Source organism: Pseudomonas sp. QD4 (assembly GCF_049199125.1).
In the GTDB taxonomy this organism is placed as follows: domain Bacteria; phylum Pseudomonadota; class Gammaproteobacteria; order Pseudomonadales; family Pseudomonadaceae; genus Aquipseudomonas.
This window is the reverse complement of record NZ_JBLZOM010000006.1, coordinates 112442-168584: the sequence shown is the minus strand read 5'-3', so window position 1 is coordinate 168584 and position 56143 is coordinate 112442. Positions and strand designations below refer to the sequence as shown.

The window sequence follows — 56143 nt, the reverse complement described above, 5'->3', positions numbered from 1 at the left end:
CACCTCGAACTTGACCTCCAGGCGGAAGCAACTGCCGCGCCCCGGCTCGGACTCGTGGGTCAGGTGGCCCCCCATCAGCTCAATCAACTGCCGGCAAATGGCCAGACCCACACCCAACCCGCCATATTCCCGGGTCATTGAGCTGTCGAGCTGGAAAAACCGCTGGTACAGGGTCGCCTCGTCCAGATTGACGAAGCCGATCCCGGTGTCGATCACGGCCAAGGTCAGCGCCTGGCGCCCATCAACCTCCGGCTTGGCGGTGATACGCAGGACCACTCCACCGACACGGGTAAATTTGATGGCATTGTCCAGCAGGCACTCCAGGCATTGATTGAGCTTGCCGCGATCGCCCAGCAGGCGGTCCGGCACCCCGGCCGCCAGGTCGACATCGAACCCCAGGGCCTTGCCCGAGGCATTGGCCGCAAACTGCAGGCGCAGGCCATCAACCATCGAACGCAGGCTGAACGACTCGCGCTGCGCGCTGAGCTTGCCAGCCTGCAATTCGGTCAGGGTGAGGATGCCGTTGACCATGCGCATCATGTCCCGCGCCGAGCCGGCGGCGGTTTGTTGATATTGCTCAAGCTCCGGATCCAGATCGAGGGTCTGCATCAGTTCCAGGGAGCCGATCACCCCATTCATCGGGGTGCGCAATTCGTGGGTCAGGGTGGCCAGGAACTCGTCCTTGAGCCGATTGCTGTGGGCCAGTTGCTGGTTCAGCACTTCAAGCTTCTGCCCGGCATCGAACAGGGTCTGCGCCTGCTGCTCGCGCATCGAGTTGATCCGGTCGGCCAGGGCCAGGGACAGCAGCGCCACCTCGATCGCCGAACCGATCTGGCTGGCGTACATGGTCAGGAACACGTTAGGCAGGTAACCGAGCACCATCAGGGTGTTGATCACCCCGCCGAACAGAAACGCCGACCAGGCGATGATGAAATAGCGTGCCACGCGCAAGCCTCGGTACCAGACCACAATCCCGGAAACGAAGATCACCACGGTAAAGATCAGGGCCAGGCCGGTCGCCAGGCGCAAGGCCAGGGCGTAGCTGGTCATCAGCGACAGGCCCAGCACCACGGCGCTGCAGGCGATCAGCACTAACAACAGGCGATCAACCCAACGGCTGTGGCTTGAGGTCTGCAGGAAACTGCGGGCGAACTGGCTGCCGAACAGCGCGGCCGAGGCGATGAAGAATGGCGTGGCGGCGTTGGCCCACCATGGGTTGTTCGGCCAGAAATACTCGACCGCCGCGCCGTTGACCGAGAGCTGGTACAGGCCGAACGAGGCGATATAGAAGATGTAGTAGAGGTAGCTGGTGTCGCGCACGCTGAGGTAGATGAACAGGTTGTAGATCAGCATCCCCAGCAGCACGCCGTAAATCAGGCCCAGTACGTACAGGCGCATCGGCTGCGCCTCGAGGTAGGCGGTGCTCGACCAGAGGGTCAGCGGGGCCTGGATCGAACCCTCGCTTTGCAGGCGCAGGAACACCGTCTTGTGCTCGTTGGGCGCAAAACTCAGGTCGAACAGGTAGTTGTTCTGGCGGATCTGCCGGCTGTCGAAGGGCAAGGCGTCGCCCGTTCGTCCAGCCAGGCGGTAGCCGGAGCCTTCATCGGGCACATAGAGGTCGAGATGATCCAGCGGTGGGTAAGCCAGTTCCAGCAACCAGGTGCGCTGCGCAGTGGGGTTGCCGGGCCGGTAATCCAGGTCGACTTTCAACCAGAACACCGAGTGCGAGTAACCGGCATTGAGGGTGGGCTTTTCGTGGGTTTTGAAATTGCCAGCCAAAGCCTGTGAACTGACTTCGGCGATGGTCGCCTCGCCACTCACATCTTCGAACACCTGCATGACCTGGCCCAAGGGCAGGCGCTGAGTGAACTCGTCGAACTCGACCGCGCCAGCCAACATTGGCACACACAACAGCAACATCAACAAATAGCGCATAAAGCCCCAGCGTGGCCTGTCCGGTTGTGTCAAAAAGCCCCCATTCCTTTTGAGCAGACGTAAAACCGGCATTACCTGTTATTGGTTTGGATCCACTCTAGCATAGCCGCTGATGGCCATTGAGCACCATTGAAAATTTTAGTCTAAAGGCTCTAGAACGGGCATTTCAGCGCTATCCATTGAGCTAGAGCTGTTCGTTCAGTCAAGTCGATTCATGGGAAGCTGCGACTCGGCGCAAAGGCGCGCCGAGAGCCGCGAAAAAAAACGTTTGGTGGTAAGCTCGCGCACCATGAATATCTACAGCTCTCGCCCCGTTGTCCTCTGTCTCTCCGGCCACGACCCAAGTGGTGGCGCCGGCTTGCAGGCAGATATCGAAGCCCTGCTCGCCCAGGGTTGTCATGCAGCTCCGGCTGTGACCGCGCTGACCGTGCAAGACACGGTCAACGTCAGCGACTTCCGGGTCCTGGATCGTGAGTGGGTACTGGCCCAGGCCAACGCCGTGCTCAATGATTCGACCGTGGCCGCGGTCAAGCTCGGCATGCTCGGTTCCCTGGAGATGGTCGACACCGTAGTCGAACTGCTCCAGGCGCATCCGCATTTGCCGATGGTCTGCGATCCGGTGCTCAAGGCCGGCGGCGGCGGGCGCCTGGGTAAGGATGAAGTCGGCTATGCCATGCGCGAGCGCCTGTTGCCGATGGCCACCATTGCCACTCCCAACCTCCCTGAAGCACGAATCCTGGCCGAATTGCCCGAAGGCACCGCCGATCAGTGCGCTGAAAAACTCCTGCCTTTCGTCAAACACCTGCTGATCACCGGCGGCCATGGCGACGAGCACCAGGTGCATAATCGTCTATATAGTCGCGACGGCCTGCGTGAAACCTACACCTGCCAGCGGCTGCCCGGCAGCTATCACGGCTCCGGCTGCACACTGGCCAGCGCCCTGGCAGGCCGCCTGGCCCAAGGGGAACACTTGGCCAGCGCAGTGAAAACCGCTCTGGATTACACCTGGCGCACCCTGCGCGACGCCGAACAACTGGGCAAAGGCCAGTTCGTACCGCGCCGCCTGCCCCTGGATTTCTGCTCGTAACGCCTTGAGGCTTTCAATGAAACTACGTGGCCTGTACGCCATCACCGACAGCCAATTGTTGGCCGGCAAGTTTCTGCAGTACGTGGAGGCCGCGCTGGATGGCGGCGTGACGCTGCTGCAATACCGCGACAAGAGCAACGACGAGGCCCGTCGCCTGCGCGAGGCCGAGACCCTGCAGCGACTGTGCGAGCGCTACACGACCCAACTGATCATCAACGACGACGCCGAGCTGGCGGCGCGCATTGGTGTCGGCGTGCACCTGGGCCAGACCGATGGTCCGTTGACGCCCGCCCGGGCCCTGCTCGGGCGCAAGGCAATCATCGGCTCGACCTGCCACAGCCAACTCGCACTCGCCGAGCAAGCCGCCAAGGAAGGCGCGAGCTATGTCGCCTTTGGCCGCTTTTTCAACTCCAGCACCAAGCCCGGCGCACCGAGCGCCGACCTTGAACTGCTGGACCAGGCCCGCGCCAGCCTGCACCTGCCGATCTGCGTGATCGGCGGCATCACCCTCGACAACGCCGCGCCACTGGTGGCCCATGGCGCCGACCTGCTGGCGGTGGTCCACGGCCTGTTTGGTGCATCGAGCACCCAGGAAGTAACGCGCCGCGCCCGCGCCTTCAACGACTTATTCAATTGCTGATTGCTGAGAGCCCGATCATGTCCCGTTCCGAAACTCTGTTTGCCAATGCCCAGAAACACATCCCCGGCGGCGTGAACTCGCCCGTTCGTGCGTTCAAGAGCGTTGGCGGTACCCCGTTGTTCTTCAAGCACGCCGAAGGCGCCTACGTCACTGACGAAGATGACAAGCGTTATGTCGATTACGTTGGCTCGTGGGGCCCGATGATCCTCGGCCACAGTCACCCGGACGTGCTGGACGCGGTACGCAAGCAGCTGGAACATGGCCTGTCCTACGGCGCGCCGACGGCCATGGAAACCGAGATGGCGGACCTGGTCTGCTCCATCGTGCCGTCGATGGAGATGGTGCGCATGGTCAGCTCCGGCACCGAAGCCACCATGAGCGCCATTCGCCTGGCCCGGGGCTTCACCGGCCGCGACAGCATCATCAAGTTCGAAGGCTGCTACCACGGGCACTCCGACAGCCTGCTGGTAAAAGCCGGTTCCGGCGCGCTGACCCAGGGCGTTCCAAGCTCGGCTGGCGTGCCTGCGGCGTTTGCCAAACACACCCTGACGCTGCCGTTCAACGATATCGCTGCGGTCGAGAAGATGCTGGGCGAAGTCGGCCAGGAAGTGGCCTGCATTATCGTCGAGCCAGTGGCTGGCAACATGAACTGCGTGCCGCCGGCGCCGGGCTTTCTCGAAGGCCTGCGCAGCCTGTGCGACCAGCACGGCGTGGTGCTGATTTTCGATGAAGTGATGACCGGCTTCCGGGTCGCCCTCGGCGGCGCCCAGGCCCATTACGGCGTGACTCCGGACCTGAGCACCTTCGGCAAGATCATTGGCGGCGGCATGCCGGTCGGCTGCTTCGGCGGCAAGCGCGAGATCATGCACCACATCGCCCCGCTGGGCCCGGTCTACCAGGCCGGCACCCTGTCGGGCAACCCGCTGGCCATGGCTGCCGGCCTGACCACCTTGCGCCTGATCAGCCGCCCGGGCTTCCACGCCGAACTCAGCGACTACACCAGCCGCCTGCTCGACGGCCTGCAACAGCGTGCCGATGCCGCAGGCATACCGTTCGTCACCACTCAGGCAGGCGGCATGTTCGGCCTGTACTTCAGTGGCGCCGACGACATCGTCACCTTTGACGATGTCATGGCCAGCGACGCCAACCTGTTCAAGCGCTTCTTCCACCTGATGCTCGAAGGTGGCGTGTACCTGGCGCCGAGCGCCTTCGAGGCCGGTTTCACCTCGATCGCCCACGGCGATGCCGAGTTGAAACTGACCCTGGACGCCGCAGAACGCGCATTTGCCGCATTGAAGTAAAGCCCGCCTCAACCGCCGCCAGCATTTGCGGGCGGCGGTTGTACCTCGTCACTCGCTGTTTGCGCCCCGCAAAGCAATAAATCCGCCGAAAGCTGCGGATATAGCGCCCGCGCAGCAGAAAAACGAGTAAAGACTTTGTAAGGTTGGCCCTGCTTATTTCATAATGCGCGCTTATTGGATCCCTCGATGGGTCCGCGTGCCCTCCAGAGGTAAGTCGATTCCCATGAACCGCACCGGCCGCGCCCTTGCATTGGGCTGCCTGTTGCTCCTTCAGCCCCTGCTCGCGCACGCACAAGCGGGCGGCAACTCGTTGTTGATCCCAGCGATGGGTCGCTGCACCCTGAATACTCAGCCGCAAGACCTGGCCGAGGCGCTCGCCGCCTGCCAGAAAGCATCCGATGAAGGCGATGCACAAGCACAGTACGAGTTGGGCGAGTTCTATTACGAGGGCAAGGGCGCACCGCGCGACCTCAACCTGGCCCTCAGCTACTTCGAGAAAGCCTCACTGCAAGGCCACGCTCAGGCACAGTTCAAGCTCGGAACCATGTTTTTCCACGGTGAAGGTGTGCCCGCCAATAACGTCCAGGCGTATATCGTGCTGAAAATGGCGGCGGTCAATGGTGCCGAAGATGCGCTGGATACGGCCGACGAAGTCGCCGAGCACATGCAGCGTGATGAACTGGAAGTAGCGACCCAGGTGCTGGGGCAGATCTTCCGCAAATACCTGATGGAACTGCAGAGCGCCGACGGGCGTTCGCCCTTCTCTCCTCTGCCCTGAGCGGTACTCAGGGAGTACAGCACTCCCCGCGAGCCGATCACGGCACTTACCTTAATGAATCGCAGGGGTAGATTTGCGTCTGCCTTGCTGTCGAGCGAGGGTACACGCCCTCGCTCAGCAACTGTGCCGATACTACTTTTCGGGCATCGGCATCGGGAACGGCATGACGTTGCTCATGCCGCGGGCTTCGCTGATCTTCGGTGTGCCCAGACGCTCCACTTCGTCGATGCGCACGATGGAATGCATTGGCACAAAACTGCGGACCACGCCTTCGAACTGCGCCTTGAGCTTCTCTTCGCTCGGATCGACGACCACCTGGGTGCGCTCGCCAAAGACGAACTCTTCCACCTCCAGGAAACCCCACAGATCACTTTGATAGATCTGCTTGGCGTACATTTCGAACACCTGGCCCTGGTTGAGGAAAATCACCTTATAGATTGGAGCTTCACGTTTGGTCATGGTGGGCGGGTAACACATCGGGGGATATAAAAGAGGGCGCGAACTATAGCATGGCACCCGATGCACAGTGCTAGGAACCTATCGGCATGCCCCCTATAATGCGCGGTTCTTTACCACCAGTTGACGATCCCCCATGGCCAAGAAGCTTTACATCGAAACCCACGGTTGCCAGATGAACGAGTACGACAGCTCGCGCATGGTCGATCTGCTGGGTGAACATCAGGCCCTGGAAGTCACTGCCCGTGCTGAGGATGCCGACGTCATCCTGCTCAATACCTGCTCGATCCGCGAACGCGCCCAGGACCGGGTGTACTCCCAGCTCGGCCGCTGGCGCGAACTGAAACTGGCCAACCCGGACATGGTGATCGCCGTCGGCGGTTGCGTGGCCAGCCAGGAAGGCGCGGCGATCCGCGATCGCGCACCCTACGTCGACGTGGTCTTTGGCCCGCAAACCTTGCACCGCCTGCCGGAAATGATCGACGCGGCGCGCATCACCAAACTGCCGCAAGTCGACGTCTCGTTCCCGGAAATCGAAAAGTTCGACCACCTGCCGGAGCCGCGCATCGATGGCCCAAGCGCCTATGTGTCGGTCATGGAAGGCTGCAGCAAGTACTGCACGTTCTGCGTCGTGCCCTACACCCGCGGCGAAGAAGTCAGCCGGCCCTTTGACGATGTGATCGCCGAAATCATCCACCTCGCGGAAAACGGTGTGCGCGAAGTCACCCTGCTGGGGCAGAACGTCAACGGCTATCGCGGCCTGACCCATGACGGACGCCTGGCTGACCTGGCCGAGCTGATTCGAGTGGTGGCCGCGGTCGATGGCATCGAGCGTATTCGCTACACCACCTCGCACCCTCTGGAATTCTCCGACAGCCTGATCCAGGCCCACGCCGAAGTCCCGGAACTGGTGAAACACCTCCATCTGCCAGTGCAATCGGGCTCCGACCGGATCCTCGCGGCCATGAAGCGCAACCACACGGCCCTGGAGTACAAATCCAAGCTGCGCAAACTGCGCGCGGCGGTACCCGGCATCTGCATCAGCTCCGACTTTATCGTCGGCTTCCCGGGCGAGACTGAAAAAGACTTCGAACAGACCATGAAGCTGATCGAAGACGTCGGCTTCGACTTTTCCTACTCGTTTGTCTACAGCCAGCGTCCGGGCACCCCGGCTGCCGACCTGGTGGACAACACCCCGGAAGAGCTGAAAAAAGAACGTCTAAATGCTCTGCAGCACCGATTGAATCAGCAAGGCTTCGAGATCAGCCGACAAATGGTCGGGTCGATCCAGCGGATCCTGGTCACCGACTATTCGAAGAAAGACCCTGGCGAACTGCAGGGCCGGACCGAGAACAACCGCATCGTCAACTTCCGCTGCGACAACCCGACCTTGATCGGCCAGTTCGCCGACGTGCACATCGATGCCGCCCAGCCGCACTCGCTGCGCGGATCATTGCTGCCTGCAACCGAGCAAAGCGGCACCGCGAGAGAAGTCGGTGCGCCTGCCACCGTGGCCTGAAGGATTGCCGCTCGCGTGAGCTGAACAACCTCACAACAGCCTGACCAGCGCTCACACTGGTCAGGCTGGGTTGCCGAGGACCTGCTCCACTATTTAAGTGCTTTCGCACCCGCGCCACTGGCGTTATCCTTGATTTCATCTTAATTGCCCCAGGGCGGCTTAAAACGACCTTGAACGCACCCATAGAACCACATCGCTTCCTCCTCGAGCCTTTTGAGGCTCGCCGCTTCGCCAACCTGTGCGGACAATTCGACGAGCACCTGCGCTTGATCGAACAACGCCTGAGCATCGAGATCCGCAATCGCGGAAACCAGTTCGAACTCATTGGTGAATCCAGACTCACCGCCTCCGCGGAAAACCTCATTCGCCGCCTGTACCGGGAAACCAAGGGGACCGAGCTGTCGCCGGAAACCGTGCACCTGTACCTGCAGGAATCCGCCGTAGAGGATCTCGCCAACAACCCGGTGGCCGAAGCCAGCGTTGCGTTGCGCACCAAGAAAGGCATGATTCGCCCACGCGGCCTGAATCAGCAGCGCTACGTCAAAGAGATCCTCAATAACGACATCAACTTCGGCATCGGCCCCGCCGGTACCGGCAAGACCTACCTGGCCGTGGCCTGTGCCGTCGACGCACTGGAACGCGAGCAAGTGCGACGCATCCTGCTGGTACGCCCTGCAGTCGAAGCCGGTGAAAAACTCGGTTTCCTGCCCGGCGACCTGGCGCAGAAGATCGACCCCTACCTGCGCCCGCTGTACGACGCGCTCTACGAGATGCTCGGCTTCGAATACGTGGCCAAACTGATCGAACGCCAAATCATCGAGATCGCCCCGCTGGCCTACATGCGCGGCCGCACCCTGAACAACAGCTTCATCATCCTCGACGAAAGCCAGAACACCACCGTCGAACAGATGAAGATGTTCCTGACCCGTATCGGCTTCGGCTCGACCGCGGTGATTACCGGCGACATCACCCAGGTCGACCTGCCCAAAGGCACCAAGTCCGGACTGTCCCAGGTCATCACCGTGCTCAAGGACGTCCCGGGCATCAGCTTCACTCACTTCCTGGCCAAGGACGTGGTGCGCCACCCGCTGGTCCAGCGCATTGTCGAAGCCTACGACCGCTTCGAAAACCCTGCGCCCGAAGAGCCAACTGCAGAAAAAGGCCATCGCCACGATGCTTGAGCTTGATCTGCAACTGGCCAGTGACAAGCCTGCCCCCAGCGAGTCCCAGTTCCGCCAATGGTGCGAACTGGCCTTGCGCCAGCGCAGCGCCGACTCCGAGCTGACCATTCGCCTGGTGGACGAGCCTGAAGGGCGCGAGCTGAACCACACCTGGCGCCACAAGGATTACGCCACCAATGTGCTGTCGTTCCCGGCCGATGTGCCGGACGAGCTGCTGGATATTCCGCTGCTCGGCGACCTGGTGATCTGCATTGAAGTGGTCGAACGCGAAGCGGCGGAGCAAGGCAAGGAACTTGAGGCCCATTGGGCACATCTAGTCATTCACGGCTGCTTGCATCTACTGGGTTACGACCATATAGATGACGACGAAGCCGAAGAAATGGAAGCACTGGAACGAACGTTGCTTGCAGAACTGGGTCATCGCGACCCTTATGCCGACGACGAGTCTTAATTACATCCACCTGTAACAACCAAGGATTTAGAGTAATCGCTATGAGCGAAGATCGATCGAGCAACGGGCAGAAGTCATGGCTGGGTAAGCTCACCCAGGCTTTTGCCCATGAGCCGAAAAACCGCCAGGAGCTGCTGGAGCTGCTGCGCGAAGCCCATCAGAACAAGCTGCTGGACAGCGAAGCGCTGGCCATCGTCGAAGGCGCCATTCAGGTTGCGGACCTGCAAGTACGGGACATCATGGTCCCGCGCTCGCAGATGATCAGCATCAAGGCGACCCAGACCCCGCGCGAGTTCCTGCCCGCAGTTATCGATTCCGCGCACTCGCGCTACCCGGTGATCGGCGAAAGCCATGACGACGTGATGGGCGTCCTCCTGGCCAAGGACCTGCTGCCGCTGATCCTCAAGGAGAACGGCGACAGCTTCAACATCAAGGATCTGCTGCGCCCGGCGACGTTCGTGCCGGAGTCCAAGCGCCTCAATGTGCTGCTGCGCGAGTTCCGCGCCAACCACAACCACATGGCGATCGTCATCGACGAATACGGCGGCGTCGCCGGCCTGGTGACCATCGAGGACGTGCTGGAACAGATCGTCGGCGACATCGAGGACGAACATGACGTCGAGGAAGACAGCTACATCAAGCCGTTGCCCAGCGGCGACTTCCTGATCAAGGCACTGACGCCGATCGAGAACTTCAACGAGTTTTTCGACAGCGAGTTCTCCGACGATGAATTCGACACAGTGGGTGGCCTGGTGATGAGCGCGTTCGGGCACTTGCCCAAGCGTAATGAAATCACCGAAATCGGCGCCTATCGCTTCCGCATTCTGAATGCCGACAGCCGCCGGATCCACCTGCTGCGCCTGACCCCTATCTCCCGCTAAGGACTGACATGCGTTGGATCACCCGCCCCGGCTGGCCCGGTAACCTGCTGGCCGTGGCGGCTGGCGCAATCACCACCCTGGCCCTGGCACCGTACGACATCTGGCCGCTGGCCCTGCTGGCGGTCGGCTTTTTCTACGCCGGCCTGCGTGAGCTGACACCCCGTCAAGCCCTGGGCCGTGGCTGGTGCTTCGGCTTTGGCCTGTTCGGCGCCGGCACCAGCTGGATCTACGTCAGCATCCATACCTACGGCGGCGCCTCAGCGCTGCTGGCCGGCTTGCTGATGCTGGCGTTCATTGCTGCAATCGCCTGGTTCTTCGCCCTGCCCGCCTGGCTCTGGGCACGGTGGCTGCGGCGCAATGAAGCGCCCCTGGCCGACGCCCTGGCGTTCGCTGCCCTGTGGCTGGCCCAGGAGGCCTTTCGCGGCTGGTTCCTGACCGGCTTCCCATGGCTCTACTCCGGCTACAGCCAGCTCGATGGCCCCCTGGCCGGGCTCGCGCCATTGGGCGGCATGTGGCTGATTTCCTTCTCTCTCGCCCTGACCGCTGCGCTGCTCTACAACCTGCCGCGATTGATCCGGGCCGGACGCAAAGGCTTTATCGTCGCCGGCCTGCTGCTACTGGCTGCACCCTGGGTAATCGGCCTCAGCCTCAAGGACCACGCCTGGACCAGCCCATCGGGCAAGCCGCTGTCCGTTGCCGCCATTCAGGGCAACATCGAACAGAGCATGAAATGGGACCCGGCCCAGCTCAACGCGCAACTGGCGCTGTACCGCGACATGAGCTTCAGTTCCAAGCCTGTGGACCTGCTGATCTGGCCGGAAACCGCAGTCCCCGTGCTCAAGGAGTCTGCTGAAGGCTACTTGGCGATGATGGGCAACTTTGCGGCTGACAGGCATTCCGCGCTGATCACCGGGGTTCCGATTCGCCAGGAACTGCGCCACGAAAAACGCTTCTTCAATGGCATCACCGTGGTTGGCGAAGGCGATGGCACTTACCTGAAACAGAAGCTGGTGCCCTTTGGCGAGTACGTGCCCCTGCAGGACCTGCTGCGCGGCCTGATCGACTTCTTCAACCTGCCGATGTCGGACTTCGCCCGTGGCCCCGCCGACCAGCCGCTGCTGCAGGCCAAGGGTTATCAGATCGCACCGTTTATTTGTTACGAGGTGGTTTACCCGGAATTCGCCGCCGGCCTCTCGGCTCGCAGCGACTTGTTGCTGACTATCAGCAACGACACCTGGTTCGGCACCTCGATCGGCCCCCTACAGCATTTGCAGATGGCTCAGATGCGCGCCCTGGAAGCCGGGCGCTGGATGATCCGTGCCACCAACAACGGGGTGACCGGGCTGATCAACCCGTTTGGCAAGATCACCGTGCAGATTCCGCAGTTTGAGCGCGGGATTCTCTACGGCGAAGTGGTGCCCATGCATAACCTCACGCCCTATCTGCAATGGCGCTCATGGCCATTGATCATCCTGTGCGGGCTGTTGTTTGGCTGGGCGTTGCTGGCCAGCCGTATTGCCAAGACCGTTTGACCCGACGCCGGCAAGCCGTTCCCGCCCGTGGCTGCGGGCCCTGGCTTGTCGGCCCTCAGCGCCTCAGCGATAGAACAGCTTGTAGCCCACCTGCCCCACGGCTTCGTTCAACAACTGGCCGCTCTGCCAGATCGACTTGAACTCCGGCATCCAGCCGCCCAACGGCCGCGCATTATCCACCCCCAGAAAACCCACCGGCGCCGGCACCACGGTAAAACCTGCCTGCTCGAAGCTCCAGGCCGCACGCGGCATGTGCCAGGCCTGGGTCACGACCACCACTCGCTTGATGCCCTGGGGCAACAGCACTTCGGCGCTGAACTGAGCATTCTCCCAAGTGGTGCGGCTGCGCCCTTCCTGCCAGCGCACCGCCACCCCGAAGTCCCCCATCAACGACTCGGCCATCAGCGCAGCCTCGGTCGGCGGCGTGCCATAGTGCAAGCCGCCACTGGTCAATATCGGCAGGCCAGAGGCCTTGGCCAGTCGCGCGGCATAGCGCTCACGCTCGAGGCCCACACCGGTGGGCTGGTCATACCCCCATGCCGGATCGCCCCGTTCGCGCCCGGAACCCAACACCACAATCGCATCCGCCCGCTCGGCCAGCGCCGCCCACTGATCTGTCGCCAGCGCCGGCTCGCGCTCCAGGGCGCTGGCACCCCACTCCACCATCACCGGCAGACTCATCAGCCAGAAACCGCCCAGGCCAAGGGCAAAACACAGCCCGGCCAAGCGTGGGCGCGTTTTACGAAACCACCAGGCAAGGGCCAGCAACAGCAATAGGACACCGGGCGGCAACAGCAATTGTTTGATGAAATAACGAAAGGGCATCGGGCATCTCCAAAGATGCCCGAAGCCTATGTGGATAGACGCCCTGCAACAACAGGCGCGAGATGAATTTCAAACCTCAAGGCCCGCGCCAGCAGCCGGAGGCAGACCAAAACGAGCAGCTCAGGGCTACTTGCACCTCAGGGAACGGGCCTTTACCTGCTCCCTCAATGGCAGCCTGTCTTTCAACCAGATGACTTTGGCTGAACGTGGCGCTGCGCACTGCCTCAAACTCTCCAGCACGCCTGCCTGCGTCATACGCTCACTGCGATCCAGATACGCCTTGACCAACTCGAACTCGGCGCGACTCAGACCTCGCAACTCCAGCTCCAGGGGACGCTCATCGCGCAAGCGACCCGCCGTTTTTGCTGCATCCAGCGCCAATGCCAAACGATCTATAAGCTTTTCGTACAACTCGGGTTTTGTAGCTTTTTGCTGCGACTCAGCCATCCGCTCACCTCATTGAAGATCAGTCTTGCTCCCCAATTTCAGCTTAGCCGGGCGGATGAAAGCGGCCTGGCGCCGCGACCAACGGCCCAGGGCGCGCAATCAGGGTTTCCCTCGGCAGAGCGCGGTCATGTATGCTACGGCGCTTCCTGTAACTCCACTTCCAGCTCGACTGGGCCTCGAAAACGCCGTATCTGGCGCCATCACCGCCCAACGTTGCAATGAAGAGGATTAGGCCACCCCTATTCAGTTCAAAAGTAGCCATGCACGAACAATATCAGCCCCGTGAAATTGAAGCCGCCGCCCAGTCATTCTGGGATGAGCAAAAGTCCTTTGAAGTCAGTGAACAGCCAGGCAAGGAGACTTTCTATTGCCTATCAATGTTCCCTTACCCCAGCGGCAAGCTACACATGGGGCATGTGCGCAACTACACCATCGGCGACGTCATCTCCCGCTACCAGCGCATGCTGGGCAAGAACGTCCTGCAACCCATGGGTTGGGACGCCTTCGGCATGCCGGCGGAAAACGCCGCGATGAAGAACAACGTGGCTCCCGCCAAGTGGACCTACGAAAACATCGCCTACATGAAGACCCAGCTGCGCAGCCTGGGCCTGGCCGTGGACTGGTCCCGTGAAGTGACCACCTGCAAGCCGGATTACTACCGCTGGGAACAATGGCTGTTCACTCGCCTGTTCGAAAAAGGCGTGATCTACCGCAAAAACGGCACCGTGAACTGGGACCCTATCGACCAGACCGTGCTGGCCAACGAGCAGGTGATCGACGGGCGCGGCTGGCGTTCCGGCGCGCTGATTGAAAAGCGCGAAATCCCGATGTACTACTTCAAGATCACCGCCTACGCGGATGAACTCTTGTCGAGCCTCGACGATCTGCCGGGCTGGCCTGAGCAGGTCAAGACCATGCAGCGCAACTGGATCGGCAAGTCCCGCGGCATGGAAGTGCAGTTCCCGTACAACGTCGACTCCATCGGCGAAGCGGGCGTACTGAAAGTCTTCACCACCCGCCCGGACACCCTGATGGGCGCGACTTACGTTGCCGTGGCTGCCGAGCATCCACTGGCGGCCCTGGCGGCCCAGAACAACCCTGAGCTGCAGGCCTTTATCGCCGAATGCAAAGGCGGCAGCGTCGCGGAAGCCGATGTCGCCACCCAGGAGAAGAAAGGCCTGCCGACCTCGCTGTTCGTCGAGCACCCGTTGACCGGTGAAAAACTTCCGGTGTGGGTCGCCAACTATGTGCTGATGCATTACGGCGATGGCGCGGTGATGGCTGTTCCAGCCCACGACGAGCGCGATTTCGAATTCGCCACCAAGTACAACCTGCCGATCAAGTCGGTGGTGCGCACCAGCTCCGGTGACACCAACCCGGCACCCTGGCAAGACGCCTATGGCGAGCACGGCACGCTGATCAACTCCGGCGAGTTCGATGGTCTCGACTTCGCAGGCGCCTTCGACGCCATGGAAGTGGCGCTGATCAAGAAAAACCTGGGTGCCTCGCGTACCCAGTTCCGCCTGCGCGACTGGGGCATCAGCCGCCAGCGCTACTGGGGCTGCCCGATCCCGATCATCCACTGCGACAGCTGCGGTGATGTGCCGGTCCCGGAAGAGCAACTGCCCGTCGTGCTGCCCGAAGACGTGGTGCCGGACGGCGCCGGTTCCCCATTGGCGCGCATGCCCGAGTTCTACGAATGCGCCTGCCCGAAATGCGGTGCTCCGGCCAAGCGTGAAACCGACACCATGGACACCTTCGTCGAGTCCTCGTGGTACTACGCCCGCTACGCCTCGCCACACTATGAAGGCGGCCTGGTGGAAAAAGCTGCGGCTGACCACTGGTTGCCGGTGGATCAGTACATCGGCGGCATCGAACACGCGATCCTGCACCTGCTTTACGCGCGCTTCTTCCACAAGCTGATGCGCGACGAAGGCCTGGTGACCTCTGATGAACCGTTCAAGAACCTGCTGACCCAAGGCATGGTGGTTGCCGAGACTTACTATCGCCGCGAAGCCAATGGCGCCTACACCTGGTTCAACCCGGCCGACGTCGAGCTGGAGCGTGATGGCAAAGCCAAGGTGATCAGTGCCAAGCTGATCAGCGACGGTCTGCCGGTAGAGATCGGTGGCACCGAGAAGATGGCCAAGTCCAAGAACAACGGCGTCGACCCTCAGTCGATGATCGACCAGTTCGGCGCCGATACCTGCCGCCTGTTCATGATGTTCGCCTCGCCGCCTGACATGAGCGCGGAATGGTCCGACTCCGGCGTTGAAGGTTCGCACCGCTTCCTCAAGCGCGTCTGGCGCCTGGCGCACGCCCATATCAGCCAGGGTCTCCCAGGCAAACTGGACGTGGCCAACTTGAACGATGAGCAAAAAGTCATTCGTCGCAGCACCCACCTGGCTATCCGCCAGGCCAGCCAGGACGTGGGCCAGAATCACAAATTCAACACGGCCATCGCCCAGGTGATGACGCTGATGAACGTGCTGGAAAAAGCACCGCAAATCACCGAACAGGACCGCGCACTGGTTCAGGAAGGCCTGGAAACTGTCGTCCTGTTGCTGGCGCCAATCACGCCGCACATCAGCCACGATCTGTGGAACCGCTTGGGCCACAGTGGCGCGGTGATCGACGCCGGCTGGCCAGTACAGGATGACAGCGCCCTGGTACAGGACACGCTGCAACTGGTCATCCAAGTGAATGGCAAGCTGCGCGGGCAGATCGAAATGCCGGCCAGCGCCAGCCGCGAAGAGGTCGAAGCCGCTGCTCGCAGCAACGAGAACGTGCTGCGCTTCACCGAAGGCCTGACGATTCGCAAAGTGATCGTCGTGCCCGGCAAACTGGTCAATATCGTCGCTAGCTAATTGGATCAGGTGCCAGGTCATTGACCTGGCGCCGCATAAAACCTCCAGGGCCGCAGAGTCGGCCCACATGGTTTCAAGGGGAGCAACAAGATGATCAAACGCAATCTGCTGGTGATGGGCCTGGCTGTACTGCTAAGCGCCTGCGGCTTCCAGCTGCGCGGCACCGGCAACTACGACATGGCGTTCAAGGAACTCGACCTGAGTGCACGCAACGCCTATGGCGAAACCGTCACCCTCCTGCGTCAGATACTGCAGAACAGTGGCATCGAGATCCACACTGGCGCGCCGTACAAGCTGGTACTGACCAATGAACAGGAAAGCCAGCGCAGCCTCAGCTACGCCGGCGCCGGTCGTTCCACCGAGTATGAGATCACTAACGTACTGAACTACCAGATCCTCAGCAGCGATAACCTCGTGTTGCTCGATGACAAAATGCAAGTACAGAAGGTCTATATCCACGACGGCAGCAACCTGGTAGGTACCGACCAGGAGGCGATCGAAGTGCGCAAGGAAATGCGCCGTGACCTGGTGCAGCGCATGGTATTACGCCTGCAACTGCTGCACCCGGAGCAACTGCAGCAGCTTGAGCAGACGGCGAGGAACAAGGCCAAGGCCGACGCCGACGCCCTGGAAGCGGCACAGAAGGCTGAAGCGGAAACTCCGCAACAGTCGCCAATGCAGTTGCCGAACCAGTAAGCCTTGCGGGACGCCCAGGCGCCCCGCTTGCCCTTCTTTATGAAACTCGCCCCCGCCCAACTCGGTAAACACCTGCAAGGCAGCCTCGCACCGGTCTATGTGATCAGTGGCGATGACCCGTTGCTGTGCCAGGAAGCTGCCGATGCGATCCGCACCGCGGCCCGCCAGCAAGGCTATGACGAACGCCAGGTGTTCAGCGCCGATGCCAGTTTCGACTGGGGCACGCTGCTGCAAGCCGGCGCAAGCATGTCGCTGTTCGCCGAAAAGCGCTTGCTGGAGCTGCGCCTGCCGTCGGGCAAGCCCGGCGACAAGGGCGCAGCAGCGCTGATCGAGTACTGTTCACGCCCTGCCGAAGACACCTTGCTGCTTATCAGCCTGCCCAAGCTCGATGGCAGCGCGCAGAAGACCAAGTGGGGCAAGGCCCTGGTCGAAGGCGAGCAGACTCAGTTCGTGCAGATCTGGCCAGTGGACGCCAACCAGCTGCCACAGTGGATTCGCCAGCGCCTGTCCCAGGCTGGGCTTTCTGCCAGCCAGGACGCGGTTGAACTGATTGCCGCACGGGTCGAAGGCAACCTGCTGGCCGCCGCCCAGGAAATCGAAAAACTCAAGCTGATGGCCGAAGGCGGACAACTGACCGTCGAGACCGTGCAGGCTGCGGTTGCCGACAGCGCTCGGTTCGATGTGTTCGGGCTGGTGGACGCCATTCTCAATGGCGAAGCCGCGCACGCCTTGCGCATGCTCGAAGGCCTGCGCGGTGAAGGCGTTGAGCCTCCGGTGATTCTCTGGGCGCTGTCCCGGGAACTGCGGTTGCTGGGTAATCTGTCGCTGCAATTCAGCCAGGGCGTGCCCCTGGATAAAGTCTTCAGCCAAGCCCGCCCCCCAGTCTGGGACAAACGCAAGCCGCTGATGAGCAAAGCCCTGCAACGCTATTCGGCGCAACGCTGGGGACAACTGCTATTGGATGCCCAGCGTATCGATGCCCAGATCAAGGGCCAGGCCGCTGGCTCGCCCTGGAGCAGCTTGAGCCGCCTGTCGCTGCTGATGTCGGGGCAACGCCTGGCACTGCCGGCGGAGTAACTGACAGTGCCTGCCCGCTCTCGATAAGCGATCACTGGCGAAATCACCTACACATCACAGGGGCTGGACAACAGCCGAACTCTGGCCGATCATCTGCGCCGTACAACTCACCAGCACAGCGAGAGATCCCCATGAGCAAGCCATCCAAGCATGGCCCCAACAAGGCCAAATCCATCATTGCCCAGCCACTGTTCCGCAGCCGTCAGGAACAACCCGCCAAGGGCAAAGGCAGCTACCGCCGCGAAGCCTTCCAGTCTAAAAGCTGGGAGGCTTCTTACTTTCTGGCCGCCTGAAGGCAAGCTCCCCTTTGGCATGGTAAGGTCTGCACCTGATTCGTATTCCCTGGACCTGTGCATGCCCTTCCGTAATTCCCGTCATTGGCGCCTTCGCCAACTGGCCGCCGCCTCCAGTCTTATTCTGCTTGTCGCCTGCGCGGAAAAACCTACAGCCGCCGACGCCCAGCCACTGCCCAACCTTCAAGCCGCCCCACTGGCAGCTCCTGCGACTATCGCTCCGCTGACCGTCGACAATCTGGATATCCAACCCACCCAGACCTTCGCTGAATGGCAGGCCGGGTTCCGCGTCGAAGCCTTGAATGCTGGCATCCGTGCCGAACTGTTCGATCGCGCTTTCGCCGGTATTACTCCAGACATGAGCGTGATCAAGGCCGACCGTAGCCAGCCGGAATTCAGCCGGCCGGTATGGGAATACCTGGACGGTGCGGTATCACCGCTGCGAGTGCGCAAAGGCCAGGCCCTGCTCAACCAATACGCTGACACTCTGCAAAAGATCGAACAGCGCTACGGCGTCGACCGCCAGGCACTGGTGGCCGTCTGGGGCATGGAAAGCAATTTTGGCGACTTCCAGGGCAACAAGTCGGTCATTCGCTCCCTGGCAACCCTGGCCTATGAGGGACGGCGTCCAGCCTTCGCCAACAGCCAACTGATTGCCGCCCTGCAGATCCTCCAGCAGGGCGACATCCAGCCGGAAAAGATGCTCGGCTCCTGGGCTGGCGCCATGGGCCAGACCCAGTTCATTCCGACCACCTATAACACCCACGCCGTGGACTTCGACGGCGACGGCCGTCGCGACATCTGGAATAGCCCGGCTGACGCCCTGGCCTCGACCGCCCATTACCTGCAAAGCTCGGGCTGGCAAAAAGGCCAACCCTGGGGCTTCGAGGTGCGATTGGCCGATAACTTCGATTACTCCCTGGCCGACGGCGCCATCCGTAAAAGTGTCGCCGAATGGGCAAAACTGGGCCTGAAGTTGCCCAACGGTAGCAATCTGCCGGCGGGTACGGAGCACCTGTCAGCAGCCCTGCTATTGCCTGCGGGTTACCGGGGACCGGCGTTCCTGATCCTCGATAACTTCCGTGCAGTGCTCAAGTACAACAACTCGTCGTCCTACGCGCTGGCAGTCAATCTGCTTTCCGAACGCTTCACCGGTGCCGGCCTGATCAGCGGCGCCTGGCCCAAGGATGACCTGCCACTGAGCCGCTCCGAGCGTATCGAGTTGCAAAACCTGCTGAGCGCCCGCAACTACGACGCAGGCACTGCAGACGGCATCATCGGCGCCAATACCCGCAAGGCGATCCGCAGCGCGCAGCAATCATTCGGCTGGCCGGCAGATGGCTACCCGACCCATAAGTTGCTGGAAAGCCTGCGCAATCAATGACCAGAGACGGCCAGGGAGCACGTCCCAGGCCCATCGCGCTACCTCAGCACCACGTCCTGCTCCAGGACCAGTTGCTGCTCACCCGCATCCAGCCTGACCAAAGCCCCGAGCGGCAAGGTCAGGTTGGGATCGCAATGGCCACTGCGCCACCCGGCAAGTACCGGAATGCGCAGGGGGGCAAAGGTCTGCTTAAGCAGGCGTGCAAGAGCCTCGGGGTCCACTCCCGCCACATCCCCGACCAACACCCCCCGCAACTGCTGCAGCTTGCCCGCGAGGCGCAGGTGAGTCAGCAGACGGTCGATGCGGTAGAGCGGCTCATTGATGTCTTCGATGAAGAGAATAACGTCCTGGGCATTGATCTCGTAGGGCGTGCCCATGGTCGCCGCAATCATCGACAGGTTGCCCCCCAGCAGCTGGCCACAGGCAATTCCCGGCTCGATGGTGTTCAAGGGATAGGCCACCGGATGCGCCAGCACGCTGCCGGCCTTGAACTGGCCGCGCAGCATGCCGAACAACGAAGCCTCGGTCGGTGCCTGCTTGCCGCCCAACAGGTCGGCGTTGAGCATCGGCCCGTGAAAGGTCACGAATCCCGCATAACGGTGTATCGCCAGGTGCAAGGCGGTGATATCGCTGTAGCCGATAAACGGCTTGGGATTGCGCCGCAGCAGGTCGTAGTCGATCCGGTCCAGTAACCGCGGGCTGCCGTAGCCCCCACGCAGGCAGAGAACGGCGCCGATCGCCTTGTCGGCAAAGGCCGCGTGCAAGTCCTGCAACCGCACCTCGTCGCTGCCCGCCAGGTAGCCGTCAGCCTCACCCACGCCCGGGAAGATCCGCAATGCATAGCCCCGCGCGCGCATCCATTGCACGGCTTTATCCACATCCAGGGCTGCGGGTCCGGCAGGTGCGATCAGGCCGATCTGCCCTTCAGGCAGCAGGGCCGGCACCGGCAGATGGGCGAGCAATGTTTCAATCGGCTGGGTGGTCATCCATGGTTCTCCCGACGTGGATTGTGTGGCTCACAGTAGACAGGATTGCTGAGCAAAAAAAGCCCCGGAATGCCTGGAAAGACCTGGGATTTATCTGCAAAGAAAGGTGATGTCGATACCGCAGAAACGAAAACGCCCACAAGGCAAGCCTTGCGGGCGCTTTTACCGGTCGCGAATCAGGAGACCAGGCTGGCCTTGACCAGTTTCGCCTGCTCGTCGGCGTGGTACGACGAACGCACCAGCGGGCCCGAGGCGACGTTCTTGAAGCCCATCTTGTAACCTTCCTCGGCGAACCAGGCGAAAGTGTCCGGGTGCACGAAGCGCTGGACCGGCAAGTGGCTGCGCGACGGCTGCAGGTACTGGCCCAGGGTCAGCATGTCGATGTCGTGTTCGCGCATGCGCTTCATGACTTCGATCACTTCATCGTCGGTCTCGCCCAGGCCCAGCATCAAGCCGGACTTGGTCGGGATCAGCGGCATCATCTGCTTGAATTTCTGCAGCAGGGTCAACGACCACTGGTAGTCCGAACCCGGACGCGCAGCCTTGTACAGGCGCGGCACGGTTTCCAGGTTGTGGTTGAACACATCCGGTGGCTCGGCAGCGGTGATTGCCAGTGCCACGTCCATCCGGCCGCGGTAATCCGGAACCAGAGTTTCGAGCAGTACATTCGGCGACAATTTACGGATTTCGCGGATGCAGTCGGCAAAGTGCTGAGCACCGCCGTCACGCAGGTCATCACGGTCGACCGAGGTGATCACCACGTACTTCAGACGCAGGTCGGCAATGGCGATGGCCAGGCTTTCCGGCTCGTTGACATCCAGTGGTTTCGGACGGCCGTGGCCGACGTCACAGAACGGGCAACGACGGGTGCAGATGTCACCCATGATCATGAAGGTCGCGGTGCCGCCGGAGAAGCATTCGCCCAGGTTCGGGCAGGAGGCCTCTTCGCAAACGCTGTGCAGCTTGTGCTTGCGCAGCAAGGCCTTGATGCGATCGACTTCCGGGGACACCGGAATCCGTACGCGAATCCAGTCCGGCTTCTTCGGCAGCTCGGTGGTCGGAATGATCTTCACCGGGATGCGTGCAACCTTTTCGGCGCCGCGCAGCTTGACGCCGGCTTCAACCTTGGCACGCGGGGCCGGGCGCTCGGTGATATCGAGCGTCGGGATCATGGTTTGCACAGCGTCTTGCGCAGTAGTCATATCAGTCGATTCCGCCCGTTAGGGTCGTCTGCTCAGCATAGTCGAGGTGTTTGACGAGCTGCGCGCGCAGCCGGGCACTTACCTCGGCAAATTCAATCGTCCCTGTGTGCTCGCGCAGCTGGGTCATCGCCAGCCCGGCATAGCCGCAGGGGTTAATCCGTCGAAACGGCTCAAGATCCATATCCACATTCAGGGCCAGGCCATGAAAGGAGCAACCATGGCGGATCCGCAGGCCCAGGGAGGCGATTTTCGCCCCGTTAACGTACACGCCAGGCGCATCCGGCTTGGCTGCCGCTGTCACGCCATAACTGGCCAGCAACTCGATCAGGCAGCATTCCATCCGGCTGACCAGCTCGCGCACACCGAACCCGAGTCGGCGCACATCCAGCAGCAGGTAAGCCACCAGTTGGCCGGGACCGTGATAGGTCACCTGCCCGCCTCGATCCGCCTGGACCACCGGGATATCCCCGGGAATCAGCAGGTGTTCCGCCTTGCCGGCCTGGCCTTGAGTAAACACCGGTGAATGCTCGACCAGCCAGATTTCATCGGCGGCATCACTGCCGCGCTCATTGGTAAAACGCTGCATGGCGTGCCAGACCGGCTCGTAATCCATCCGGCCAAGCTCGCGAAAGCCGAGCGGTTGCTGCATCACAGCACCATGTGTACGAAACCGGTAGCCCGCAACTCGCTGTTGATGTCGTACAGCTGTTCTTGACCGGTGGCGATGATATGCAGCTGGATAGTCGTGTACTTGCCGTTGGTACTCTGGCGTTCGGCCAGGGTCTTGTGGTCAACGGTGGCGTGCTTCTCAAGGATCGCGATGATCTTGTCCTTGAAACCCACACCGGTGTCGCCAATCACCTTGATCGGGTAATCCGCGCAAGGGAATTCGATCTTTGGCGCCTTTACTTCAGTGTCTGTCATGGCAAAACGGCCTCGTAAGCCGTGGCGACGGACATGGGCCCTGGTCTGTTTCAGAGCAGGGCCCATGTCCGTCGACAACAGTAATCAGTTGAACAAGCCGTAGAAGAATAGACGGATGCTATCCCACATGCGGCGGAAGATACCACCTTCCTCGACCGCTTCCAGAGCGATCAGGTCGGCGCTGTGTACGACCTTGTCGTCCAGTTTGACCTCAACCTTGCCGATCACGTCGCCCTTGGCGATAGGCGCGACCAGTTGCGGGTTCATGGTCATGCTGGCGGCGAGCTTCTTCAGCTGGCCCTTGGGCATGGTCATGGTCAGGTCTTCAGCCAGGCCGGCCTTGACTTGGTGGGTGGTGCCTTTCCAGACCGGTGCCTGGGCCAGCTCGGTGCCTTTCTGATAGAAGGTCTGGGTTTCGAAGAAGCGGAAACCGTAGGTCAGCAGCTTCTGGGTCTCGGCGGCGCGAGCCTGTTCGCTGTTGGTGCCGAAGACCACCGCGATCAGACGCATGCCATCACGCACGGCCGAGGACACCATGCAGTAGCCGGCCTCGTCGGTATGGCCGGTTTTCAGACCGTCGACGGTCTTGTCGCGCCACAGCAGCAGGTTGCGGTTAGGTTGCTTGATGCCGTTCCAGAAGAACTCTTTCTGCGAGTAGATCGCATAGTGAGCCGGGTCTTCGTGGATGATCGCGCGAGCCAGCACCGCCATGTCGTGGGCCGACGAGTAGTGCTCGGGGTTCGGCAGGCCGGTCGGGTTCATGAAGTGGCTGTTGCTCATGCCCAGGTCGCCGGCCGTCTTGTTCATCATGTCGGCGAATGCGTCTTCGCTGCCGGCGATGTGCTCGGAAACCGCAACGCTGGCGTCGTTACCCGACTGGATGATGATGCCGTGCAGCAGGTCGCTGACGGTCACCTGCGAACCGACCTTGATGAACATCCGCGAACCGCCGGTGCGCCAGGCGTTCTCGCTGACGGTCACCGGGTCGTTCTCGCCGATCTGGCCGCGACGGATTTCCAGGGTCGCGATGTAGGCTGTCATCAGCTTGGTCAGGCTGGCTGGCGGCAGACGCTGGTCACCATTGTTCTCCACCAGCACGTTACCGCTGCTGGCATCCATGAGCACATAGGACTTGGCGGCCAGTTGCGGTGGCGACGGCATCGCCTCTACCGCCCAGGCAGCGGGCGTGATGATCAGCGGGACAAGCAGGCACAGGCGTTTGGCAAAGGTGGTGATGTTCATCCGTCTCTCGAAGTAGCTAATGGAAACTTGCCCTCTCGGGCAAAACTAATCAGACAGCCTTCTGACGGGCTGTCGCGTGTTCAGTTGTTCACTCACTGACCCTTGCCGGGTTTTTGTTGTTCACAGAGCCAACAACCTAGGCCACCCGCACGCGGGCAGACCCTGAATCAAAAAATCACTCGGCAGTCACGACGCTCGGCTGACCCAGATTGGCCAGGCGCACGCTGTTCTGCACTTGCTGAATCTCACCCGGCGAGCCGATCGGCCCCAGGCGCACCCGGTGCAGGGTCTGCTGGTTACGCACGATCGAACTGATGAACACCGGGGCGCTCACCATGCCGCTCAACTTCGACCTCAGCAATTCGGCAGCATCCGGGTTGGCGAAGGCGCCCACCTGCAGATACTGGCCAGAGGCTGGGGAAGCAGCCGCTTTCTTGGCCTCCAGCTGCACCGGCACCACGGCGGCAGCGTGCTGCTGGGGCGGCGGCGTCCATTGTTCTACCGTGCCAGTCGATGCCGTGACCGTCGGCGCGGCATTCTGCGCCACCTGCGGTTCATTGAGCATCAACGGCGCCGGGCGACCACGCTGGGCCCACCATTCCTGGGGATCGATGCCTTCAACCTTGACCCGCGCGGTGCCGGTCTCGGCATACCCGAGCTTTTTCGCTGCGGCGTAGGACAGGTCGATGATGCGATCGGAGTAGAACGGCCCACGGTCGTTGACCCGCAGAATCACGGTCTTGTTGTTGTCCAGGTTGGTCACCCGCACGTAACTGGGCAGCGGCAGTGTCTTGTGCGCCGCGCTCATGCCATACAGGTCATACACCTCGCCATTGGCGGTGTTCTGCCCGTGAAACTTGGTGCCATACCAGGACGCCGTACCCGACGCGACATAGCGCTTGGATTCGGCCATCGGGAAATAGGTCTTGCCCAGCACCGTATAAGGGTTGGCCTTGTAGGGCCCGGTGTGCAGGGTCGGGGTGGCATCAGGAATGCGTGAAACGTCGACATCCCACCAGGGCGCGCCGTCCTTGTGGGCACGGTTGATATCCAGGCCCGGGGCGGAACGCACCGCGGTCGAGGATTTCTGTTGCGGCGCTCGACTCGTCGAGCAACTGACCACCAGCAAGGACAACGCGGCGAAAGCCACCAGCTTCAGGGGTTTGCGAATTGGCGATGCCGGCATTACTTGACGCCCCGTGCTTGGACCAGCTGTTCAGACAACTGATGTACGGCCATGGCGTACATCACGCTGCGGTTATAACGCGTGATCGCGTAAAAATTCTTCAGGCCCATCCAGTATTCCGGGCCATTGTCGCCTTCCAGGCGGAAGGCGGTGACGGGCAAATCATCGCGCAGCGCATCATGACTCGACCAGCCCAGGGCCCGCAACTCCCCGACGGTTTTCGTCGGCTCGATGCCGGTAGTCAGGCCTTCATCGACCTGATCGCCGCGCACATCGGCGCGGCTGACCACCGGCTCGCCGGCCACCCAGCCATGGCGCTTGAAGTAGCTGGCGACGCTGCCAATGGCATCGTCCGGATTGGTCCAGATATTAATGTGGCCGTCACCGTCGAAATCCACGGCGTACGCGCGAAAGCTGCTCGGCATGAACTGCGGCAGCCCCATGGCCCCGGCGTAGGAGCCCTTGAGCGTCAAGGGGTCAACCTGCTCTTCACGGGCCAGCAGCAAAAACTCGCGCAGCTCCTTGCGGAAGAATTCGGCGCGCGGCGGATAATCGAAACTCAGGGTGGATAAAGCATCGATCACCCGGTAATTACCGGTATTTCGACCAAAAAAGGTCTCAACTCCGATAATCGACACTATCACCTGGGCCGGCACGCCATATTCCTGCTCGGCGCGGGCCAATGCGGCTTCGTGCTGACGCCAGAAGTCCACCCCGCGGGCAATGCGCGCGTCGGTGATGAACATTGGCCGGTAATCTTTCCATTGCTTGACGCGCTCGGCAGGCCTTGAAATGGCGTCCAGAATCGATTGCTTGCGTTCAGCCTCGCGGAACACACCCATCAGCTGCTCGCCTGCAAAACCATAATCGCGGGTCATTTCACCCACGAACTCGGCCACTTGCGGCGAACCCTCGTAATCGCCGGCCAACGCTTCCTGCGTTGCACCAAGGATGCCTACCAGACCGACCCACGGTGCATACCGAGCGGCCCAGCCACGCATTACTTGCATTGAATTCTTCACCTTTTTCAAACCTGCGCGATCCACTTACGATGGGTATGGATCGACATCAAAACCCCAAACGCTGACAGCAGTGTCACCAGCGAAGTTCCTCCGTAGCTAATGAACGGCAACGGCACCCCTACAACCGGCAACAGGCCACTGACCATACCGATGTTGACGAAAACGTAAACAAAAAACGTCATGGTCAGGCTGCCGGCGAGCAATTTACCGAACAGCGTCTGCGCCTGGGCGGTAATCACCAGCCCGCGACCGATCAACAACAGATAGATCAGCAGCAGCGCGCAGATGCCCACCAGACCGAACTCCTCGCCCATCACCGCAATGATGAAGTCGGTGTGGCTTTCCGGGAGAAAGTCCAGGTGCGACTGAGTGCCCAACAACCAGCCTTTGCCAAATACGCCGCCGGAACCGATGGCCGCCTTGGACTGGATAATGTTCCAGCCGGTGCCGAGCGGATCGCTCTCCGGATCGAGGAAGGTCAGGATCCGCTGTTTCTGGTAGTCGTGCATGATAAAGAACCACATCGCCACCGCCACCGGCACCGCCGCCGCCAGCACGCTGAGGATCCAGCGCCAGCGCAGCCCACCCATGAACAGCACGAAGGCGCCGCCGGCGAGAATCAGCAGTGAGGTGCCGAGGTCGGGCTGGCGCACGATCAGAATGAACGGAATACCGATCAGCACCAGGCTGATCCCCACGTGCTTGAGTTGCGGCGGCAGGGTGCGCTTGGCCAGGTACCAGGCAATGGTCGCGGGCATGATGATCTTCATGAATTCCGACGGCTGGAAGCGAATCACCCCCGGGATGTTGATCCAGCGGGTGGCGCCCATGGCGTTGTGCCCCATGACATCCACCACCACCAGCAGCACCACGCCGAACACATAGGCCAGCGGTACCCAGCGCGCCATGAAGCGCGGCTCGAACTGGGCGATCACGATCATCGACACCAGGCCGATGCCGAACGAGGTCGCCTGCTTGGCCAGCAGGTCCCAGCTCTTGCCGCTGGCCGAGTACAGGACAAACAGGCTGCCGGCCGCCAGGGTCAGCAACAGGATCAATAACGGTCCATCGATGTGCATGCGCTGCAACAGAGTCGCGCGACGCCGCATCACATCCTCGCTGGAGAGGATGCGATCAAAATTACTCTTCACGGGCCGTAGCCTCCGCGCTGATAGGGCTGGCGAACTCGGGCTTGAGCTGACCGTCCTGGCCTAGCAGCCAGGCATCCATGATCTGACGCACTACCGGGGCCGCGACGCCGGAACCCGACTCACCGTTCTCGACCATGACCGAGACCACGATTCTGGGGTTGTCCGCCGGGGCAAACCCGACAAACAGGGCGTGGTCGCGGTGGCGTTCCTGGACTTTGGAGCGGTCGTACTTCTCGCCCTGCTTGATGGCGACCACCTGGGCGGTACCACTCTTGCCGGCGATCCGATACTGCGCGCCGACTGCCGCCTTGCGCGCGGTACCGCGAGCGCCGTGCATCACCTGTTGCATGCCGTGATTGACCTTGGTCCAGTCCGACGGGTCACGCAGGACGATGTCCGGCATCGGATTTTCATCCACCGGCTTTTCGCCCTCGATAGTCTTGGCCAGGTGCGGGCGGTTCCACTTGCCCTTGCTGGCCACCAGCGCAGTGGCCTGGGCCAGTTGCAAAGGGGTCGACTGCATATAGCCCTGGCCTATCCCGAGAATCAGGGTTTCCCCCGGGAACCAGGCCTGGCGCCGCGTGGCGCGCTTCCATTCACGGGACGGCATCAGCCCTGGGGATTCCTCGAACATGTCCAGGGACACCTTTTGCCCGATACCGAACTTGTTCATGTAGGCCGACAATCGATCGATCCCCAGCTTGTGGGCCAGGTCATAGAAGTAGGTGTCGTTGGAACGCATGATCGCCGTGTCCAGGTCGACATAGCCGTCACCGGTGCGGTTCCAGTTGCGGTACTTGTGATCGTAATTGGGCAATTGGTAATAACCCGGATCGAAGACCCGGGTCGAGGCCGTGACCACGCCCGAATCGAGACCGGCAATCGCCACCGCTGGTTTGATGGTCGAGCCCGGCGGATAAAGGCCGCGCAGCACCCGGTTGAACAGCGGACGATCGATCGAATCGCGCAACTCGGCATAGGCCTTGAAGCTGATGCCGGTCACGAACAGGTTCGGGTCGAAGCTTGGCTGGCTGACCATCGCCAGTACTTCACCGGTGGTGGGATCCAGCGCCACCACCGCGCCACGACGCCCGCCCAAGGCCAGTTCGGCGGCTTCCTGCAGCTTGATGTCGAGGCTCAGGACAATGTCTTTGCCAGGAATCGGATCGGTGCGCTTGAGCACCCGCAGCACGCGGCCGCGGGCGTTGGTCTCGACTTCTTCGTAGCCCACCTGGCCGTGCAACTCCGGCTCGTAGAAGCGCTCGATACCGGTCTTGCCGATATGGTGAGTGCCGCTGTAGTTGACCGGATCCAGGGACTTCAGCTCTTTCTCGTTGATCCGCCCCATGTAGCCCACCGAGTGCGCAAAGTGCGCGCCCTGGGGGTAATGGCGCACCAACTGGGCCACCACTTCCACGCCCGGCAGGCGGAACTGGTTGACCGCGATCCGGGCGATCTGCTCTTCGTTGAGCTCAAACAGAATCGGCACCGGTTCGAATGGCCGCCGCCCCTGGCTCATGCGCTTTTCGAAGAGCACGCGGTCCTCCGGCGTCAGCTCCAGCACCTCGACAATCACATCGAGGATCTGGCGCCAGTCGCCGGAGCGCTCGCGGGTCATGCTCAGGCTGAAGCTCGGCCGGTTATCCGCCACCACGACGCCGTTGCGGTCAAAAATCAGGCCGCGGGTCGGTGGAATCGGCTGCACGTGAACGCGGTTATTTTCCGACAGGGTCGAGTGGTACTCGTACTGGATGACCTGCAGAAAATACAACCGCGCTATCAGCACCCCGATCAGGCACACCACTGCAATTGCACCGAACACGACCCGGCCACGCACCAGACGGGCGTCTTTCTCGTGGTCCTTGATGCGGATCGGCTGGGACATTAGGGCGCAGGGCTACTTGTGATAAGGGTGCCCGGACAGGACTGTCCAGGCGCGATACAGCTGTTCACCGATGAGGATGCGTACCAGCGGGTGGGGCAAGGTCAGCGGCGACAGCGACCAGCGCTGATCCGCCCGCGCACAGACTTCCGGCGCCAGCCCTTCCGGGCCGCCAACCATGAAATTGACCGTGCGCGAATCGAGCCGCCAGCGGTCCAGTTCGACCGCCAGTTGCTCGGTGCTCCAGGGCTTGCCGTGCACCTCGAGGGTGACAATCCGCTCATTGGGACCGACCTTGGCCAACATGGCTTCGCCTTCCTGACGGATAAAGCGTGCCACGTCGGCGTTCTTGCCCCGGGTATTGAGCGGTATTTCCACCAGTTCCAGCGCCAGCTCGGACGGCAAGCGCTTGGCATATTCATGCCAGCCCTCTTCCACCCACTTGGGCATGCGTGAACCGACAGCGATCAGACGCAGGCGCACAGCCGTTCCTTATTCCTGGTCTTTGTTGAGCTTGTTGAAATGCTCGTGACCCACTTCCGGGCTGTGGTGCTTGCCATCAGCGGCACGGCTCTGCTCGGCGCCTTTCCACAGGCGCTCCAGGTCGTAGAACTGACGGGCGTTGGAGGTCATCATGTGAACGATCACGTCGTCCATGTCCAACAACACCCAGTCGCTGTCGCCCTTACCTTCTTCACCCAGCGGCTTGACGCCCAGGGCCTTCACGGCTTCGCGAACCTTGTCCAGCATCGCGCCGATCTGACGGTTGGAGGTACCGGTGGCAATGATCATGTAGTCAGTGATGCTTTGCTTGTCACGCACATCGATGACCAGCACGTCCTGGGCCTTGACGTCTTCCAGGGCCGCTACGGCAACCTTGACCAGCTCTTCGCCCTTGAGAGGCTCGCCGATGATGACTTTTTCAGGCAGCGGGGCACTCTTGAACGTGCCTTTGCGCTTAACTTTGTTTACGTCGTTGTTCGTCATATAAAACTCGTTTTGCTCGTATGTTCGGGCGCTTCAATACACGACTATTCGTGCCTTCAAGCGCGCCTTTTCAGTTCGACGCACGGTAAAGCCCGTGCGCATCGATGTAGGCCAGGACCGCGTCAGGCACCAGGAAACGTACCGACTTACCGCTGGCCAGCAGTTGACGGATCTGGGTGGCAGACACCGCAAGCGGGGTCTGCCAGACGAATGCAATATTCCCGCTTGGCCCGGTCAGGGCCAAGGGGTCACTTACCGACCGCGCTGCCAGCAGGTTGCGCAAGGCATCCGGCGGTTCGCTGTCGGCATCCGGGCGTTGCAGCACCAGGATGTGGCAATGCTGGAGTAACTCCTCCCAGCGATGCCAGGTGGGCAGGCCGCAAAAAGCGTCCCAGCCCAGTAGCAGAAACAACTGGTCATCCGCGGCCAACTCGGCCCGCATCAGTTCCAGGGTGTCGATGGTGTAGGACGGTTTGTCCCGTTTCAGCTCACGGTCGTCCACCACCAACGGTGATACCCCCGTGACCGCGCACTCGACCATCGCCAGACGGTCCAACGCCGACACCTGCGGCGTGTTGCGATGAGGCGGCCTGGCACTGGGTGTCAGGCGCAATTCATCAAGAGTCAGCGATTCGGCCACTTCCAGCGCACCGCGCAAATGGCCGATATGCACCGGGTCGAACGTCCCGCCGAGTACGCCAATGCGTCTGGGCCGGGGTTCGCTGACGGGCAGAACGGCAGGCTGGCCAAGGTCGCCCAAGTCAGACCGACTCCTGTCCACGCAACTGGCCATCACCGACCACGATGTATTTCTCGCAGGTCAAGCCTTCGAGACCTACCGGGCCGCGGGCGTGCAGCTTATCAGTAGAAATGCCAATCTCCGCACCCAATCCGTATTCAAAGCCATCGGCGAAGCAGGTCGGGGTGTTGATCATCACCGAACTGGAGTCGACCTCAGCTACAAAACGCCGGGCTTCACCCTGGTGTTCAGTGACGATCGAGTCCGTGTGGTGCGAGCCGTAATGGTTGATGTGCTCAATGGCCTGGCCCAGGTCGTCCACCACGCGGATCGACAGAATCGGTGCCAGGTACTCGGTATTCCAGTCTTCTTCGGTTGCAGCAATCACGTCGATGATGGCCTGAGTACGCTCGCAACCCCGCAACTCGACACCCTTCTCGCGGAACTGCGCAGCCATCGCCGGCAAAAACTCGGCAGCCACCGCTTGATCCACCAGCAGGGTTTCCATCGCGCCGCAGATGCCATAACGGTAGGTCTTGGCGTTGAAGGCAATGCGCTGGGCCTTGGCCAGGTCCGCGTGAGCACCGACATAAACGTGGCAGATGCCGTCCAGATGCTTGATCACCGGCACGCGGGCGTCACGGCTGACGCGTTCGATCAGGCCCTTGCCACCGCGCGGCACGATCACGTCGACGTATTCCGGCATGGTGATCAAGGCACCGACAGCCGCCCGGTCGGTCACTTCGACCACCTGGACCACGGCCGCCGGCAAGCCGGCTTCGGCCAGGCCGCGCTGGATGCACAGGGCGATGGCGCGATTGGAGTGGATGGCCTCGGAGCCGCCACGCAGGATGGTCGCGTTACCCGACTTCAGGCACAGGCTCGCGGCATCGATGGTCACGTTCGGCCGTGATTCGTAAATGATGCCAACCACACCCAGCGGCACGCGCATTTTGCCGACCTGGATACCCGAAGGCCGGTAGCTCATATCGCGGATCGCGCCCACCGGGTCCGGCAGGCTCGCCACCTGGCGCAGACCAACGATCATGCCGTCGATACGGGCCGGGGTCAGTGCCAGGCGTTCTAGCATGGCCGATTCCAGACCATTGGCCCGACCGGCAGCCAGGTCCTGCTCGTTGGCAGCGGTCAGTTCTGGACGAGCGGCGTCCAAAGCAGCGGCAGCAGCATTCAGCGCACGGTTTTTCTGCGCAGTGCTGGCACGGCCGATGACACGCGAAGCTTCGCGGGCAGCGCGACCCAAACGGGTCATGTAGTCAAGAACGGACTCAGTCATGGTCTGGTGTGGTCTTGGCAAAGAGGAAAGCGGCAGATTATAGCTGTCGCATCGGCCCACGGACAGCGGTCACGGGCGGATGGTCAAAATGGAGGGCAAATAGCGTGCGTTAAGCATGGGTTAAGGCTGATGTTGATATCATTGCGTCACATTTCTCGTCGCCCACCGTTGCCACCATGTCCATTCTGACCAACGCAGACCTGCCCAACGCCCTGCCTGACAGCTTCTTCGACCGTGATGCGCAACTGCTGGCCCGCGAACTGCTGGGCAAAATCATCCGGCATAAAGTCGACGGCCTGTGGTTATCGGCGCGCATTATCGAGACCGAAGCCTATTACTGCGAGGAAAAAGGCAGCCACGCCTCCCTCGGCTACACAGAAAAGCGTAAGGCTTTGTTTCTGGATGGCGGCCACATCTACATGTATTACGCCCGCGGCGGCGATTCGCTGAATTTCAGCGCTCAGGGTCCGGGCAACGCGGTGCTGATAAAATCGGCCTACCCCTGGGTCGACGCGGTCTCTGGCCCGGCCAGCCTGGCGCAAATGCTGCTCAACAACCCCGATGCCAGTGGCCGCCCCCGCCCCTCGCAAAAGCTGTGCGCCGGCCAGACCCTGCTGTGCAAGGCCCTGGGCTTGAAAGTCCCAATCTGGGATGCCAAGCGCTTTGATCAGGAGCTGCTGTTTGTCGAAGATGTCGGCACCCCGGTCGGACAGATTATCCAGACCACCCGCCTGGGCATTCCCCACGGCCGCGACGAGCATTTGATGTACCGCTTCGTCGACGCGTCCTACGCGCCTTATTGCACACGGAACCCCTTGCGTCGCGGCCAAGTCGAAGGACGCGATTACTTTCTGCTCGACTGAAATCCCGCAGCAACGAACCTGCCCGCGATAGCGCTATCGCGATCTGGCGCGCTTCTGCGTTCAATGTGCACATGACGGAGTTGACTTTATGGGCCCATGGCTCGATGGCATGACCACCTGGTTGACGGCCAACCCGCAGTGGCTGGCCGCCGCGGTATTTATTGTGGCCTGTGTCGAGTGCCTGGCGATTGCCGGCCTGATCGTGCCCGGCACGGTGCTGCTATTCGCGATTGCCGTGCTGGCTGGCAACGGCGCGTTGTCCCTGGGCGAAACCCTGCTGTTGGGGTTTCTCGGGGGGCTGCTGGGCGACGTCGTTTCCTACCTGCTCGGCAGACATTTTCATCAGAGCATTCGTCGACTGCCCGGGCTGCGCCAACACCCGCAATGGATCAGCGGCGCCGAAGCGTATTTTCAGCGTTATGGTATCGCCAGCCTGCTGGTGGGTCGTTTTATCGGGCCGTTGCGGCCGATGCTGCCGATGGTCGCCGGCATGTTCGACATGCCCTTCCCCCGCTTTATTGCCGTCAGCCTGCTGGCCGCTGCCGGCTGGACCGTTGCCTACCTACTGCCCGGCTGGGCCACCGGCGCCGCGATACGCCTGCCGCTGCCCGAGGGTTTCTGGCCCGAGGCGGGAGTCGTGGTCGGCAGCATCGCCGTGCTGGTGGGCCTGAGCATTACCAGCAGCCTGCGTCGACACCGCAATGCCACCTTGATCATGAGTGTGATGAGCCTGGTGATCCTGGCCGGGCTGTTTATCGGCTACCCCTACCTGATCCAGTTCGATCAGGGCCTGATTGCCTTGGTGCAGGAGCATCGCAGCACCTCCCTGGACCGGATCATGGTGATGGTCACGCAGATCGGCGAGTTCCGAGCCATGTTCATCATCAGCGGCGTGCTCACCCTGCTGCTGTTGATTGCCCGCCAATGGCGGCAGGCGATCTTCGCCGGCGCCACACTGATGTGCACCGCCCTGGCCAACACCGGCAGCAAGTGGTTCTTCGCCCGGGTCCGCCCCGAGGTGCTGACCGATCCACTGACCAGCTACAGCATGCCCAGCGGCCATTCTTCCGGCGCCTTTGCCTTGTTCCTGACCCTGGCGGTACTTGCCGGGCGCGGCCAGCCACCCAGGATGCGCCTGACCTGGCTGCTGCTGGGCTGCCTGCCGGCCGCTTCGATCGCCTTGTCGCGGGTCTACCTCGGGGCGCATTGGCCGACCGATATTCTGGCCGGCGCGATGCTCGCGACCTGCGTCTGTGCCGCCAGCCTGGCCCTGAGCCAGCGTCAGACGCCTTTGCCGGCAATGCCAGCCAGGGTCTGGTGGCTGGTGCTGCCGAGCATGATTGCGCTGTGCGCATTTATGGCCATGCGGCACCTGCCCCACGCCCTGCTGCGCTACGCCTATTGAGGAAATCCGCTAGAGAGTGGTGGCAAGGGCCGTCAGGCTGAACTTGCAGCCCAACATTCAGAGATCAGGCGAAAAGCTCGCCCTGCAACTCATCCAACAGCGCCTGGATCGCATCCAGGCGTTGCTGCGGATCATCCAGTTGCAGCAGGTCCAGCTTGTCCAGTTCTGAAAATGGCAGCAGATAGGCCAACTGGTTCGCCAGCGACTGCTGGCCGGTGGCTTCCGTGCCCATGTTCAAGGCCTCGACCATCGGATGCTCGGCCAGCGCCTTGAGCAAGGCGATCAGGTCGGCGTCCTCATCCTGCAACGGTTGCTCCGGAGCCTCGTCGAGCCACTCGACCTGGGCGACCACCAGTTGGTCCTTCTGCACCTCGCTGCTGAGCACCCGAAAACGCCGCCCACCCTTGACCCGAATGCCCAGCAGGCCATTGTCCTGTTGATGAAAATCGGTGATCAACGCTTCGCAGCCGATCAGCGCATAGCCTTCCGGCACGTTGCCGACCTCCTCGCCTTCGAGTATGCAGACCACGCCAAAACCACTGCCCTGTTTCATGCAGCGGCCGATCATGTCCAGGTAGCGCGCCTCGAAAATCTGCAGATCGAGGATGCACTGCGGAAACAGCACGGTATTCAGCGGAAAAAGCGCCAGGCTCATAAAAAATCCTTAAACCACCAACGACACCGCCAGCGGCAGGAATACCGCCGTGGCCACGCCCATCAGACTCATCGCCAGCGCCGCAAAGGCACCGCACTCTTCGTTTTCCTGCAAGGCCACCGAGGTGCCCACGGCATGCGCCGTCATGCCCAGGGCCATGCCGCGCGCCTCAGGACTATGGACACCCAGGCGATTCAAGATGCTCGGGCCGAAAATAGCCCCGATGACTCCGGTGATCAGCACGAACACCGCCGCCAGGGCCGCCACACCACCGATCTGCTCGGCCACCAGCATGGCAATCGGCGAAGTCACCGACTTGGGCGCCATGGTCATCAAGATCATGTGCTCGGCGCCAAACCACCAGCCCAGCAATACGCCAAGGCCGGTAGCGACCACGCCACCCACCACCAGCGTAGTAAATATCGGCCAGAACAATTGCCGGATCCGCCGCAGATTCAGATAAAGCGGCACAGCCAGCGCCACCGTGGCCGGGCCCAGCAGAATACTCAGGATCTCGGTGCTCTTTCGGTACTCGGCGTACGTCAGGCCACAGCCCAGCAGCACGCCGATGACCAGCAGCATCGACACCAGCACCGGCTGCAGAAAGATCCAGCGGGTTTTCTCGAACGCCGCCAGCACCAGTTGATAAGCCCCCAGGGTAATGCCGATGCCAAACAACGGGTGGTGAATCACGGCCGCCCAGGCGCCTTGCCAGTCGAACGTCATTGCCCTTCCTCCCGCCGCGCCTGGCGCTTGACCAGCTTCTGCATCAGCACGCCGACAAAGGCCATGGAAATCACCAGGGACAGCACCAGTGCACCGACGATCGCCCAGAAATCAGCGGCAATGTCTTTGGCATAGACCATCACGCCCACGGCCGGCGGCACCAGCAACAACGGCAGGTAACGCAGCAGGCTGCTGGCCGCGAGGCTCAGGGGCTCCCCGACTTCGCCCCGTGCAATCAGGAAGATCAGCATCAGCAGCAGGCCGACGATAGGCCCCGGCAGTATTGGCAGAAACAGATGATTGATCGCCGTGCCGAGCAATTGGAACAGCACCAGCCATGTCAGACCGCGTAACAACATCCCCACTCTCCAGCAAAAACGCGTCGCGCATTATAAGCACGCAAGGGCTATGGACCGGCATTCGCCAAAAGCATGGATGGTTGACCCAAGCAATTGGCCATGATGATCTAAAGTGGTTGTCAGGGCACCGCCCCCACCCCGTGAAAAACTATAAAACCGATAAACCAAGGAGAGTCTCAATGCCCTACGTTCCTGTTGCAGAGCTCAAAGATTATGTCGGGAAGGAACTCGGACGTTCCGAATGGCTCACCATCGACCAGGAGCGCATCAACCTGTTTGCCGAGGCGACTGGCGATTTCCAGTTTATCCACGTCGATCCGGTCAAGGCTGCGCAAACCCCCTTTGGCGGCACCATCGCCCATGGTTTCCTCTCGCTGTCACTGATTCCCAAGCTGATGGAAGACATCCTGGTGTTGCCTGAAGGCCTGAAGATGGTGGTCAACTACGGCCTGGACAGCGTGCGCTTCATCCAGCCGGTCAAGGTCAACTCCAAGGTGCGACTCAAGGTCGACCTCACCGAAGTCACCGAAAAGAAACCCGGCCAGTGGTTGCTCAAGGCCACCGCCACCCTGGAAATCGAAGGCCAGGAAAAACCCGCCTATATCGCCGAGCCACTGTCGCTCTGCTTCGTCTGAAACACCGTTGATGCGAAACAGCTCACGCTGTTTCGCACGGCCTCTCTATATATAAGCCACATGGCTACGGCATACTCGGTCCCCTAATTACCCGGATCCCGCTATGCGCCCACTTGTACCCCTGGTTTTGACCCTGTTGCTCGCCGCCTGCGGAGACGGCGAATCGCTGCTGCCGCCCGACGCCCGGCTGCCCGACGGCGGACGCTATCGGGGCGACGTGGTCAACGGCCTGCTGCAGGGCCAGGGGCGCATCGACTATCCCAACGGCAGCTGGTACGCAGGACAATTCGAAAATGGCCAATGGCATGGCAACGGCGAATGGCATGGCAGCAACGGCGAGGTCTATCGCGGCCAGTTCCAGCAAGGCCTGTTCCACGGCCAGGGCAGCCTGACCACCCAGGACAGCAGTTACACCGGCGGTTTCAAGTTTGGCCGCCGCGATGGTGAAGGCACCCTCAAAGAGGGTGGCATGACCTACCGTGGCGAGTTCAAGGCCGACCTTTATTCCGGCCTGGGGCGCTTGGAACTGGAGGACGGCAGCCAATACCAGGGCCAGTTCGCCCACGGCAAGCCCAATGGCGAAGGCCAGCGCAGCGACGCCAGCGGCAATCAGTTCAGCGGCCACTTCGTCAATGGCCAGCTCGAAGGCAACGGCACTTTCAACAGTGCCGAGGGCGACATCTACGTCGGCGGCTTCAAGCAGAACCAGTTGCACGGCAAGGGGCGTTACGAAAACGCGGATGGCGACGTGTGGATCGGCCAGTTCAAAGAAGGCGCCCTGAGCGGCAAAGGTGAACTGATAGGCGTCGACGGCAGCCACTATGTCGGGCAATTCAGCGATTGGCGCTTCAGCGGCCAGGGTCGTCTCAACCTCAGCGACGGCAGTTTTTATATCGGCGGTTTCGACAGCGACAGCTACCAGGGCCATGGGGTGCTGGTATTGCGTGACGGCACCGTGCAAAGCGGCGATTGGATCAACGGCCTGCGCGTGCGCGATGCCAGCGGCAAATTGCTGCCGGACCCACTGGAGCTCGGCTTGCTGGCCCAGGGGCGCCTGCTCGAACAGGCGTTGACCAACGTTCCCGCCTCGACACCGGCGATAGAGCTGTACAGCCTGACACTGGCCGGTGACGGCAAGCAAAGCGTGTTCCTGCGCGAAGCCGACTACGTCAGCAACATGCTCGCCAGCCGTTTCGGTGCCTACGGCCAGATCCGCCTGGTCAACCACCGCGACCACCTGGCCGACCGGCCCATGGCCACCCGGGAGAGCCTGCACCGCTCGGCCCAGACCCTGGCCGAACGCAGCGGCCCGGAAGACCTTGTTTTCATCTACCTGACCAGCCACGGCACCAGCGCCCACGAACTGGTGCTCGATCAGCCGCGTCTGGAGCTGGCCGACCTGCCGGCCGATGAGCTGGCGACGGCTCTGGCCCCGCTGAAGAACCGCGACAAAATCATCGTGATCTCGGCCTGTTACTCCGGCGGCTTTATCCCGGCGCTCAAGGACGAACGCACGCTGATCATGACCGCCTCGCAGGCCGACCGGGTGTCTTTCGGCTGCTCGGAGGAAGCGGATTTCACCTACTTTGGCGATGCGCTGTTCGCCCAGGCGCTGAACCAGACCGATGATCTGGAGCAGGCCTTCAAACTGGCCCGGGCCAACGTCGCCGAACGTGAGCAGGCCGATAATTTCGAAGCCTCGGAACCGCAGATCTGGGCGCCCAAGGGGGTCTTGGCGCACTGGCAACAATTGCGAAAACAGCAGGCACGAAAAGCGCTGCAAAGTGTCTCAATCAACAGCAAGGAAGCAAAGAGCAACTAAGCTGAAACAGTATCAAGGGGGAAACACTATGTACTTGACGCCTCAGCATATCCTGCTCGCTGGAGCCACCGGCCTGACTGGCGAACACCTGCTTGATCGCCTGCTCAACGAACCCACCGTGACCCGCGTTCTGGCACCCAGCCGCCGCCCGTTGAGCGAGCATCCGCACCTGGAAAACCCGGTGGGCGACCCGGCTGTATTTTTGCCGCAACTCACAGGCCAGGTCGACATCGCCTTCTGCTGCCTGGGCACCACCATCAAGCAGGCCGGCTCGGAACAGGCGTTTCGTGCCGTGGACCTGGATATGGTGGTGGCCTTTGCCAAGCGCGCGCGGGAAATGGGCGCGCGGCACCTGATCGTGATCAGCGCCGTGGGGGCCGACGCCCAGTCTTCGATCTTCTACAACCGGGTCAAGGGCGAAATGGAGCAGGCGCTCCAAGCCCAGGATTGGCCGCAACTGACCATCTGCCGCCCTTCGCTGCTGCTGGGCGAGCGCCTTGAGCCACGCCTGGCGGAACAACTGGCCGGCCCCTTGTCCAAACTGATTCCCGGCAAGTACCGCGGTATCGAAGCCTGCCAGCTGGCTCGTGCCATGTGGCGCCTGGCCCTGGAAGAACAGGACGGGGTTCGGGTGGTTGAGTCCGACGAGTTACGCAAGCTGGGCAAATAGAACCGGGCTGGCGCGGCACTCCAGCAAGCGCCGCTACAGCCCGCCGGTAGCCTGGAACCCCACACCCAACACCGTCAGGACCGACAACGGCAACAGCAGCGTGTCGAGCACAGCGCTGGCGGGCAGGTCGACACCGGGATAGCTCGGCGCCTCGGCGCCAAAACGGTCCATGGCGCAACAGCCACCCTGCATCGCATACAAATCCAGGCGGGTTCCCGAGTACACCACCGGCGCTCCCGGCTGGGCGGCATTGAGGGTGCGCGCGGTGGCGCAACCACCCAGTTGCAGGGCGATCAACGCCACCAGCAACGCCCTACTCATCACTGCTCAAATGGTGCTCGCCCCAGCGCGGCAGCATGTCCTGGGGAATGTTCAGCAGGTTGAGAATCCGCGCCACCACAAAATCCACCAGGTCATCGATGGTCTGCGGCTGGTGATAAAAGCCCGGCGACGCCGGCAGAATGGTCACGCCCATGTTCGACAGTTTGAGCATGTTCTCCAGATGAATACTCGAGTACGGCGCCTCGCGCGGCACCAGAATCAACTGGCGACGCTCCTTGAGCGTGACATCGGCCGCACGCTCGATCAGGTTGTTGCAGGCACCCGTGGCAATGGCCGACAGGGTTCCGGTCGAGCACGGCACCACCACCATCGCCGCCGGCGAGCCGGAGCCCGAGGCCACGGGCGACATCCAGTCTTCCTTGCCATAAACCCGGATCTGCCCCGCCGCCGCACCGGTGTACTCGGTGAGGAAGGCTTGCATCATCTGCGTCTTGGGCGGCAGGGAGACGTCGGTTTCGGTGGCCATGACCAATTGCGCGGCCTTGGAGATCAGAAAGTGCACTTCCCGATCCTCACGGACCAGGCAATCGAGCAGGCGCAAGCCGTACTGGGCGCCCGAGGCGCCCGTCATGGCCAGGGTGATGCGTTCCGGACCGTTGTTCATTGCAGGGCCTCAGCCAGTTTGCCGTGCAGGCCGCCAAAACCGCCGTTGCTCATGATCACCACGTGAGTACCGGGTTTGGCCTGGCTCTTCACGCGCTCGATGATGCCTTCCAGCGAGTCACTGACAATGGCCGGCACCGAGCACAGCGCGGCGGTCGCGCCCAGGTCCCAGCCGAGATTGGCGGGGGCATACCAGATCACCTGGTCGGCCTGGTTGACGCTTTCCGGCAGGCCATCTCGATGGGCACCCAACTTCATCGAATTGGAGCGCGGTTCGATGATGGCGATCAGCGGAGCATCACCAATGCGTTTGCGCAGGCCGTCCAAGGTGGTGGCGATGGCCGTCGGATGGTGGGCGAAGTCGTCGTAAATGGTCACGCCCTGTACTTCGGCGACCTTTTCCATGCGCCGCTTGACGCTTTTGAACGCACTCAACCCGTCGATGCCCATGGAAGGCACCACACCCACATGACGCGCCGCTGCCAGAGTGGCCAAGGCATTGGCGACGTTGTGCTGGCCAGTCATGTCCCACTCGACCACGCCTTGAACCACACCTTCAAACAGCACTTCGAAGCGCGAGCCGTCTTCACTGAGAAGCCTGGCTTGCCATTGGCCACCCGCGCCGGTGGTCTGCACCGGGGTCCAGCAGCCCATGTCGATCACTCGCTGCAAGGCCGGCTCGGTGGTCGGATGGATCACCAGGCCTTCGCTGGGAATGGTGCGCACCAGGTGGTGGAACTGCCGCTCGATGGCCGGCAGATCGGGGAAGATGTCCGCATGATCAAACTCAAGGTTATTGAGGATCGCGGTGCGCGGGCCGTAGTGGACGAACTTGGAGCGTTTGTCGAAGAAGGCGCTGTCGTACTCATCGGCCTCGATCACGAAAAAGGGTGTGTCACCCAAACGGGCCGAGACTGCGAAATTCTGCGGCACACCGCCAATCAGAAAACCCGGGCTCATGCCTGCGTGCTCCAGCACCCAGGCCAGCATGCTGCTGGTGGTGGTTTTGCCATGGGTGCCGGCGACCGCCAGTACCCAGCGACCTCGCAGTACATGCTCGGCCAGCCATTGCGGGCCGGAGACATAGGGCAGGCCTTTGTTCAGCACATATTCCACTGCCGGATTACCGCGGGACATGGCATTGCCGATGACCACCAGGTCTGGCGCCGGGTCGAGCTGCGCCGGGTCGTAACCCTGGGTCAACTCGATGCCCTGGGCCTCGAGCTGGGTGCTCATGGGTGGATAGACGTTGGCATCGGAACCGGTCACACGATGGCCCAACTCCTTGGCCAGAACCGCCATTGAACCCATGAAAGTGCCGCAAATACCGAGAATATGAATGTGCATAGTCGACCTCGTAAACATCGCGGCAGGTTAGCGTAGAGGGCTGCAATTCGCACTCTTTAGCTGCCGAGCAGATCGAACGCCGCAGCTTATGGCCTTCGCTGTAGCCGCTTGTCCTCCCCGAGGTATCCCCTACGGGGCGCTAGCGGGCGATGCCATGTTTGCGCAGCTTTCTATACAGGGTGTTGCGGCTGACGCCCAATTGCTCGGCAGTGTGGGTCATGTGCCAGCGCTGTTGCTCCAGGACGTTGAGCAGCGCCAGGCGCTCGGCATCATCCAGCGGGTGCTGCGAAATATCCTCGACCGTGGCCACCACGGGGGCCGGACGGCTGTGACGGATAACTGCCGGCAGATCTTCGAGGACGATCCGCCCATCCTCGCAAAGCGCCGCCAGCGTCCGCAGCACATTGCGCAACTGGCGCACGTTGCCCGGCCAATGAAAGTCCAGCAACGCCTGGCGCGCCGCCGCATCCAGCAGCACCGCCTGCTCACCGGCCTCTTCAGCCAGGAGAAAGTCCAGCAACTGGGATTTGTCACTGCGCTGGCGCAACGCCGGCAAGCCGATTTCCAGGCCATTGAGGCGGTAGTACAAGTCCTCGCGAAAACTGCCGTTGTGCACCCGCTCCAGCAGGTCGCGGTGGGTGGCGCTGATGATCCGCACGTTCACCGCCTGGGGCTCGCCGCCAATGGGCACCACCATCCGGTCTTCCAGCACTCTTAACAGGCGAGTCTGCATGGCCAGGGGCATGTCGCCGATCTCATCGAGAAACAGCGTGCCGCCATCGGCCTGTTGCAACTTGCCGCGCATGCCTTCCTTGCGAGCGCCGGTAAAGCTGCCACCGCGATAGCCGAACAACTCGCTCTCGATCAGGCTTTCCGGAATCGCCGCGCAATTGAGCGCAACAAAGGCTTTTTCCGCACGCTGGCTGGCGTGGTGCACGGCCTTGGCGAAGGCCTCTTTGCCGGAGCCGGTTTCGCCGTTGATCAGCAAGGGCACATCGCGCTCGAAGACCCTCAGGGCCTTGCGAAAATCGTCCTGCAGCGCCGCATCGCCCAGGCATATGCCCGGCAGCCGTGGGCGTTCGAGCACAGGGGCCGGCATCACCACCGGCTGCGGCACCGTGCGCGGCTGGCCACGCAGCAGGGCGAACAGGTTGCGCCCATCACGGCTGCGCAATGGCCAACTGGCGCTGGCATTGACGCTGGCCCGACTCAGCAACTCATCGAGCGAACAATCGAAGAACGACTCCACCGGTTTCCCCAGCAAACCGCCACGAACATGCCCCAACAGGTTCAACGCGCTCTGATTCACCGCACTGATCCGCCCATCACCGTCGAACGCTAGCAACCCTTCGCTGAACAGTCCCACGGACTCGGCCTGCAAATGAAAACGCAGCAACCACTGGTTGTCGAAATAACGCAGGAAATAGCAGCTCTCGATCATCTTCGCCGAAAGGTTGACCAGGGCCATGGTGTGGAATTGGCTTTGCCGCGAGACATCCTGGCGTGCCGACGATACATCGAGCACTGCCAGCAGCTCGCCGTGAGGGTCGAACACCGGGCTGGCGGAACAGGTCAGGCCCGTGTGACGCCCGCGAAAGTGCTCATCCTGATGGATGGTCAGCGCCTGACGCTCCACCAGGCAGGTGCCGATACCGTTGGTGCCTTCGCAGGCTTCGCTCCAGTCAGCGCCCAGCCACAGGCCGGCGCGCTCGAAGATCTTGCGCTCGGTGGGCGCGGTAATGCAGTTGAGGATGACCCCGCGCGCATCGGTCAACAGCACCGCATGGCCGGCACCGGACAATTGCTGATGCAGGCTGGCCATCTCGCTGCCGGCAATCTGCAGCACTTGCTGCAAGCGCTCGCGACTTTCCAGGACCCGCCCCTGCTCGAGCACGGTCGGCGCCATGGCCTGGGCCGGGTCGAGGTGGTAATCCTCAAGGCAACGCAGCCACGAGCGGGCGATCGACGGGTCGCTGCCCGGGCCCTGCAAGCGGGCCTTGCCCTGGGTAACGGTCAGCACTTGCTGGGCGTGCCGGGTCAGATGATTACTGCTATGCATTTCTTATTATTCTCCTGCTGCGCTGTCACGCTCAGACGGAACCACCTCTGGCCGCTGCCGCAAGATGGCTGGAAGCCCCTGGACCCGTTCGCAACCAGGCAACAGCGACAGACGGGACGGGTGAATTTCACAAGCAAACCAGCATCCTCCTGCGGCGGATTCATTGCAATGCCGACTCGACTGATGAGTCACAGGTTGTGCCATACAGGTGACAAACTGTCACTCACCGCTGTGCCATATCTGTCACAGCCCGCCGCCAAGTGCCTGTCGAAACACTACAAAACCCTTGATTCTGCGGGCCTGCAACACGCTGGCCCGACCTTTGCTCTAGGCTTAACAAGCGCAACAGCGCGTCCTCCCCTATAAGCACAAAAGCCAGGAGATACCCACCATGCGTTACGCACACCCCGGTACTGAAGGCGCTATCGTTTCGTTCAAGGCCAAGTACGGCAACTACATCGGCGGTGAGTTTGTCGCTCCGGTCGATGGCAACTACTTCACCAATACTTCGCCAGTCAACGGCAAGGCCATCGCCGAATTCCCGCGCTCCACCGCCAAAGACATCGACAAGGCCCTGGACGCTGCCCACGCTGCCGCCGACGCCTGGGGCAAGACCTCGGCCCAGGATCGCTCCCTGGTCCTGCTGAAAATCGCCGACCGCATCGAACAGAACCTCGAACTGCTGGCCATCACCGAAACCTGGGACAACGGCAAGGCCGTGCGTGAAACCCTCAACGCCGACATTCCATTGGCCGCCGACCACTTCCGCTACTTCGCGGGCTGCATTCGCGCCCAGGAAGGCACCAGCGCCGAAATCAACGAGCACACCGCCGCCTACCACTTCCATGAACCCCTGGGCGTGGTCGGGCAGATCATTCCGTGGAACTTCCCGCTGCTGATGGCCGCCTGGAAACTCGCCCCAGCCCTGGCCGCCGGCAACTGCGTGGTACTCAAGCCCGCCGAGCAAACCCCGCTGGGCATCAGCGTGCTGATGGAGCTGATCGGCGACCTGCTGCCGCCAGGCGTGCTCAACGTGGTACACGGTTTCGGCAAGGAAGCGGGCGAAGCCCTGGCCACCAGCAAGCGCATCGCCAAGATCGCCTTCACCGGTTCCACTCCGGTGGGCTCGCACATCATGAAATGCGCCGCCGAGAACATCATCCCGTCCACCGTGGAACTGGGCGGCAAATCGCCGAACATCTTCTTCGCCGACATCATGAAGGCCGAGCCGCAGTTCATTGAAAAGGCCGCTGAAGGCCTGGTGCTGGCGTTCTTCAACCAGGGCGAAGTCTGCACCTGCCCATCCCGGGCCCTGGTGGAAGAGTCGATCTACGACGACTTCATGAAAGTGGTGATGAAGAAGGTCGAGCAGATCAAGCGCGGCGACCCGCTGGACACCGACACCATGGTCGGCGCCCAGGCCTCCGAGCAACAATTCGACAAAATCCTGTCCTACCTGGAAATCGCCAAGCAGGAAGGTGCGCAACTGCTCACCGGCGGCAAGGTGGAAAAACTCACCGGCGACCTGGCAACCGGCTATTACATCCAGCCGACCCTGCTCAAGGGCACCAACGATATGCGCGTGTTCCAGGAAGAAATCTTCGGCCCGGTGGTGAGCATCACCACCTTCAAGGACGAAGCCGAAGCCCTGGCGATTGCCAACGACACCGAGTTCGGCCTCGGCGCCGGCCTCTGGACCCGCGACATCAACCGCGCCTACCGCATGGGCCGGGCGATCAAGGCCGGTCGCGTCTGGACCAACTGCTACCACCTGTACCCGGCGCACGCCGCGTTCGGCGGTTACAAGAAGTCCGGTGTCGGCCGTGAAACCCACAAGATGATGCTCGATCACTACCAGCAGACCAAAAACCTGCTGGTGAGCTACGACATCAACCCGCTGGGCTTCTTCTGATCCACGCCCCCGGCGACCCAGGTCGCCGGGGGTTCCGGCCCGCCAGGGCCTGAAGCGCCCCTCCATCCTCCATCCGTTTCGGCGTCCACGACTGGCCGAGAGGGATGCTGCTGTCAGAAATTCCCGATTGGCCTCGCATCGGGCTGTCGTGCTGAAAGTCCACGCGGCTTTTAAAGAACAATAAGAACAAGGAACAACCTAATGGATCAGATCGGCAACTACGTGCTCTACCTCATCATGCTCTGCGCCGTGCTCGGGGCATTCGCCGCGATTTACGACAGCGACCGAGGGCTGGGCAAAGAATTCATGGAGGGCATCCACGCCACCGGGTACATCTTCGTACCGGCCGCCGGGATCATGGCCTCCATCCCCTACCTCACGGTGGTGATCGAAAGCGTTTTCGGCCCGTTCTTCAACTCCCTGGGCGCCGACCCGGCGCTGGCGGCGACCATGATCATCGCCTCGGACATGGGCGGCTATCAGTTGGCTTCGGCCCTGGCGGCCAGCAAGGAAGCGCTGGTGATGGCCCTGATCACCGGTTTCATGGGCGGCGCCACCATCGTCTTCTCGATTCCCATGGGCCTGGCGATGCTCGACAAGCGCGACCATAAATACATGGCGCTGGGAATCATGTCCGGGATCCTGACCATCCCCATCGGCGTACTGATCGCCAGCGTGATCCTGGCGTTCAGCAACCCACTGGTGCGCGACCTGGTAACCACCAATGGCGAGGCCGGTTACCAACTGGCCCTGGGCATGGGCAGTATTTTTGCCAACCTGCTGCCGATCCTGATCTTCGTCGTGGCCCTGGCCGTCGGCCTGCGCTTTCTGCCGGACATGATGATCAAGGGTTTCATCATTTTCGGCCGGGCCATGGACGCGGCGATCAAGCTGGTGCTGGTGTTTTCCATCGTCGAATACTTCACCGGGGTGTTCTCGCTGGTATTCGGCGGCTGGGGCTTCCATCCGATCATCGCTGACGCCGAGGACCAGACCCGCGCCCTGGAAACCGCCGGCTACATCGGCATCATGCTGGCCGGGGCCTTCCCCATGGTCTACCTGTTGCGCAAATACCTGGGCAAGCCCCTGGAAAACCTCGGCAGCAAGGTTGGCCTGAGCGCCGTCGGCAGTGCCGGCATGCTGGCGACCATCGCCAATATCCTGGCCATGTTCCGCCTGGTGCGCTTCATGCCGCCCAAAGACAAAGTGATCAACATCGCCTTTGGTGTGTGCGCGGCCTTTCTACTGGGCGACCACCTGTCGTTCACCGCCAACTTCCAACCGACCATCATCCTCCCGGTGCTGATCGGCAAAATCAGCGCCGGATTCATCGCCGTGGGCCTGGCTTACTGGTTATCGGTGCCCAAGGCCCTGGAGCTGGAAGCCCAGGATCGCGCTGCCGGGATCATCGCCGAAGGCGAATACCTGGGCGACGCCGAGCCCGAGGCCCCGTTGCCCGCCGGACACAAGGCCACGGCCTGAGGACGGCGCGCAACACCGGCTTGCACGTACACGGGCAAGCGCCTGGAACAGCGGTCGAAAAAGGTGGCATTCTGACGACTGCCACCCCCACGACAACGCACCTTCATCGTTGAAACGGAGACAGAGATGGCCAGTTTTTCCCATACCGTCGGCCCCCAGACCTATCGCTTCGATAGCCTCAAGGAGGTCATGGCCAAGGCCAGCCCGGCGCGTTCCGGAGACTTCCTGGCCGGGGTCGCGGCCCTGAACGACGGCGAACGGGTCGCCGCGCAGATGACCCTGGCGGACATCCCCTTGAAACACTTCCTGCAGGAAGTGCTGATCCCCTACGAGTCCGATGAAGTCACCCGGCTGATCATCGACACCCACGACCAACAGGCCTTCGCCACGGTCAGCCACCTGACCGTGGGTGGTTTTCGCGACTGGCTGCTCAGCGATGCCGCCGACGAAACCAGCCTGCGCGCCCTGGCCCCAGGCCTGACCCCGGAAATGGCTGCCGCGGTGTCGAAGATCATGCGCGTGCAGGACCTGGTGCTGGTGGCGCAGAAGATCCGTGTGGTCACGCGCTTTCGCAACACCGTAGGACTGCGCGGGCGGATGTCGACCCGCCTGCAGCCCAACCACCCCACCGACGAACCGGCGGGCATCGCCGCCAGCGTGCTCGACGGCCTGCTGTACGGCAACGGCGACGCCATGATCGGCATCAACCCGGCCACCGACAGCATCGCCTCGATCTGCGCCATGCTGGAAATGCTCGACGCCATCATCCAGCGTTATGAAATTCCGACCCAGGCCTGCGTCCTGACCCACGTCACCACCTCCATCGAGGCGATCAACCGGGGCGTGCCGCTGGACCTGGTGTTCCAGTCGATTGCCGGCACCGAGGCGGCCAACGCCAGTTTCGGCATCAACCTTAATGTGTTGCAGGAAGGCTACGACGCCGGCTTGAGCCTGAACCGCGGCACCCTGGGACAAAACCTGATGTATTTCGAAACCGGCCAGGGCAGCGCCCTGTCGGCCAACGCCCACTTCGGCATTGACCAGCAGACCTGCGAAACCCGCGCCTATGCCGTGGCCCGGCATTTCAAGCCGTTTCTGGTCAACACCGTGGTCGGTTTTATCGGGCCGGAATACCTGTACAACGGCAAGCAGATCATCCGCGCCGGTCTGGAAGATCACTTCTGCGGCAAGCTGCTGGGCGTGCCCATGGGCTGCGACATCTGCTACACCAACCACGCCGAAGCCGACCAGGACGATATGGACACCCTGCTGACCCTGCTGGGCGTGGCCGGAATCAACTTCATCATGGGCATCCCCGGCTCTGACGACATCATGCTCAACTACCAGACCACCTCCTTTCACGACGCGCTCTACGCCCGGCAGACCCTGGGCCTGAAGCCGGCCCCGGAGTTCGAGCAATGGCTGGCGCGCACCGGAATCTTCACCCAAGCCGATGGCAAGGTGCATTTCGGCAATAACCTGCCACCGGCCTTCCGCCAGGCGCTGGCGCAATTGGGATAAGCGAGACACTTATGGACAAGCACCCCACCGACAGCCAGAACCCCTGGCTGGAACTGCGCCGCCTGACCCCGGCCCGCATCGCCCTGGGCCGCACCGGCACCAGCATGCCAACCGGCGCCCAACTGGACTTCCAGTACGCCCACGCCCAGGCTCGCGATGCCGTGCACCTGCCCTTCGACCATACCGGGCTCAGCAGCCAGTTGGCCGAGCGCGGGCGTGACAGCCTGTTGCTGCACAGCGCAGCCGTCGATCGCCACAGCTACCTGCAACGCCCCGACCTGGGGCGGCGCCTGAGTGATGAGTCGGCACAAACCCTGCGCGATTACGCCCGCGCCAACCCCGGCGGAGTCGACCTGGCAGTGGTGGTGGCCGATGGGCTTTCGGCGCTGGCGGTGCATCGCCATACCTTGCCGTTCCTGGCGCGAATGGAAGAGCAGACCAGCGCCGAAGGCTGGTCGCTGTCGCCGGTGATTCTGGTGGAACAGGGCCGGGTCGCGGTAGCCGATGAAATCGGCCAACTGCTGGGCGCGAAAATGGTGGTGATCCTGATCGGCGAGCGCCCGGGCCTGAGTTCACCGGACAGCCTGGGCCTGTACTTCACCTACCAGCCCAAGGTCGGGCTGACCGACGCCTACCGCAACTGCATCTCCAACGTGCGCCTGGAGGGCCTGAGCTACGGCATGGCCGCCCACCGCCTGCTGTACCTGATGCGCGAGGCATGCCGGCGGCAGTTGTCGGGGGTCAACCTCAAGGATGAAGCCCAGGTGCAAACCCTGGAGTCGGACACACCGGAGAACATGAAGGGCAACTTCCTGTTGAGCCCACCCGAAGCGTGATTTTCAAGACGATTGCGCTTTTTTCCAGCTTTAGGCAGCATCCGAACACGGCTGCCCCGAGTAATGAACCGTTTGCCGTCATATCCACTTGCTGTTGAGGCCTACCATGCGGATTACTCAAGCAACCCTGGAACACCTGGATCTGTTGACGCCGTTGTTCGTCAAATATCGCGAATTCTACGGCGCGCTGCCTTACCCTGACTCGTCCCGGGCCTTTCTGGAAAAACGCCTGTGCCGCAAGGAATCGGTGATTTACCTGGCGCTGTCCGATGACGACAACAAACTGCTCGGTTTCTGTCAGCTGTACCCCAGCTTCTCGTCCCTGTCCCTCAAGCGTGTATGGATCCTCAACGACATCTACGTCGCTGAAGACGCTCGGCGCCAACTGGTGGCCGACAACCTGATCCGCACCGCGAAGAAAATGGCCAAGGAAACCCACGCCGTGCGCATGCGCGTTTCCACCAGCAGCGATAACGAAGTGGCGCAGAAAACCTACGAGTCCATCGGCTTTCGCGAAGACACCGAGTTCAAGAACTACGTATTGCCCATCAGCGATGATTGATCCGCTCGACAGCGGCCTTCGGGCCGCTGTGGCATTTACCGAATTTCCCGCCTCTGCCCGCCGCCAAACGATGCCTGGCCCTCGAAACGCCCCGCTACAATCTCAACGCGCATTTCACAGTTCACACTTTATAATGCTGACCTTTTCGGCAAGTAAGAAACGTCTGCCCTCGCTGTAAGACCTTACCCCGAGTCATTGCACAGGTCCGCCGAGCCGGGCCGTCACCACAGGTGCCTCCATGGATTTCAACCCGATCGACCTCATCCTGCACCTCGACGTCTACCTCGACTTGCTGGTGACCAATTACGGCCCATGGATCTACGCCATTCTGTTCCTGGTGATTTTCTGCGAAACCGGCCTGGTGGTGATGCCCTTCCTGCCGGGTGATTCCCTGCTGTTCATTGCCGGCGCCGTGGCCGCGGGTGGCGGCATGGACCCGGTGCTGCTGGGCGGCCTGCTGATGCTGGCGGCGATCCTCGGCGACAGCACCAACTATGTCATCGGCCGAACAGCGGGCGAACGCCTGTTCAACAACCCGAACTCGAAGATCTTCCGCCGCGATTACCTGCAAAAGACCCACGATTTCTACGACAAGCATGGCGGCAAGACCGTGACCCTGGCGCGCTTCCTGCCAATCATCCGCACCTTTGCGCCGTTCGTCGCCGGCGTGGCGCGGATGCCTTACCCGCGCTTCTTCGGCTTCAGCGTGGCCGGCACCATCCTCTGGGTAGGCGGCCTGGTCACCCTGGGGTATTTCTTCGGTAACGTACCCTTCATCAAGAAAAACCTGTCGTTGCTGGTGGTGGGCATCATTCTCCTGTCCCTGGTCCCGATGATCATCGGCGTGGCCCGCAGCCGCTTTGGCCGCTCGACGTCAAACGTCGAGCCGCGCTGACCGGCATGTGGTCCCTCAGTGCCTGGCGCCGCAAGCGCATCCTGGCCAAGCATCCGATTGCCGATGACACCTGGCAGCGGGTGCGCCAGCACTTGCCCTTCCTCGATGGCATCACCCCGGCCGAAGACCAATGGCTGCGTGAAGCCAGCGTGCTGTTTCTCGACGAAAAACACCTGACCGCCCTCCCCGGCGTCGAACTGCATCAGGAACAGCGCCTGCTGCTGGCGGCCCAGGCCCAGTTGCCATTGCTGCACCTGGGCGACCTCAACTGGTACCAGGGCTTCCATGAAATCGTCCTCTACCCGGACGACTTCCTCAGCCCCCAGCGCCATCGCGATGCCAGTGGAGTCGAGCACGAGTGGGACGGCGAACACAGCGGCGAAGCCTGGCAACAAGGGCCGATCATCCTGGCCTGGCCCGGAGTCCTGGCCAGCGGCGGCTGGGAAGCCTACAACCTGGTGATCCACGAACTGGCGCACAAGCTGGACATGCTCAACGGCGACGCTAACGGCCTGCCGCCGCTGCACAGCGATATGCGGGTCAGCGACTGGGCGCAGGTGATGCAAGAAGCCTACGACGACCTCGACCGCCAACTCGAGCAGAACCCGGACGCCGAAACCGCCATCGACCCCTACGCCGCGGAAAACCCAGCCGAGTTTTTTGCCGTCACCAGCGAATACTTCTTCAGCGCCCCGGATTTGCTCAACGAGGCCTATCCGAAAGTCTATGAACAGTTGCAGCTGTTTTACCGGCAGAATCCGCTCGCCAGGCTGCGGCAACTTCAGGCCGAAGATCCGGTCTATCAGCCACACGACTAAGCGTTGTACGACCCTTGGTACGTGGCATCGATAGCGGAGTGTGTCTATAATCGCCGCCACTTTTTGGTCAATCCGGCCAAGTCATTTGGTCATCTAACGGGGGCACCGCCCAATGAGCTACAGCAAGATTCCGGCTGGTAAAGACCTGCCGAACGACATCTACGTCGCGATCGAGATCCCGGCCAACCACGCGCCGATCAAGTACGAAATCGACAAAGACAGCGACTGCCTGTTCGTTGACCGTTTCATGGCAACCCCGATGTTCTACCCAGCCAACTACGGCTTTATCCCCAACACCCTGGCCGACGACGGTGACCCCCTCGACGTGCTGGTCGTGACCCCGTACCCAGTGACCCCAGGCTCGGTCATCCGCGCTCGTCCGGTGGGCATCCTGAACATGACCGACGACGGTGGCGGCGACGCCAAAGTCATCGCGGTACCACACGACAAGCTGTCCCAGCTGTATGTCGACGTGAAGGAATACACCGACCTGCCGCCACTGCTGCTGGAACAGATCAAGCACTTCTTCGAGAACTACAAAGACCTCGAAAAAGGCAAATGGGTGAAGATCGACGGTTGGGGCAACGCAGACGCAGCCCGTGCCGAGATCATGAAGTCGGTTGCAGCCTATAAAGGCTGAGAAGCAGCGCTAAGCTTCCAGTCGTAAGCTGCAAGGAAAAGCCCCGGTGATTCGGGGCTTTTTTGTGCATGCCAGAAACCCGGTGCCTGGGGCAGGTAAAATTCCGTTGCACTATTTTGGCTCTCGAGGCCTCTGGCCGGCCCTTCGCGCTGGGAATTTGCGGCAAATATGCGTATGCTGCGCCCCACATTTGCGCATCGGCCCTTCCGCGGTCAGATCGCACGACGAAGCGGATGATTTTCTCGCCAAGTCCCACAGCCAGACGCAAGAGCTGGGTGTACGTTTTGAAGGCTGGTGCGGTTTACCAAAAATGAACCAAGCCAGTCCCCGAGAAGCCGGCCACAAGCCGGCTTTTTAATGCCTTTTTGAAAGCCATCCTTATCCGCCTGAATGCCACGCCTCTGCTCGAACAGGGGCCCGGCACCGCGCCCGCCTGCCCGATAAGCTCCTCGACATCATGCCAACGGCTTAAAAAGGCGCTGCCTCACCAAAAGCGCAGCTCACCACCTGTCATGAGAAACACCAGGGCCATCCCGAACGCCCCTAAAAACAGCGGGGCCACGGTGATCACGATTTGCAGGATAACCGCAGCCTTGCAGGCGCCAGACAGGCTGTAACGCATCCAGTACAGCACGTGAAAGGTCATCGTCAGGCCGTTGGCAACCCAGGCTGCGCCGATGGCCAGCATGTAGTTTTGCTGGGCGATGCGCAGCAACATGATCAGCACACCGAAAATGGCGACCAGTGACGAGGCCACAAGCAGGCGTGACGGGCCCGAAGACACAGGTTGTGGGGCAGGTGTGGGCATTGGGGTTCCATCCGTGTGAATGTGAGCAGATTCCTCCCCCACGCAGCTCGCCACAGCAGGAACATGCCGACTGGACACTGGCCACGGGGTATTTCCGGGCGCGTATTTAACACCACATCCGGCTGTGGCGCCCAAGCTATTGCGCTTGCCCGGCCACAGAGGCGCCAACCTGCAGCCATTGCACGGCTGACTGTAAAGAAGATGCGAAGTCGCTCGAAAAACACCACGGGATCCGTATGATTGCCCACCGCTTCAGCGCAACGCACGACCGCGGGCTGATGCTCCTTCCTCTTCCAGGCTTGTCATGAAAAAAATTTCTGTTTCAGCATTCCTTGCCTTGAGCCTGACGGGCTGTGTGGGTGCCTGGGTCGACACCACCAGTAAAACCACGAGCAAATCCAGCGCCCACGATCAGCTCACCTCTTACAACGAAAAACCGCTGATTACCCGTTCGGAAAAATCGCCCTCGACCCGCGAATGGTGCGGCACCACCTTGTTGGTCGTGATTATTCCGATCCCGCTCAAGTTACCGGTCTGTGAGTCCTACAGCGAAATTGCCTATGGCAAGAACGTCTATGGCGTAGAAAAACCGCTGCTTTACACCAGCCAGAGCATGACCTCGACGTTCTACGCCTGCGGCCCCTTCATGTTTATGGCGCCGCTGATGCACAGATACCAGGGCAATGCCTTGTGTGGGACATTTCCTTGAAGAGCTGCACCGCCGCCTGTTAAAAAGCCGGCGCAGGGCCCCAATGCACACCCGCTGCCAGACTCCCCAGGGCATGGGATGTCGCTACACTTCTGGCGGTCGATACCGGCGCGCGGTCCGGCTGGTGCCCCTCCCCACTGCCGGCAAACCTCAGCACGATGCTGAAAGAGATCCAAGGACATGGCGCTGCACATCCAAACCCTGCTCGTGGTCGCGGTCTTCATTTTTTGCCTGATGGGGTTGCTGACCTTTCATGCCTGGTGTCGGGAAACCCGCGAACGTCCGCTGGCCTACCTGTGCGGCATGATGTTGCTCGCCGCCGTGGGCGTGGTGCTGGTGAGCGCGCGAGGCATGGGCATCGATCCGCTGCCGGTGGTGCTGGGCAATATGATCCTGCTACTGAGCGCCGCGCTGAACTGGACTGCCATGCGCGTGTTCAATGGGCGCCAAGCCTCGGTCCCGGGAATTCTCGCCGGCGCAGGCACCTGGTTTCTGCTGTGCCTGACCCCGGTCTTCTACCACTCGCTGGAGCTTCGGGTTTCCCTCTACTCGCTTATGACCGCGACGTACGGCGTGCTGACCGCGCTGGAGTTCTGGCGCAACCGCCGGCAACTGGAAGTGGCTTACCTCCCCGCGCTTACCCTGACCTTGCTGCACACCGCCTTCTATTGCGTACGCAGCGTTGTCGATCAGGCATTGCCACTGGACCAAGCGCTTACCGGCGATGGCGAAGGGGTGCCGTTTTTCTCGTTCATGCTGTTCGAGTCGATGCTGTATGTGATCGGCATTGCCTACGTGACCCTGGCCATGGTCAAGGAGCGGGTCGAACTCAAGTTCAAGGCCGCCGCCCTGTGTGATGCCCTGACAGGTATCGGCAACCGCCGCGCGTTTATGCTCGGTGCCGAGCGCGCCCTGCTCGACTGTCAGCAGCGTCAGGTGCCGGTCGCGTTGTTGCTGTGCGACCTGGACCACTTCAAGCGCCTGAACGACAACTTTGGCCACCAGACAGGCGACCTGGCCTTGATCGCCTTTAGCCAGGTGCTGGCGCAGAAACTGCGTGCCAAGGATGTGTTTGCCCGTATTGGCGGCGAAGAATTCGCCTGTCTGCTGGCAGATACCGATCAAGCCAGCGCACTTTCGGTGGCCGAGGGCATTCGCAACGGCTTCGCACAGCTGACAATGCTCGAACCTGGCTTGCTCAGCGTCAGCATCGGCGTGGTGACCAGTGAGGAGGCCGGGTACGAGCTGCCACGCCTGCTCTCGCAGGCGGATCAGGCGCTGTATGGTGCCAAGGGGCAGGGTCGCAATCGGGTCCAGGCGGTGCCGCGGAGGGTAGCGGAGGCCCAATCAGGCAGAGTCAGGTGACCGTTGCGCCCATCCCCCTGAGGGCGCGACCAGCCTGATCTTGCTGGTTGCGCTTGAATGAACTGTGACCCATGCCCCAAAGCCCTATAAAAAGGCACTTGGCCAGTATTTCCGGCAGTGCCATCGCCCGCATAAACTCCCCGCTCTCAAGGACTCTCGGATGACAAGGAATGTGGAATAAACAAGCCGCTATCAATCACTTGAACTCGCATGCTCACGCCGGCAGTACGGGGCGCTGTGCGGCCTATACCCGCCAGGCGATCGAAGCCGGCGGCGGTGGCGTGATTTTGCACAGGAAGCACTCGGCCAAGGATTTTGGCTCATCCCTGACCTCCGCCGGTTTTGTTGAGCAGCCGGCCGGCCAGGCTCCTGAAGCAGGCGACGTGGTGATCATCCAGCCCATTCCCGGCCATCCCCATGGGCATATGGCGATGTTCAACGGCAAACTCTGGGTGTCAGACTTCAAGCAGTTGCATGGTTTCTACCCGGGGCATTCCTATCGGGTGCAGAAACCCGACTACAAAATCTATCGCCATCCATAAGGGGTCATCCATGAGAATGCTTTTCTGCTCGCTGCTGGCTGCCGTCGCCTTGCATCAGCCACTGGCCCTGGCGGATTGCGCCAGTTCGCCCAAGCCGGTCACCGAGGCGTTTTACAACTGGTATCTGCAAACCTACAGCCAGGACAAGGATCCGCTGACCGACAGCGTCCCGGAGATGAAGAAGTATGTCTCGGACGCGCTGATCACCAAGATCAAGAAGCAGATGGCCAGCCCCGATGGCCTGGAAGAGGACTACTTCCTCAAGGCCCAGGACTACATGGATGAATGGCTGACCCAGATCAAGGTCAGCGAGCCGCAGATCCAGGGCTCCAGCGCCAAGGAACAGGTCACCCTGGGCAGCACCCCGGACACCACCCAGATCCTTGATGTGCAGATGATCAAGGATAAGGGCTGCTGGAAGATCGACGACGTGCTGTCCACCGCCGACCAGAGCGACTGACCGGCCGCCGCCGTCAAAAGAAGCACCGATCGCGGCTGAACGCAGGTCGTCGAAGCGGCCGACCTGCGCTGCCGATGTGCGCTGGCAGCAGCCGCGCAGCCTCCCCTCAACCTACGGTTTGGCCGGTGCTATCGGCCCCGGG

General features: G+C 61.7%; 57 protein-coding genes (2 of these 57 cut by a window edge). 31 read left to right on the top strand and 26 right to left on the bottom strand.

Translation table 11 applies throughout. The annotated features are described in order from the left end of the window. Nucleotides 1-1935 carry the 5' portion of a hybrid sensor histidine kinase/response regulator gene (locus ACOZJV_RS28195; RefSeq protein ID WP_421548973.1) on the bottom strand. It extends 462 nt beyond the left edge of the window, so the window shows 1935 of its 2397 coding nt (coding positions 1-1935); it begins with the start codon at nt 1933-1935; its stop codon lies off the left edge, out of view. A gap of 289 nt (nt 1936-2224) precedes the next feature. Here ACOZJV_RS28195 and ACOZJV_RS28190 point away from each other — a divergent pair, with 289 nt between their 5' ends. The 4 genes from ACOZJV_RS28190 to ACOZJV_RS28175 all read left to right on the top strand — a co-directional run bounded on the left by ACOZJV_RS28190 (nt 2225) and on the right by ACOZJV_RS28175 (nt 5741). After that, nucleotides 2225-3022, top strand: coding sequence for a hydroxymethylpyrimidine/phosphomethylpyrimidine kinase (locus ACOZJV_RS28190; protein WP_421548972.1), 798 nt, complete (start codon nt 2225-2227; stop codon nt 3020-3022). Nucleotides 3023-3038: 16 nt separating this feature from the next. Continuing rightward, a complete protein-coding gene (thiE, locus tag ACOZJV_RS28185; protein ID WP_201128151.1) occupies nt 3039-3662 on the top strand; it encodes a thiamine phosphate synthase in 624 nt (207 codons plus the stop codon). A gap of 17 nt (nt 3663-3679) precedes the next feature. Beyond that, nucleotides 3680-4963 (top strand): glutamate-1-semialdehyde 2,1-aminomutase, encoded by a 1284-nt coding sequence (gene hemL / locus ACOZJV_RS28180; RefSeq protein ID WP_020295299.1) that lies wholly within the window; start codon nt 3680-3682, stop codon nt 4961-4963. Nucleotides 4964-5186: 223 nt separating this feature from the next. Further along, nucleotides 5187-5741, top strand: coding sequence for a tetratricopeptide repeat protein (locus ACOZJV_RS28175; RefSeq protein WP_020295298.1), 555 nt, complete (start codon nt 5187-5189; stop codon nt 5739-5741). A 132-nt stretch (nt 5742-5873) separates the two neighbouring features. Here the strand turns inward: ACOZJV_RS28175 and ACOZJV_RS28170 are convergent, their stop codons facing one another. Then, nucleotides 5874-6200 (bottom strand): DUF1820 family protein, encoded by a 327-nt coding sequence (locus ACOZJV_RS28170; protein WP_020295297.1) that lies wholly within the window; start codon nt 6198-6200, stop codon nt 5874-5876. Nucleotides 6201-6333: 133 nt separating this feature from the next. Between ACOZJV_RS28170 and miaB the strand changes: the two genes are divergently transcribed. The 5 genes from miaB to lnt all read left to right on the top strand — a co-directional run bounded on the left by miaB (nt 6334) and on the right by lnt (nt 11761). Continuing rightward, complete coding sequence (gene miaB, locus ACOZJV_RS28165) at nt 6334-7716, top strand: tRNA (N6-isopentenyl adenosine(37)-C2)-methylthiotransferase MiaB (protein WP_078471660.1); 1383 nt, start codon at nt 6334-6336, stop codon at nt 7714-7716. A 170-nt stretch (nt 7717-7886) separates the two neighbouring features. Further along, a complete protein-coding gene (locus ACOZJV_RS28160; protein ID WP_020295295.1) occupies nt 7887-8897 on the top strand; it encodes a PhoH family protein in 1011 nt (336 codons plus the stop codon). Further along, complete coding sequence (gene ybeY, locus ACOZJV_RS28155) at nt 8890-9348, top strand: rRNA maturation RNase YbeY (RefSeq protein WP_020295294.1); 459 nt, start codon at nt 8890-8892, stop codon at nt 9346-9348. Before ACOZJV_RS28160 ends, ybeY begins: the two co-directional genes overlap by 8 nt. 41 nt (nt 9349-9389) lie before the next feature. Then, nucleotides 9390-10229 (top strand): HlyC/CorC family transporter, encoded by an 840-nt coding sequence (locus tag ACOZJV_RS28150; protein ID WP_020295293.1) that lies wholly within the window; start codon nt 9390-9392, stop codon nt 10227-10229. Nucleotides 10230-10237: 8 nt separating this feature from the next. Then, complete coding sequence (gene lnt, locus ACOZJV_RS28145) at nt 10238-11761, top strand: apolipoprotein N-acyltransferase (protein ID WP_078471659.1); 1524 nt, start codon at nt 10238-10240, stop codon at nt 11759-11761. A gap of 63 nt (nt 11762-11824) precedes the next feature. Here lnt and ACOZJV_RS28140 read toward each other — a convergent pair whose 3' ends face one another. Next, on the bottom strand, nt 11825-12586 hold the full coding sequence (locus tag ACOZJV_RS28140; protein ID WP_201128153.1) for a YdcF family protein: 762 nt from the start codon (nt 12584-12586) through the stop codon (nt 11825-11827). A 126-nt stretch (nt 12587-12712) separates the two neighbouring features. Continuing rightward, nucleotides 12713-13033 carry a hypothetical protein gene (locus ACOZJV_RS28135; protein WP_201128154.1) on the bottom strand — a complete coding sequence of 107 codons (321 nt, stop codon included), beginning with the start codon at nt 13031-13033 and terminating at the stop codon, nt 12713-12715. Nucleotides 13034-13293: 260 nt separating this feature from the next. Between ACOZJV_RS28135 and leuS the strand changes: the two genes are divergently transcribed. The 5 genes from leuS (at nt 13294) to ACOZJV_RS28110 (ending at nt 19350) form a co-directional block, all read left to right on the top strand. Further along, nucleotides 13294-15900, top strand: coding sequence for a leucine--tRNA ligase (leuS, locus tag ACOZJV_RS28130; RefSeq protein WP_078471656.1), 2607 nt, complete (start codon nt 13294-13296; stop codon nt 15898-15900). Nucleotides 15901-15990: 90 nt separating this feature from the next. Next, nucleotides 15991-16596, top strand: a complete 606-nt coding sequence (gene lptE, locus ACOZJV_RS28125; protein ID WP_078471655.1) for an LPS assembly lipoprotein LptE — start codon at nt 15991-15993, stop codon at nt 16594-16596. A 39-nt stretch (nt 16597-16635) separates the two neighbouring features. Then, nucleotides 16636-17673 carry a DNA polymerase III subunit delta gene (gene holA, locus ACOZJV_RS28120; RefSeq protein ID WP_201128156.1) on the top strand — a complete coding sequence of 346 codons (1038 nt, stop codon included), beginning with the start codon at nt 16636-16638 and terminating at the stop codon, nt 17671-17673. A 131-nt stretch (nt 17674-17804) separates the two neighbouring features. Continuing rightward, complete coding sequence (gene arfA, locus ACOZJV_RS28115) at nt 17805-17966, top strand: alternative ribosome rescue factor ArfA (protein WP_020295286.1); 162 nt, start codon at nt 17805-17807, stop codon at nt 17964-17966. Nucleotides 17967-18027: 61 nt separating this feature from the next. After that, on the top strand, nt 18028-19350 hold the full coding sequence (locus ACOZJV_RS28110; RefSeq protein ID WP_421548971.1) for a lytic murein transglycosylase: 1323 nt from the start codon (nt 18028-18030) through the stop codon (nt 19348-19350). A gap of 38 nt (nt 19351-19388) precedes the next feature. Here ACOZJV_RS28110 and ACOZJV_RS28105 read toward each other — a convergent pair whose 3' ends face one another. The 13 genes from ACOZJV_RS28105 to ACOZJV_RS28045 form a co-directional block, all read right to left on the bottom strand. Then, a complete protein-coding gene (locus ACOZJV_RS28105; RefSeq protein WP_421548970.1) occupies nt 19389-20336 on the bottom strand; it encodes a S66 peptidase family protein in 948 nt (315 codons plus the stop codon). Nucleotides 20337-20512: 176 nt separating this feature from the next. Continuing rightward, nucleotides 20513-21508: a lipoyl synthase gene (lipA, locus tag ACOZJV_RS28100; RefSeq protein WP_161955756.1), complete on the bottom strand. Its 996-nt coding sequence runs from the start codon at nt 21506-21508 to the stop codon at nt 20513-20515. Nucleotides 21509-21539: 31 nt separating this feature from the next. After that, nucleotides 21540-22187 carry a lipoyl(octanoyl) transferase LipB gene (lipB, locus tag ACOZJV_RS28095; protein ID WP_078471651.1) on the bottom strand — a complete coding sequence of 216 codons (648 nt, stop codon included), beginning with the start codon at nt 22185-22187 and terminating at the stop codon, nt 21540-21542. Then, a complete protein-coding gene (locus ACOZJV_RS28090; RefSeq protein WP_008152827.1) occupies nt 22187-22462 on the bottom strand; it encodes a DUF493 domain-containing protein in 276 nt (91 codons plus the stop codon). The genes lipB and ACOZJV_RS28090 overlap by 1 nt, the downstream gene beginning before the upstream one ends. Nucleotides 22463-22546: 84 nt before the next feature. Next, nucleotides 22547-23704 carry a D-alanyl-D-alanine carboxypeptidase family protein gene (locus ACOZJV_RS28085; protein ID WP_078471650.1) on the bottom strand — a complete coding sequence of 386 codons (1158 nt, stop codon included), beginning with the start codon at nt 23702-23704 and terminating at the stop codon, nt 22547-22549. Between the two features lie 175 nt (nt 23705-23879). Further along, on the bottom strand, nt 23880-24890 hold the full coding sequence (locus ACOZJV_RS28080; RefSeq protein WP_078471649.1) for a septal ring lytic transglycosylase RlpA family protein: 1011 nt from the start codon (nt 24888-24890) through the stop codon (nt 23880-23882). Then, nucleotides 24890-25912, bottom strand: coding sequence for a lytic murein transglycosylase B (gene mltB, locus ACOZJV_RS28075; protein WP_371106507.1), 1023 nt, complete (start codon nt 25910-25912; stop codon nt 24890-24892). Before mltB ends, ACOZJV_RS28080 begins: the two co-directional genes overlap by 1 nt. A gap of 5 nt (nt 25913-25917) precedes the next feature. After that, entirely contained in the window at nt 25918-27021 is a 1104-nt protein-coding gene (gene rodA / locus ACOZJV_RS28070; RefSeq protein WP_078471647.1) for a rod shape-determining protein RodA, read from the bottom strand. Nucleotides 27022-27052: 31 nt separating this feature from the next. Then, the gene (gene mrdA, locus ACOZJV_RS28065) at nt 27053-28948 is read right to left on the bottom strand and encodes a penicillin-binding protein 2 (protein WP_421548969.1); all 1896 of its coding nucleotides are present in this window, start codon (nt 28946-28948) and stop codon (nt 27053-27055) included. 12 nt (nt 28949-28960) lie between these two features. Further along, the gene (rlmH, locus tag ACOZJV_RS28060; protein WP_003185785.1) at nt 28961-29428 is read right to left on the bottom strand and encodes a 23S rRNA (pseudouridine(1915)-N(3))-methyltransferase RlmH; all 468 of its coding nucleotides are present in this window, start codon (nt 29426-29428) and stop codon (nt 28961-28963) included. 9 nt (nt 29429-29437) lie between these two features. Further along, the gene (gene rsfS / locus ACOZJV_RS28055; RefSeq protein WP_078471645.1) at nt 29438-29932 is read right to left on the bottom strand and encodes a ribosome silencing factor; all 495 of its coding nucleotides are present in this window, start codon (nt 29930-29932) and stop codon (nt 29438-29440) included. Nucleotides 29933-30002: 70 nt separating this feature from the next. Beyond that, nucleotides 30003-30725 (bottom strand): nicotinate-nucleotide adenylyltransferase, encoded by a 723-nt coding sequence (nadD, locus tag ACOZJV_RS28050; RefSeq protein ID WP_242487417.1) that lies wholly within the window; start codon nt 30723-30725, stop codon nt 30003-30005. Further along, nucleotides 30694-31965, bottom strand: a complete 1272-nt coding sequence (locus ACOZJV_RS28045) for a glutamate-5-semialdehyde dehydrogenase (RefSeq protein ID WP_421548968.1) — start codon at nt 31963-31965, stop codon at nt 30694-30696. Before ACOZJV_RS28045 ends, nadD begins: the two co-directional genes overlap by 32 nt. Nucleotides 31966-32141: 176 nt before the next feature. Here ACOZJV_RS28045 and ACOZJV_RS28040 point away from each other — a divergent pair, with 176 nt between their 5' ends. Both ACOZJV_RS28040 and ACOZJV_RS28035 read left to right on the top strand, forming a co-directional pair. Then, on the top strand, nt 32142-32828 hold the full coding sequence (locus ACOZJV_RS28040) for a DNA-3-methyladenine glycosylase (protein WP_201128160.1): 687 nt from the start codon (nt 32142-32144) through the stop codon (nt 32826-32828). A gap of 88 nt (nt 32829-32916) precedes the next feature. Beyond that, nucleotides 32917-34233 (top strand): bifunctional DedA family/phosphatase PAP2 family protein, encoded by a 1317-nt coding sequence (locus ACOZJV_RS28035; protein WP_421548967.1) that lies wholly within the window; start codon nt 32917-32919, stop codon nt 34231-34233. A gap of 64 nt (nt 34234-34297) precedes the next feature. On the opposite strand, the gene ACOZJV_RS28030 is transcribed toward ACOZJV_RS28035, so the two are convergent. From ACOZJV_RS28030 to ACOZJV_RS28020, 3 genes are read right to left on the bottom strand one after another with little or no spacing between them, the layout of a single operon-like run. Then, nucleotides 34298-34888 carry an LON peptidase substrate-binding domain-containing protein gene (locus ACOZJV_RS28030; RefSeq protein ID WP_078471641.1) on the bottom strand — a complete coding sequence of 197 codons (591 nt, stop codon included), beginning with the start codon at nt 34886-34888 and terminating at the stop codon, nt 34298-34300. A gap of 9 nt (nt 34889-34897) precedes the next feature. Beyond that, nucleotides 34898-35614, bottom strand: coding sequence for an LrgB family protein (locus tag ACOZJV_RS28025; RefSeq protein ID WP_020295270.1), 717 nt, complete (start codon nt 35612-35614; stop codon nt 34898-34900). Beyond that, entirely contained in the window at nt 35611-35973 is a 363-nt protein-coding gene (locus tag ACOZJV_RS28020) for a CidA/LrgA family protein (protein ID WP_078471640.1), read from the bottom strand. The genes ACOZJV_RS28025 and ACOZJV_RS28020 overlap by 4 nt, the downstream gene beginning before the upstream one ends. A gap of 179 nt (nt 35974-36152) precedes the next feature. Here ACOZJV_RS28020 and ACOZJV_RS28015 point away from each other — a divergent pair, with 179 nt between their 5' ends. The 3 genes from ACOZJV_RS28015 (at nt 36153) to ACOZJV_RS28005 (ending at nt 39100) form a co-directional block, all read left to right on the top strand. After that, on the top strand, nt 36153-36608 hold the full coding sequence (locus ACOZJV_RS28015) for a MaoC family dehydratase (RefSeq protein WP_020295268.1): 456 nt from the start codon (nt 36153-36155) through the stop codon (nt 36606-36608). A gap of 103 nt (nt 36609-36711) precedes the next feature. Beyond that, a complete protein-coding gene (locus ACOZJV_RS28010; RefSeq protein ID WP_201128172.1) occupies nt 36712-38430 on the top strand; it encodes a C13 family peptidase in 1719 nt (572 codons plus the stop codon). Between the two features lie 28 nt (nt 38431-38458). Beyond that, nucleotides 38459-39100: an oxidoreductase gene (locus ACOZJV_RS28005; protein WP_078471637.1), complete on the top strand. Its 642-nt coding sequence runs from the start codon at nt 38459-38461 to the stop codon at nt 39098-39100. Between the two features lie 33 nt (nt 39101-39133). Here ACOZJV_RS28005 and ACOZJV_RS28000 read toward each other — a convergent pair whose 3' ends face one another. From ACOZJV_RS28000 to ACOZJV_RS27985, 4 genes are all read right to left on the bottom strand, one after another. Then, a complete protein-coding gene (locus ACOZJV_RS28000) occupies nt 39134-39421 on the bottom strand; it encodes a YceK/YidQ family lipoprotein (RefSeq protein ID WP_078471636.1) in 288 nt (95 codons plus the stop codon). Next, nucleotides 39414-40046: a flavin prenyltransferase UbiX gene (gene ubiX / locus ACOZJV_RS27995; protein WP_020295264.1), complete on the bottom strand. Its 633-nt coding sequence runs from the start codon at nt 40044-40046 to the stop codon at nt 39414-39416. Before ubiX ends, ACOZJV_RS28000 begins: the two co-directional genes overlap by 8 nt. Then, nucleotides 40043-41392 (bottom strand): UDP-N-acetylmuramate:L-alanyl-gamma-D-glutamyl-meso-diaminopimelate ligase, encoded by a 1350-nt coding sequence (gene mpl, locus ACOZJV_RS27990; protein WP_078471635.1) that lies wholly within the window; start codon nt 41390-41392, stop codon nt 40043-40045. Before mpl ends, ubiX begins: the two co-directional genes overlap by 4 nt. Nucleotides 41393-41531: 139 nt before the next feature. Beyond that, nucleotides 41532-43451 carry a sigma-54-dependent Fis family transcriptional regulator gene (locus tag ACOZJV_RS27985; RefSeq protein WP_078471634.1) on the bottom strand — a complete coding sequence of 640 codons (1920 nt, stop codon included), beginning with the start codon at nt 43449-43451 and terminating at the stop codon, nt 41532-41534. 391 nt (nt 43452-43842) lie between these two features. Here ACOZJV_RS27985 and ACOZJV_RS27980 point away from each other — a divergent pair, with 391 nt between their 5' ends. The 8 genes from ACOZJV_RS27980 to ppa all read left to right on the top strand — a co-directional run bounded on the left by ACOZJV_RS27980 (nt 43843) and on the right by ppa (nt 52117). Then, entirely contained in the window at nt 43843-45363 is a 1521-nt protein-coding gene (locus tag ACOZJV_RS27980) for an aldehyde dehydrogenase family protein (RefSeq protein WP_020295261.1), read from the top strand. 201 nt (nt 45364-45564) lie between these two features. Further along, nucleotides 45565-46845, top strand: coding sequence for an ethanolamine utilization protein EutH (gene eutH / locus ACOZJV_RS27975; RefSeq protein WP_078471633.1), 1281 nt, complete (start codon nt 45565-45567; stop codon nt 46843-46845). 126 nt (nt 46846-46971) lie between these two features. After that, nucleotides 46972-48366, top strand: a complete 1395-nt coding sequence (locus ACOZJV_RS27970) for an ethanolamine ammonia-lyase subunit EutB (protein ID WP_020295259.1) — start codon at nt 46972-46974, stop codon at nt 48364-48366. Between the two features lie 11 nt (nt 48367-48377). Beyond that, complete coding sequence (gene eutC / locus ACOZJV_RS27965) at nt 48378-49202, top strand: ethanolamine ammonia-lyase subunit EutC (RefSeq protein WP_201128176.1); 825 nt, start codon at nt 48378-48380, stop codon at nt 49200-49202. A 106-nt stretch (nt 49203-49308) separates the two neighbouring features. Continuing rightward, nucleotides 49309-49764, top strand: a complete 456-nt coding sequence (locus tag ACOZJV_RS27960; protein ID WP_421548966.1) for a GNAT family N-acetyltransferase — start codon at nt 49309-49311, stop codon at nt 49762-49764. Between the two features lie 238 nt (nt 49765-50002). Next, entirely contained in the window at nt 50003-50659 is a 657-nt protein-coding gene (locus ACOZJV_RS27955; protein ID WP_421548965.1) for a DedA family protein, read from the top strand. 5 nt (nt 50660-50664) lie between these two features. Next, nucleotides 50665-51477, top strand: a complete 813-nt coding sequence (locus ACOZJV_RS27950; RefSeq protein WP_020295255.1) for a zinc-dependent peptidase — start codon at nt 50665-50667, stop codon at nt 51475-51477. Between the two features lie 112 nt (nt 51478-51589). Further along, nucleotides 51590-52117: an inorganic diphosphatase gene (ppa, locus tag ACOZJV_RS27945; protein ID WP_003176323.1), complete on the top strand. Its 528-nt coding sequence runs from the start codon at nt 51590-51592 to the stop codon at nt 52115-52117. 484 nt (nt 52118-52601) lie between these two features. On the opposite strand, the gene ACOZJV_RS27940 is transcribed toward ppa, so the two are convergent. Beyond that, a complete protein-coding gene (locus tag ACOZJV_RS27940) occupies nt 52602-52835 on the bottom strand; it encodes a hypothetical protein (protein ID WP_421548964.1) in 234 nt (77 codons plus the stop codon). A 394-nt stretch (nt 52836-53229) separates the two neighbouring features. On the opposite strand from ACOZJV_RS27940, the gene ACOZJV_RS27935 reads away from it, so the two are divergent. From ACOZJV_RS27935 to ACOZJV_RS27920, 4 genes are all read left to right on the top strand, one after another. After that, on the top strand, nt 53230-53634 hold the full coding sequence (locus tag ACOZJV_RS27935) for a hypothetical protein (protein ID WP_421548963.1): 405 nt from the start codon (nt 53230-53232) through the stop codon (nt 53632-53634). A 180-nt stretch (nt 53635-53814) separates the two neighbouring features. Continuing rightward, nucleotides 53815-54999, top strand: coding sequence for a diguanylate cyclase (locus ACOZJV_RS27930; protein ID WP_421548962.1), 1185 nt, complete (start codon nt 53815-53817; stop codon nt 54997-54999). Nucleotides 55000-55169: 170 nt separating this feature from the next. Further along, nucleotides 55170-55541, top strand: coding sequence for a cytoplasmic protein (locus ACOZJV_RS27925; protein WP_078471619.1), 372 nt, complete (start codon nt 55170-55172; stop codon nt 55539-55541). A 10-nt stretch (nt 55542-55551) separates the two neighbouring features. Continuing rightward, the gene (locus ACOZJV_RS27920) at nt 55552-56001 is read left to right on the top strand and encodes a DUF3828 domain-containing protein (RefSeq protein WP_078471618.1); all 450 of its coding nucleotides are present in this window, start codon (nt 55552-55554) and stop codon (nt 55999-56001) included. Between the two features lie 111 nt (nt 56002-56112). On the opposite strand, the gene nirK is transcribed toward ACOZJV_RS27920, so the two are convergent. Then, a protein-coding gene (gene nirK / locus ACOZJV_RS27915; RefSeq protein WP_421548961.1) for a copper-containing nitrite reductase crosses the window boundary here: on the bottom strand, nt 56113-56143 show its end. 1061 nt of this gene lie beyond the right edge of the window; 31 of the gene's 1092 nt are visible here — the last part of the coding sequence; the start codon falls outside the window, past its right edge — the gene reads right to left on this strand; it ends in the stop codon at nt 56113-56115.

Bases quoted from the DNA above. Each gene is read 5' to 3' on its own strand.
- ACOZJV_RS28190 (WP_421548972.1), top strand. From the start codon at position 2,225: ATGAATATCTACAGCTCTCGCCCCGTTGTCCTCTGTCTCTCCGGCCAC.
- thiE (WP_201128151.1), top strand. From the start codon at position 3,039: ATGAAACTACGTGGCCTGTACGCCATCACCGACAGCCAATTGTTGGCC.
- hemL (WP_020295299.1), top strand. From the start codon at position 3,680: ATGTCCCGTTCCGAAACTCTGTTTGCCAATGCCCAGAAACACATCCCC.
- ACOZJV_RS28175 (WP_020295298.1), top strand. From the start codon at position 5,187: ATGAACCGCACCGGCCGCGCCCTTGCATTGGGCTGCCTGTTGCTCCTT.
- ACOZJV_RS28170 (WP_020295297.1), bottom strand. From the start codon at position 6,200: ATGACCAAACGTGAAGCTCCAATCTATAAGGTGATTTTCCTCAACCAG.
- miaB (WP_078471660.1), top strand. From the start codon at position 6,334: ATGGCCAAGAAGCTTTACATCGAAACCCACGGTTGCCAGATGAACGAG.
- ybeY (WP_020295294.1), top strand. From the start codon at position 8,890: ATGCTTGAGCTTGATCTGCAACTGGCCAGTGACAAGCCTGCCCCCAGC.
- ACOZJV_RS28150 (WP_020295293.1), top strand. From the start codon at position 9,390: ATGAGCGAAGATCGATCGAGCAACGGGCAGAAGTCATGGCTGGGTAAG.
- lnt (WP_078471659.1), top strand. From the start codon at position 10,238: ATGCGTTGGATCACCCGCCCCGGCTGGCCCGGTAACCTGCTGGCCGTG.
- ACOZJV_RS28140 (WP_201128153.1), bottom strand. From the start codon at position 12,586: ATGCCCTTTCGTTATTTCATCAAACAATTGCTGTTGCCGCCCGGTGTC.
- ACOZJV_RS28135 (WP_201128154.1), bottom strand. From the start codon at position 13,033: ATGGCTGAGTCGCAGCAAAAAGCTACAAAACCCGAGTTGTACGAAAAG.
- leuS (WP_078471656.1), top strand. From the start codon at position 13,294: ATGCACGAACAATATCAGCCCCGTGAAATTGAAGCCGCCGCCCAGTCA.
- lptE (WP_078471655.1), top strand. From the start codon at position 15,991: ATGATCAAACGCAATCTGCTGGTGATGGGCCTGGCTGTACTGCTAAGC.
- holA (WP_201128156.1), top strand. From the start codon at position 16,636: ATGAAACTCGCCCCCGCCCAACTCGGTAAACACCTGCAAGGCAGCCTC.
- arfA (WP_020295286.1), top strand. From the start codon at position 17,805: ATGAGCAAGCCATCCAAGCATGGCCCCAACAAGGCCAAATCCATCATT.
- ACOZJV_RS28110 (WP_421548971.1), top strand. From the start codon at position 18,028: ATGCCCTTCCGTAATTCCCGTCATTGGCGCCTTCGCCAACTGGCCGCC.
- ACOZJV_RS28105 (WP_421548970.1), bottom strand. From the start codon at position 20,336: ATGACCACCCAGCCGATTGAAACATTGCTCGCCCATCTGCCGGTGCCG.
- lipA (WP_161955756.1), bottom strand. From the start codon at position 21,508: ATGATCCCGACGCTCGATATCACCGAGCGCCCGGCCCCGCGTGCCAAG.
- lipB (WP_078471651.1), bottom strand. From the start codon at position 22,187: ATGCAGCAACCGCTCGGCTTTCGCGAGCTTGGCCGGATGGATTACGAG.
- ACOZJV_RS28090 (WP_008152827.1), bottom strand. From the start codon at position 22,462: ATGACAGACACTGAAGTAAAGGCGCCAAAGATCGAATTCCCTTGCGCG.
- ACOZJV_RS28085 (WP_078471650.1), bottom strand. From the start codon at position 23,704: ATGAACATCACCACCTTTGCCAAACGCCTGTGCCTGCTTGTCCCGCTG.
- ACOZJV_RS28080 (WP_078471649.1), bottom strand. From the start codon at position 24,890: ATGCCGGCATCGCCAATTCGCAAACCCCTGAAGCTGGTGGCTTTCGCC.
- rodA (WP_078471647.1), bottom strand. From the start codon at position 27,021: ATGCGGCGTCGCGCGACTCTGTTGCAGCGCATGCACATCGATGGACCG.
- mrdA (WP_421548969.1), bottom strand. From the start codon at position 28,948: ATGTCCCAGCCGATCCGCATCAAGGACCACGAGAAAGACGCCCGTCTG.
- rsfS (WP_078471645.1), bottom strand. From the start codon at position 29,932: ATGACGAACAACGACGTAAACAAAGTTAAGCGCAAAGGCACGTTCAAG.
- nadD (WP_242487417.1), bottom strand. From the start codon at position 30,725: ATGGCCAGTTGCGTGGACAGGAGTCGGTCTGACTTGGGCGACCTTGGC.
- ACOZJV_RS28045 (WP_421548968.1), bottom strand. From the start codon at position 31,965: ATGACTGAGTCCGTTCTTGACTACATGACCCGTTTGGGTCGCGCTGCC.
- ACOZJV_RS28040 (WP_201128160.1), top strand. From the start codon at position 32,142: ATGTCCATTCTGACCAACGCAGACCTGCCCAACGCCCTGCCTGACAGC.
- ACOZJV_RS28035 (WP_421548967.1), top strand. From the start codon at position 32,917: ATGGGCCCATGGCTCGATGGCATGACCACCTGGTTGACGGCCAACCCG.
- ACOZJV_RS28030 (WP_078471641.1), bottom strand. From the start codon at position 34,888: ATGAGCCTGGCGCTTTTTCCGCTGAATACCGTGCTGTTTCCGCAGTGC.
- ACOZJV_RS28025 (WP_020295270.1), bottom strand. From the start codon at position 35,614: ATGACGTTCGACTGGCAAGGCGCCTGGGCGGCCGTGATTCACCACCCG.
- ACOZJV_RS28020 (WP_078471640.1), bottom strand. From the start codon at position 35,973: ATGTTGTTACGCGGTCTGACATGGCTGGTGCTGTTCCAATTGCTCGGC.
- ACOZJV_RS28015 (WP_020295268.1), top strand. From the start codon at position 36,153: ATGCCCTACGTTCCTGTTGCAGAGCTCAAAGATTATGTCGGGAAGGAA.
- ACOZJV_RS28010 (WP_201128172.1), top strand. From the start codon at position 36,712: ATGCGCCCACTTGTACCCCTGGTTTTGACCCTGTTGCTCGCCGCCTGC.
- ACOZJV_RS28005 (WP_078471637.1), top strand. From the start codon at position 38,459: ATGTACTTGACGCCTCAGCATATCCTGCTCGCTGGAGCCACCGGCCTG.
- ACOZJV_RS28000 (WP_078471636.1), bottom strand. From the start codon at position 39,421: ATGAGTAGGGCGTTGCTGGTGGCGTTGATCGCCCTGCAACTGGGTGGT.
- ubiX (WP_020295264.1), bottom strand. From the start codon at position 40,046: ATGAACAACGGTCCGGAACGCATCACCCTGGCCATGACGGGCGCCTCG.
- mpl (WP_078471635.1), bottom strand. From the start codon at position 41,392: ATGCACATTCATATTCTCGGTATTTGCGGCACTTTCATGGGTTCAATG.
- ACOZJV_RS27985 (WP_078471634.1), bottom strand. From the start codon at position 43,451: ATGCATAGCAGTAATCATCTGACCCGGCACGCCCAGCAAGTGCTGACC.
- ACOZJV_RS27980 (WP_020295261.1), top strand. From the start codon at position 43,843: ATGCGTTACGCACACCCCGGTACTGAAGGCGCTATCGTTTCGTTCAAG.
- eutH (WP_078471633.1), top strand. From the start codon at position 45,565: ATGGATCAGATCGGCAACTACGTGCTCTACCTCATCATGCTCTGCGCC.
- ACOZJV_RS27970 (WP_020295259.1), top strand. From the start codon at position 46,972: ATGGCCAGTTTTTCCCATACCGTCGGCCCCCAGACCTATCGCTTCGAT.
- eutC (WP_201128176.1), top strand. From the start codon at position 48,378: ATGGACAAGCACCCCACCGACAGCCAGAACCCCTGGCTGGAACTGCGC.
- ACOZJV_RS27960 (WP_421548966.1), top strand. From the start codon at position 49,309: ATGCGGATTACTCAAGCAACCCTGGAACACCTGGATCTGTTGACGCCG.
- ACOZJV_RS27955 (WP_421548965.1), top strand. From the start codon at position 50,003: ATGGATTTCAACCCGATCGACCTCATCCTGCACCTCGACGTCTACCTC.
- ACOZJV_RS27950 (WP_020295255.1), top strand. From the start codon at position 50,665: ATGTGGTCCCTCAGTGCCTGGCGCCGCAAGCGCATCCTGGCCAAGCAT.
- ppa (WP_003176323.1), top strand. From the start codon at position 51,590: ATGAGCTACAGCAAGATTCCGGCTGGTAAAGACCTGCCGAACGACATC.
- ACOZJV_RS27940 (WP_421548964.1), bottom strand. From the start codon at position 52,835: ATGTTGCTGCGCATCGCCCAGCAAAACTACATGCTGGCCATCGGCGCA.
- ACOZJV_RS27935 (WP_421548963.1), top strand. From the start codon at position 53,230: ATGAAAAAAATTTCTGTTTCAGCATTCCTTGCCTTGAGCCTGACGGGC.
- ACOZJV_RS27930 (WP_421548962.1), top strand. From the start codon at position 53,815: ATGGCGCTGCACATCCAAACCCTGCTCGTGGTCGCGGTCTTCATTTTT.
- ACOZJV_RS27925 (WP_078471619.1), top strand. From the start codon at position 55,170: ATGTGGAATAAACAAGCCGCTATCAATCACTTGAACTCGCATGCTCAC.
- ACOZJV_RS27920 (WP_078471618.1), top strand. From the start codon at position 55,552: ATGAGAATGCTTTTCTGCTCGCTGCTGGCTGCCGTCGCCTTGCATCAG.